Origin of the sequence: Gilliamella sp. WF3-4, from assembly GCF_001690275.1 — a bacterium.
Lineage (GTDB): Bacteria > Pseudomonadota > Gammaproteobacteria > Enterobacterales > Orbaceae > Gilliamella > Gilliamella apicola_C.
In genome coordinates, this window is the sequence record NZ_LZGW01000032.1 from 1 (window position 1) to 57,671 (window position 57,671).

At 34.7% G+C, this 57,671-nt stretch carries 65 protein-coding genes, 2 tRNA genes and 3 pseudogenes (1 of these 70 running past the window's edge); 51 read left to right on the forward strand and 19 right to left on the reverse strand.

The window, feature by feature from the left end:
* The 4 genes and pseudogenes from A9G47_RS07155 to A9G47_RS07170 all read right to left on the reverse strand — a co-directional run.
* Positions 1–500, reverse strand: a pseudogene (locus A9G47_RS07155) (integrase); the annotation flags it as partial.
* A gap of 24 nt (positions 501–524) precedes the next feature.
* Positions 525–1,529, reverse strand: coding sequence for a hypothetical protein (locus tag A9G47_RS07160; RefSeq protein WP_065642548.1), 1,005 nt, complete (start codon positions 1,527–1,529; stop codon positions 525–527).
* Positions 1,530–1,534: 5 nt separating this feature from the next.
* Positions 1,535–1,843 carry a helix-turn-helix domain-containing protein gene (locus A9G47_RS07165; protein ID WP_065642549.1) on the reverse strand — a complete coding sequence of 103 codons (309 nt, stop codon included), beginning with the start codon at positions 1,841–1,843 and terminating at the stop codon, positions 1,535–1,537.
* 45 nt (positions 1,844–1,888) lie between these two features.
* Complete coding sequence (locus A9G47_RS07170; RefSeq protein ID WP_065642550.1) at positions 1,889–2,080, reverse strand: DNA-binding protein; 192 nt, start codon at positions 2,078–2,080, stop codon at positions 1,889–1,891.
* 92 nt (positions 2,081–2,172) lie between these two features.
* On the opposite strand from A9G47_RS07170, the gene A9G47_RS07175 reads away from it, so the two are divergent.
* From A9G47_RS07175 to A9G47_RS07395, 47 genes are all read left to right on the forward strand, one after another.
* Positions 2,173–2,583: a helix-turn-helix domain-containing protein gene (locus A9G47_RS07175; RefSeq protein WP_176700675.1), complete on the forward strand. Its 411-nt coding sequence runs from the start codon at positions 2,173–2,175 to the stop codon at positions 2,581–2,583.
* Positions 2,584–2,587: 4 nt separating this feature from the next.
* Complete coding sequence (locus A9G47_RS07180) at positions 2,588–3,049, forward strand: hypothetical protein (RefSeq protein WP_065642551.1); 462 nt, start codon at positions 2,588–2,590, stop codon at positions 3,047–3,049.
* Positions 3,046–3,456, forward strand: a complete 411-nt coding sequence (locus A9G47_RS07185; RefSeq protein ID WP_065588358.1) for a hypothetical protein — start codon at positions 3,046–3,048, stop codon at positions 3,454–3,456. The genes A9G47_RS07180 and A9G47_RS07185 overlap by 4 nt, the downstream gene beginning before the upstream one ends.
* Positions 3,457–3,497: 41 nt before the next feature.
* Positions 3,498–3,824: a hypothetical protein gene (locus A9G47_RS07190; RefSeq protein ID WP_065582039.1), complete on the forward strand. Its 327-nt coding sequence runs from the start codon at positions 3,498–3,500 to the stop codon at positions 3,822–3,824.
* 214 nt (positions 3,825–4,038) lie between these two features.
* Positions 4,039–4,401: a helix-turn-helix domain-containing protein gene (locus A9G47_RS07195; RefSeq protein WP_065582038.1), complete on the forward strand. Its 363-nt coding sequence runs from the start codon at positions 4,039–4,041 to the stop codon at positions 4,399–4,401.
* Positions 4,402–4,866 (forward strand): ImmA/IrrE family metallo-endopeptidase, encoded by a 465-nt coding sequence (locus A9G47_RS07200; RefSeq protein WP_065582037.1) that lies wholly within the window; start codon positions 4,402–4,404, stop codon positions 4,864–4,866.
* A gap of 202 nt (positions 4,867–5,068) precedes the next feature.
* Positions 5,069–5,218: a hypothetical protein gene (locus tag A9G47_RS14250; RefSeq protein ID WP_174798514.1), complete on the forward strand. Its 150-nt coding sequence runs from the start codon at positions 5,069–5,071 to the stop codon at positions 5,216–5,218.
* A gap of 146 nt (positions 5,219–5,364) precedes the next feature.
* The gene (locus A9G47_RS07205) at positions 5,365–5,781 is read left to right on the forward strand and encodes a putative holin (RefSeq protein ID WP_065642552.1); all 417 of its coding nucleotides are present in this window, start codon (positions 5,365–5,367) and stop codon (positions 5,779–5,781) included.
* A 2-nt stretch (positions 5,782–5,783) separates the two neighbouring features.
* Positions 5,784–6,407, forward strand: a complete 624-nt coding sequence (locus A9G47_RS07210; protein ID WP_081303586.1) for a transglycosylase SLT domain-containing protein — start codon at positions 5,784–5,786, stop codon at positions 6,405–6,407.
* Positions 6,400–6,867, forward strand: a complete 468-nt coding sequence (locus A9G47_RS07215) for a hypothetical protein (RefSeq protein WP_065642553.1) — start codon at positions 6,400–6,402, stop codon at positions 6,865–6,867. Before A9G47_RS07210 ends, A9G47_RS07215 begins: the two co-directional genes overlap by 8 nt.
* The gene (locus tag A9G47_RS14985; RefSeq protein WP_442903242.1) at positions 6,809–6,979 is read left to right on the forward strand and encodes a hypothetical protein; all 171 of its coding nucleotides are present in this window, start codon (positions 6,809–6,811) and stop codon (positions 6,977–6,979) included. Before A9G47_RS07215 ends, A9G47_RS14985 begins: the two co-directional genes overlap by 59 nt.
* Before the next feature lie 37 nt (positions 6,980–7,016).
* On the forward strand, positions 7,017–7,319 hold the full coding sequence (locus tag A9G47_RS07220; protein WP_065567004.1) for a DUF2730 family protein: 303 nt from the start codon (positions 7,017–7,019) through the stop codon (positions 7,317–7,319).
* A gap of 6 nt (positions 7,320–7,325) precedes the next feature.
* Positions 7,326–7,622: a VpaChn25_0724 family phage protein gene (locus tag A9G47_RS07225; RefSeq protein WP_065588008.1), complete on the forward strand. Its 297-nt coding sequence runs from the start codon at positions 7,326–7,328 to the stop codon at positions 7,620–7,622.
* A gap of 2 nt (positions 7,623–7,624) precedes the next feature.
* The gene (locus tag A9G47_RS07230; RefSeq protein ID WP_065642554.1) at positions 7,625–8,170 is read left to right on the forward strand and encodes a phage protein Gp27 family protein; all 546 of its coding nucleotides are present in this window, start codon (positions 7,625–7,627) and stop codon (positions 8,168–8,170) included.
* Positions 8,167–9,558 carry a terminase large subunit domain-containing protein gene (locus tag A9G47_RS07235; protein WP_141674835.1) on the forward strand — a complete coding sequence of 464 codons (1,392 nt, stop codon included), beginning with the start codon at positions 8,167–8,169 and terminating at the stop codon, positions 9,556–9,558. The genes A9G47_RS07230 and A9G47_RS07235 overlap by 4 nt, the downstream gene beginning before the upstream one ends.
* The gene (locus A9G47_RS07240) at positions 9,558–11,060 is read left to right on the forward strand and encodes a DUF935 domain-containing protein (RefSeq protein ID WP_065642555.1); all 1,503 of its coding nucleotides are present in this window, start codon (positions 9,558–9,560) and stop codon (positions 11,058–11,060) included. The genes A9G47_RS07235 and A9G47_RS07240 overlap by 1 nt, the downstream gene beginning before the upstream one ends.
* Entirely contained in the window at positions 11,053–12,279 is a 1,227-nt protein-coding gene (locus A9G47_RS07245; RefSeq protein WP_065642556.1) for a PBECR2 nuclease fold domain-containing protein, read from the forward strand. The genes A9G47_RS07240 and A9G47_RS07245 overlap by 8 nt, the downstream gene beginning before the upstream one ends.
* Before the next feature lie 94 nt (positions 12,280–12,373).
* Complete coding sequence (locus A9G47_RS07250) at positions 12,374–12,856, forward strand: phage virion morphogenesis protein (protein WP_065642557.1); 483 nt, start codon at positions 12,374–12,376, stop codon at positions 12,854–12,856.
* A 231-nt stretch (positions 12,857–13,087) separates the two neighbouring features.
* Positions 13,088–14,164 (forward strand): hypothetical protein, encoded by a 1,077-nt coding sequence (locus A9G47_RS07255; protein ID WP_065642558.1) that lies wholly within the window; start codon positions 13,088–13,090, stop codon positions 14,162–14,164.
* 65 nt (positions 14,165–14,229) lie between these two features.
* On the forward strand, positions 14,230–14,589 hold the full coding sequence (locus tag A9G47_RS07260) for a hypothetical protein (protein WP_065574289.1): 360 nt from the start codon (positions 14,230–14,232) through the stop codon (positions 14,587–14,589).
* A 61-nt stretch (positions 14,590–14,650) separates the two neighbouring features.
* Positions 14,651–15,577, forward strand: a complete 927-nt coding sequence (locus A9G47_RS07265; protein ID WP_065642559.1) for a phage capsid protein — start codon at positions 14,651–14,653, stop codon at positions 15,575–15,577.
* A gap of 50 nt (positions 15,578–15,627) precedes the next feature.
* Complete coding sequence (locus tag A9G47_RS07270; protein ID WP_065642560.1) at positions 15,628–16,149, forward strand: gp436 family protein; 522 nt, start codon at positions 15,628–15,630, stop codon at positions 16,147–16,149.
* Complete coding sequence (locus tag A9G47_RS07275) at positions 16,146–16,595, forward strand: phage tail terminator protein (RefSeq protein ID WP_065635990.1); 450 nt, start codon at positions 16,146–16,148, stop codon at positions 16,593–16,595. Before A9G47_RS07270 ends, A9G47_RS07275 begins: the two co-directional genes overlap by 4 nt.
* 19 nt (positions 16,596–16,614) lie before the next feature.
* Positions 16,615–17,376: a hypothetical protein gene (locus A9G47_RS07280; protein WP_065642561.1), complete on the forward strand. Its 762-nt coding sequence runs from the start codon at positions 16,615–16,617 to the stop codon at positions 17,374–17,376.
* A 70-nt stretch (positions 17,377–17,446) separates the two neighbouring features.
* Positions 17,447–17,863, forward strand: a complete 417-nt coding sequence (locus tag A9G47_RS07285; protein ID WP_065642562.1) for a DUF6631 family protein — start codon at positions 17,447–17,449, stop codon at positions 17,861–17,863.
* A gap of 214 nt (positions 17,864–18,077) precedes the next feature.
* On the forward strand, positions 18,078–21,230 hold the full coding sequence (locus A9G47_RS07290; RefSeq protein ID WP_065642563.1) for a phage tail length tape measure family protein: 3,153 nt from the start codon (positions 18,078–18,080) through the stop codon (positions 21,228–21,230).
* Positions 21,230–22,417, forward strand: coding sequence for a hypothetical protein (locus tag A9G47_RS07295; protein WP_065642564.1), 1,188 nt, complete (start codon positions 21,230–21,232; stop codon positions 22,415–22,417). The genes A9G47_RS07290 and A9G47_RS07295 overlap by 1 nt, the downstream gene beginning before the upstream one ends.
* Positions 22,398–23,204: a phage BR0599 family protein gene (locus A9G47_RS07300; protein WP_065642565.1), complete on the forward strand. Its 807-nt coding sequence runs from the start codon at positions 22,398–22,400 to the stop codon at positions 23,202–23,204. Before A9G47_RS07295 ends, A9G47_RS07300 begins: the two co-directional genes overlap by 20 nt.
* A 17-nt stretch (positions 23,205–23,221) precedes the next feature.
* The gene (locus A9G47_RS07305) at positions 23,222–23,455 is read left to right on the forward strand and encodes a hypothetical protein (protein WP_065642566.1); all 234 of its coding nucleotides are present in this window, start codon (positions 23,222–23,224) and stop codon (positions 23,453–23,455) included.
* A gap of 15 nt (positions 23,456–23,470) precedes the next feature.
* Positions 23,471–23,674, forward strand: a complete 204-nt coding sequence (locus A9G47_RS07310) for a hypothetical protein (RefSeq protein WP_065642567.1) — start codon at positions 23,471–23,473, stop codon at positions 23,672–23,674.
* Positions 23,667–26,090, forward strand: a complete 2,424-nt coding sequence (locus tag A9G47_RS07315; RefSeq protein ID WP_065642568.1) for a phage tail protein — start codon at positions 23,667–23,669, stop codon at positions 26,088–26,090. The genes A9G47_RS07310 and A9G47_RS07315 overlap by 8 nt, the downstream gene beginning before the upstream one ends.
* Complete coding sequence (locus A9G47_RS07320; RefSeq protein WP_065588025.1) at positions 26,090–26,878, forward strand: hypothetical protein; 789 nt, start codon at positions 26,090–26,092, stop codon at positions 26,876–26,878. Before A9G47_RS07315 ends, A9G47_RS07320 begins: the two co-directional genes overlap by 1 nt.
* A 49-nt stretch (positions 26,879–26,927) precedes the next feature.
* Positions 26,928–27,635, forward strand: coding sequence for a hypothetical protein (locus A9G47_RS07325; protein ID WP_065642569.1), 708 nt, complete (start codon positions 26,928–26,930; stop codon positions 27,633–27,635).
* Between the two features lie 15 nt (positions 27,636–27,650).
* Positions 27,651–28,382 (forward strand): hypothetical protein, encoded by a 732-nt coding sequence (locus A9G47_RS07330; RefSeq protein WP_218057209.1) that lies wholly within the window; start codon positions 27,651–27,653, stop codon positions 28,380–28,382.
* Position 28,383: 1 nt separating this feature from the next.
* Positions 28,384–28,911, forward strand: a complete 528-nt coding sequence (locus A9G47_RS07335; RefSeq protein ID WP_065642570.1) for a tail fiber assembly protein — start codon at positions 28,384–28,386, stop codon at positions 28,909–28,911.
* A 162-nt stretch (positions 28,912–29,073) separates the two neighbouring features.
* Positions 29,074–29,409, forward strand: a complete 336-nt coding sequence (locus tag A9G47_RS07340) for a hypothetical protein (RefSeq protein ID WP_065642571.1) — start codon at positions 29,074–29,076, stop codon at positions 29,407–29,409.
* Positions 29,396–29,872: a GNAT family N-acetyltransferase gene (locus A9G47_RS07345; RefSeq protein WP_065642572.1), complete on the forward strand. Its 477-nt coding sequence runs from the start codon at positions 29,396–29,398 to the stop codon at positions 29,870–29,872. Before A9G47_RS07340 ends, A9G47_RS07345 begins: the two co-directional genes overlap by 14 nt.
* Before the next feature lie 10 nt (positions 29,873–29,882).
* Complete coding sequence (locus A9G47_RS07350) at positions 29,883–31,484, forward strand: AMP-binding protein (RefSeq protein ID WP_081303587.1); 1,602 nt, start codon at positions 29,883–29,885, stop codon at positions 31,482–31,484.
* Positions 31,477–31,734 carry a phosphopantetheine-binding protein gene (locus A9G47_RS07355; RefSeq protein ID WP_065642574.1) on the forward strand — a complete coding sequence of 86 codons (258 nt, stop codon included), beginning with the start codon at positions 31,477–31,479 and terminating at the stop codon, positions 31,732–31,734. The genes A9G47_RS07350 and A9G47_RS07355 overlap by 8 nt, the downstream gene beginning before the upstream one ends.
* A gap of 15 nt (positions 31,735–31,749) precedes the next feature.
* The gene (locus A9G47_RS07360; RefSeq protein WP_065642575.1) at positions 31,750–33,177 is read left to right on the forward strand and encodes an alpha/beta hydrolase fold domain-containing protein; all 1,428 of its coding nucleotides are present in this window, start codon (positions 31,750–31,752) and stop codon (positions 33,175–33,177) included.
* Positions 33,174–34,190, forward strand: a complete 1,017-nt coding sequence (locus A9G47_RS07365) for an FAD-binding oxidoreductase (RefSeq protein WP_065642576.1) — start codon at positions 33,174–33,176, stop codon at positions 34,188–34,190. The genes A9G47_RS07360 and A9G47_RS07365 overlap by 4 nt, the downstream gene beginning before the upstream one ends.
* Positions 34,191–34,206: 16 nt before the next feature.
* Complete coding sequence (locus A9G47_RS07370) at positions 34,207–34,965, forward strand: PhzF family phenazine biosynthesis protein (RefSeq protein WP_065642577.1); 759 nt, start codon at positions 34,207–34,209, stop codon at positions 34,963–34,965.
* A gap of 17 nt (positions 34,966–34,982) precedes the next feature.
* Entirely contained in the window at positions 34,983–35,378 is a 396-nt protein-coding gene (locus A9G47_RS07375; protein WP_065642578.1) for a rhodanese-like domain-containing protein, read from the forward strand.
* Positions 35,379–35,395: 17 nt separating this feature from the next.
* Positions 35,396–36,631, forward strand: a complete 1,236-nt coding sequence (locus A9G47_RS07380; protein ID WP_065642579.1) for an NAD(P)/FAD-dependent oxidoreductase — start codon at positions 35,396–35,398, stop codon at positions 36,629–36,631.
* A gap of 9 nt (positions 36,632–36,640) precedes the next feature.
* Positions 36,641–37,543 carry an EamA family transporter gene (locus A9G47_RS07385; protein ID WP_065642580.1) on the forward strand — a complete coding sequence of 301 codons (903 nt, stop codon included), beginning with the start codon at positions 36,641–36,643 and terminating at the stop codon, positions 37,541–37,543.
* A gap of 14 nt (positions 37,544–37,557) precedes the next feature.
* Positions 37,558–37,878, forward strand: a complete 321-nt coding sequence (locus A9G47_RS07390; RefSeq protein ID WP_065642581.1) for a 2Fe-2S iron-sulfur cluster-binding protein — start codon at positions 37,558–37,560, stop codon at positions 37,876–37,878.
* A gap of 23 nt (positions 37,879–37,901) precedes the next feature.
* Positions 37,902–39,140 (forward strand): NAD(P)/FAD-dependent oxidoreductase, encoded by a 1,239-nt coding sequence (locus tag A9G47_RS07395; protein WP_081303592.1) that lies wholly within the window; start codon positions 37,902–37,904, stop codon positions 39,138–39,140.
* 175 nt (positions 39,141–39,315) lie between these two features.
* Here A9G47_RS07395 and A9G47_RS13975 read toward each other — a convergent pair.
* From A9G47_RS13975 to erpA, 8 genes and pseudogenes are all read right to left on the reverse strand, one after another.
* Positions 39,316–39,442: pseudogene (locus A9G47_RS13975) on the reverse strand (IS481 family transposase); the annotation flags it as partial.
* 40 nt (positions 39,443–39,482) lie between these two features.
* Positions 39,483–40,567 (reverse strand): IS3 family transposase gene (locus A9G47_RS07400; protein WP_442903244.1). Its coding sequence is split into 2 segments (ribosomal slippage): positions 39,483–40,318 and positions 40,318–40,567, totalling 1,086 coding nucleotides; the frame shifts between segments, so codons are not numbered across the junction.
* Positions 40,568–40,646: 79 nt separating this feature from the next.
* On the reverse strand, positions 40,647–42,251 hold the full coding sequence (locus tag A9G47_RS07410; protein WP_065642582.1) for a hypothetical protein: 1,605 nt from the start codon (positions 42,249–42,251) through the stop codon (positions 40,647–40,649).
* Between the two features lie 48 nt (positions 42,252–42,299).
* On the reverse strand, positions 42,300–42,647 hold the full coding sequence (locus tag A9G47_RS07415) for a hypothetical protein (RefSeq protein ID WP_065642583.1): 348 nt from the start codon (positions 42,645–42,647) through the stop codon (positions 42,300–42,302).
* Positions 42,648–43,017: 370 nt separating this feature from the next.
* Positions 43,018–43,275, reverse strand: a pseudogene (locus A9G47_RS14655) (integrase core domain-containing protein); the annotation flags it as partial.
* A gap of 650 nt (positions 43,276–43,925) precedes the next feature.
* A tRNA-Gly gene (locus A9G47_RS07420) sits at positions 43,926–44,001 on the reverse strand.
* A gap of 19 nt (positions 44,002–44,020) precedes the next feature.
* A tRNA-Leu gene (locus A9G47_RS07425) sits at positions 44,021–44,108 on the reverse strand.
* Between the two features lie 225 nt (positions 44,109–44,333).
* On the reverse strand, positions 44,334–44,672 hold the full coding sequence (erpA, locus tag A9G47_RS07430) for an iron-sulfur cluster insertion protein ErpA (protein WP_034914816.1): 339 nt from the start codon (positions 44,670–44,672) through the stop codon (positions 44,334–44,336).
* A 159-nt stretch (positions 44,673–44,831) separates the two neighbouring features.
* Between erpA and hemL the strand changes: the two genes are divergently transcribed.
* Together hemL and bcp are read left to right on the forward strand one after the other, a co-directional pair.
* A complete protein-coding gene (gene hemL / locus A9G47_RS07435) occupies positions 44,832–46,124 on the forward strand; it encodes a glutamate-1-semialdehyde 2,1-aminomutase (RefSeq protein ID WP_065567093.1) in 1,293 nt (430 codons plus the stop codon).
* 63 nt (positions 46,125–46,187) lie between these two features.
* Positions 46,188–46,664, forward strand: a complete 477-nt coding sequence (gene bcp, locus A9G47_RS07440; RefSeq protein WP_065642584.1) for a thioredoxin-dependent thiol peroxidase — start codon at positions 46,188–46,190, stop codon at positions 46,662–46,664.
* Between the two features lie 24 nt (positions 46,665–46,688).
* On the opposite strand, the gene A9G47_RS07445 is transcribed toward bcp, so the two are convergent.
* Together A9G47_RS07445 and A9G47_RS07450 are read right to left on the reverse strand one after the other, a co-directional pair.
* Positions 46,689–47,774 carry an AI-2E family transporter gene (locus A9G47_RS07445; protein WP_065567095.1) on the reverse strand — a complete coding sequence of 362 codons (1,086 nt, stop codon included), beginning with the start codon at positions 47,772–47,774 and terminating at the stop codon, positions 46,689–46,691.
* 46 nt (positions 47,775–47,820) lie between these two features.
* Complete coding sequence (locus tag A9G47_RS07450) at positions 47,821–49,341, reverse strand: helicase HerA-like domain-containing protein (protein ID WP_065642585.1); 1,521 nt, start codon at positions 49,339–49,341, stop codon at positions 47,821–47,823.
* A gap of 191 nt (positions 49,342–49,532) precedes the next feature.
* On the opposite strand from A9G47_RS07450, the gene A9G47_RS07455 reads away from it, so the two are divergent.
* Positions 49,533–49,763 carry a YdcH family protein gene (locus A9G47_RS07455; RefSeq protein WP_065567097.1) on the forward strand — a complete coding sequence of 77 codons (231 nt, stop codon included), beginning with the start codon at positions 49,533–49,535 and terminating at the stop codon, positions 49,761–49,763.
* A 318-nt stretch (positions 49,764–50,081) separates the two neighbouring features.
* On the opposite strand, the gene mgtA is transcribed toward A9G47_RS07455, so the two are convergent.
* Positions 50,082–52,790, reverse strand: coding sequence for a magnesium-translocating P-type ATPase (mgtA, locus tag A9G47_RS07460; RefSeq protein ID WP_065567098.1), 2,709 nt, complete (start codon positions 52,788–52,790; stop codon positions 50,082–50,084).
* A 730-nt stretch (positions 52,791–53,520) separates the two neighbouring features.
* Here mgtA and A9G47_RS07465 point away from each other — a divergent pair.
* Complete coding sequence (locus tag A9G47_RS07465; RefSeq protein ID WP_065642586.1) at positions 53,521–54,156, forward strand: hypothetical protein; 636 nt, start codon at positions 53,521–53,523, stop codon at positions 54,154–54,156.
* Between the two features lie 358 nt (positions 54,157–54,514).
* On the opposite strand, the gene A9G47_RS07470 is transcribed toward A9G47_RS07465, so the two are convergent.
* From A9G47_RS07470 to A9G47_RS07485, 4 genes are all read right to left on the reverse strand, one after another.
* Positions 54,515–54,955 (reverse strand): hypothetical protein, encoded by a 441-nt coding sequence (locus A9G47_RS07470; protein WP_065567100.1) that lies wholly within the window; start codon positions 54,953–54,955, stop codon positions 54,515–54,517.
* Between the two features lie 21 nt (positions 54,956–54,976).
* The gene (locus tag A9G47_RS07475; RefSeq protein ID WP_065567101.1) at positions 54,977–55,570 is read right to left on the reverse strand and encodes a UbiX family flavin prenyltransferase; all 594 of its coding nucleotides are present in this window, start codon (positions 55,568–55,570) and stop codon (positions 54,977–54,979) included.
* 269 nt (positions 55,571–55,839) lie between these two features.
* On the reverse strand, positions 55,840–57,048 hold the full coding sequence (locus A9G47_RS07480; RefSeq protein WP_065642587.1) for an aldose 1-epimerase family protein: 1,209 nt from the start codon (positions 57,046–57,048) through the stop codon (positions 55,840–55,842).
* 181 nt (positions 57,049–57,229) lie between these two features.
* Positions 57,230–57,671, reverse strand: the 3' portion of a protein-coding gene (locus A9G47_RS07485) for a thymidine kinase (protein ID WP_065567103.1). Its footprint extends 137 nt past the window's final position; the window shows 442 of its 579 coding nt (coding positions 138–579); its start codon lies beyond the right edge, outside the window; its stop codon occupies positions 57,230–57,232.

Here is a 57,671-nt window from a genome sequence, read left to right on the forward strand (position 1 = left end):
CGCATAATATGTTGTTTATCTTTCATGTAATAAATTAGGCATAGAGAGGGATCTACTTCGTGCACATGATTGGGATGTAATGCACGTAATGATTGAACAGGATTTGCTACTTGTTGTGCTTTTACATTCATTTTGCGGTTTCGTAATAATCTTGCAAAATGATTAGTACTTACACCAATTTCATAACCATTTTGTTTTGCAATACTTGTTGCTGTTGTTGTAAACATAGTTTGTTTACCATTATCACGCACTGACTCTTTACATATTGCTCCGACCACATTTAAAGCAATATCAGAAACACTTGTATCACCTTTATCAGCTCTGCATTTCCGATCACTTGACCAACCACAAAACTCTTTTAATTGTCGGTAAATAGTTTGTTTAGAAATACCTAAAAAGGCTTGTGCTTCACTCATAATAGCGCTTCTTGAACCAAAATCTGTTTTATCTAACTTAATTGCTAATTCATTTAAATAGTTGCGAATATTAGGTGATACCATTTTTAATTCCCTTGATATGAAATATCATTTATATAAATCTTGGATATTCTCATTTACTAAAGATTCTTGTCGCTGTTGAGCTTCCATGATATCGCTATCAAATTTGCTCCAAAGTTCACGATGCACATAACGAGCTTGATCTAAAGTTAATACAGCCGAACCATTCAACGTTAATAATGCAATTTGCATTGATTCAGGCAATGAATATGGTTTTTCGGGATCGTAATCAGGGTCATTCTCAAGTATTTCGAGCATTAATTTATACATAATGTCTACATACTGCCTTTGTTCTTCAAATAGCTTATCCATGCGTGATTGCGTTTCTGCTATCTGTTTTTTAAACGGCTCTAAACGCTCATCTAACGGCACGGTTTTCATTTCAAATTGAGCCAGTTTTATTGCTAATTCTTCCTTTTCTTTCGCTACATCCGCATTACGCTTGCTTAATGCTTTGTAGTCAGCTTGCAAATCACTGTTTTCTTTTTTGAGTTGCTCTTTTTCTTTAGCATTTTTAGCAATAAATTCTTCAGCAAGTTCTACTAAAGCTTCTTTATCACCTGCTTTAGCCACTTCAATTAATGCCGTTTTTTGGTCCTCGGGTAGTTTTCGGTATTGACGTAATTCACGGTAACCGATGCCCATACGAGACATAGACTCAAGGGCTTCCTCGCCGAATGATTTTAGGTTTGCTATATCTTGATTAGCTTTTTCATCAGATACTCCTAACAATGAACAAAATTCTTCCCAAGTTCCTTTTAACTCCAAACCGTTTGGAGTTTTTTTCCCTGATAAATTACGATAAAGCTTGTTTTCTTTAACAAAATTTAATTTAGAAGCCCAAACGGTTTGGGAAAATTTTTCAAAAGCATCAGCCATTTGAGCCTGACCTAAAAGCTGGTTAACTAGGTCACGATCCTCACTATATTCACTTTGAATTGTGGTCATAGTATTCATTACTTCATTAATCCCTTGCTCATCAATTGCAGGTAATTCAATTGCTTCTTTTGTTGGATTTGCTGTTCTTGCCATTTTATTTATCCTCTTGAACCAGCCGTAATACGCTGATTGATTTCTGTTATTTGGTCTTGCATTTTAGTGATATGGATTGCATGCGCTTGGGCTATTTGCAACATTTGCACACTATGAGCAAATAAGCCATTATCTAGCTTAATTACCAATCCTTCCTCAATAAGAGTTTGTAACGCCCTAGTAACATTAACCGGTGATTCATTAATCATCTTTGCGATATCGCCGTTGGATAAACCTGTTAATGTATAGCCTTTTAGCGCTTTGAGTACTTTCAGTATTCGAGTGCCAGATTTTGAAATTTGTGAACTATGCATGTTTTTTACCCTTTTTCTATATATGAAAAACTGTTACAATCAGGGTTATAAGGCTTGTTTTAAGCCAAGTTTTACTGCTATATCGTGTGTTTTACCGCGATGAGCACGACTTAAACCATTTAAAACGTTGTACACAACAACAGGGTGATAACCATTTTCAATCGCCCACGATTTGATAGTTTTACCTTTTTGTTGAAATTGTTGCTTAACTTGTGCTGGAGTGAGAATTTTGGACATTTTTATCTCCTTTTATATAAGTTATGAATAATTGATTTATAAATTATGTGTTATATTTTGTGACTTTTAAATCACAAAGTCAAGGGGTTTTTGTGACTATTACATCACCAAAAGATAGAATTAAAGAAGAACGAAAAAAATTAAGATTAACTCAATCAGCAATTGCTGAATTATTTGGAATTAAGCGTGAAACGTGGAGTAGATACGAAGCTGGTACTATATCACCAGGAATGGAAGTACTAATTGCATTTTCTAAAATTGGTGCTGACATTCAATATATTTTAACTGGAGAAAAACAAGTTGGCTTAATTTTATCCAGAGAAGAAAAAGAATTAATTGAATTATATCGTAATGCACCATTAGCTATTAAAGCTGCTGCACTGGGAGCTTTAACAGCAGGAACGGCTCAGCAGACATCCGCTAAACAAATTTTTAACGGAAATATAGATGGTCAAGTTTCTGCAGAAAATATTTATAATATTGGGGTGAAAAGGAAAAGGTGAGATTATGGAGCAACACTTTAATCATACGGTTGGACAAGTTGCGGCAAATAATATCTATAATATTTATATTGAGCTAATAAACAAAAAATTAGATATTAGTGAATTATCTTCACAGCACTTATTGCTAGCTATTGATTATATAAAACAAGAAAATAAACTAATAATCAGAAAGAAATTTTGTAACTTACCGGCTATTGCAATTTTGATTATTTCGCTGGACATTTTCTCAATAGCTGCGATGAACTGGTATTTTATGGCTTCCGGCGGTTTTCTAAATCACAATCGCGTTTTTTCTGGAGATACATTTTTTCTAATTATGATATCTGCTTTAATTTTGATTACAATTTTAATTCGATTTTTGTGTATTAAAACTAAATATTTACACCCAATTTTATCTGAAAATAACCGGGTTATTTATGAATTAGAGCTAGAAATTGAAAAAAGAAAATTGAGGGGCGAAAAATGAAAATTTTTTTATTTATTCTAGCTCTTATTTCAATTCCAATCGTAGTATCTATTTTTGCCATCATGGCTATTTACGATAAAAATAGTCCTCCAACTAGCTCAGATGCAATATATCTTGCTCAAAAAAGATTAAAAATCAGTTTAAAAAATCCAAAATTTACAGATGTAATTTTCTTCAACACATCAAAAGATAAAGAATCAGAACATGTTTTAGCTGGAAATGTTTGCGGTAAAGTAGCGTCAGAATATTCAGATGATATGTATAGCCAGTTCTCAAGATTTATTGTTCCAATTCTGATAACAAATATGAACGGTAAACAAGGCGAAACTTCTACAATTTATTTAGAAGCAACACATGGTAATGCAGATAACTTCCAATTTGCTTGGGATATTATGTGTAAAGAATAGAGATATTTGCATAGAAAATATTTAAATAAATAGGATTAAGTATGAATAAATTAAATTTACTCATTTTATGTTTAGCTTTAGTTTTAACTGGCTGTGCGACTAAAAATTACGGTCGCCAAGGTGAATTAACCCAATATGAAAAAGACACGATGACATGCCGTGAAATTGCGTTAGAACAAGCGAAAATAGAAGGCTTTAAAGAACATGTAGAAAAAGAAAGCCAATTTGATGGACGTTCTGTTTTATCGTTTTTAGGTGACTTTGGCGTTGGTAATGTTATTGAAAAAGGTGAAGCGTTGAAAAGTGCGAATAGGCGGTTGGAGCAATTAAAAGATGTTGAAAAACAGAAGGAATGTGGGGAAGAGTAAAATTCCTTATGAACAGATCATTTAAATCTAAAAATCAAACAACCTAATAATTTATTTATATTTTATAGAAATATACAATTTTAAAATTAGAACCTTTAATTTCTTTCAACTAAAAATAAGTTTTAATTTACCAAAATGGTTGAATTGGCCTTTTTTTCATGATAAATTAGGGCGGTATTTGTATATCAAATACTATAACAGGAGAAACAAAATTATGGCACTGACAGAATTTGGCAAAGTAGTAAGAAAAGCAAGAATAGACATTGGCTATACGCTATTGACTATGTCTAAAGAGCTTGAAACAACACCTGCTTACCTTAGTGGCCTAGAAACAGGATTAAAAAAGATCCCTAAAAATTGGGTTGAAAAAATATCTAACTTTTTCAAATCCAAAAATCACGAAATAAATAATTTGCAAGAATTAGCTGATGTGTCAAATGAAAATGTCAATATTAGTGGTTTGTCTTTGCAACAACAGATGTTAATTGCAGGTTTTGCTAGATCCCCATTTAATGCTGAGGAACTAAAGCGATTAGCTAAATTATTTGAAGATATTAATAAAAAAAGGATTGATTAAATGATTGAAAAGTACCAAATGCGTGGAAATCGAGTTGAACCAATGGAAGTTGATGATATAAAAATAAAAGCAATTAACTCTTGCAAGGTCTTTAAGCTTTCAAAAGAAATGAAAATTAATTTTGATGCTGTATTTGAAAACTTAGCTTTATATGGAATAACATTACAAGTAATTTCGGATAAAGACTGGTTAGGTGTCACTGAGGGGCATTGTGATCCTAACGATTTTACCATTAGTATACCAAATAAAACTTATGTGGCAGCCTCTAAAGGGAAAAGAGAAGCTTTATTTACTATTTTCCATGAGATGGGGCATATTTTATTAGGACATAAGGCTATTTTACACCATTCTCAACATCAACCAACTTATAAAGAAGATGCTGAATGGCAAGCTGATTTATTTGCTTCAACTATATTATTAGAAATTGGAATTGAACGTCAATATTCGTTTGATTTCGAAGTGTAAAAAGCACTTATTTACGGTAAGTGCTTTTTATTTTGGGTGTTAGTTACATATTTTACGGATATGACTAACTTGTTAACAACCATAAGAACATTTGGGTGTCTAATGGAACTTTTGAAAAAGCGAATAGATTATACTTATTATTTTCTATTAAGCAATAGTTTATTTGTGCTCTAAATGTTCTCCTTTTGATAGGAGATATCGCATGAGTGATTTTATTTGTCCTCGCTGTGGTAATGCTTGTGGGTATACATTTGCTAGATATATAGTCAAAAATGGCAAGACTATTTATCCTAAAAAGGCAAAAGCTTTTCGTATACCACAGTGTGAATGCGCTAATAAAACAGCCGCTTAACACTTAATAAAGTCGTCACTTAATTGTGACGACTTTTTTTAGTTATTCTTATAGAAAAGCAGAATTTAATCTGCCCCCGTTCAAATTACATTTCAAGTAAGTAAGATCATAATAACCTCATACATTAATTTAATTATGAGGTTTTTATGGAACACCCTATCAAAAAATTATCCCAAGTACGCCTTCTCAAATGGTATTTAGTTGCTATTACTTTATTTGCAATTATTACGTTACTCTCGCCTCAGCAATTACCAGTTGTTGCTTATAAGTTGGCTTTAGTCTTGCTTTCTGCTGTGATTGGTTACCACCTAGACCGTGCGCTTTTCCCTTATGCATCTCCTGGAAGTTATTTATATAACGATTGGAAAGAGTTTGGTCCTGATTTTTATACTCAGCAATATATTGAATCTTTAGAAAACAATGAACAACCAGAGGCAATGGATTCCAAAATGTGTGCAGAATACCCTGTTCTTGATGAGTATCGAAATCTATTTGCGGTTGTTCTGATTCGTCGGGCGTTGATTGTTTCCGCTGTGATTCTTGGTGTAACTCTTGGATTATAACCATGCGTTATTTAACTTTAATTATTGTGTTTATGCTGTTTAGTTGTCATTTAGCGCCTGCTATAGCAGGTGTACCAAATGATGCTAAGCAACATCAACGGGAACTGACACGTAATGCACGAGCCATATTTGGTCTTGATGCACCCATTGCATTATTTGCGGCGCAAATTCACCAAGAATCACGTTGGAACGTCAATGCTAAATCACATGTAGGTGCACAGGGTCTTGCTCAGTTTATGCCAGCAACGGCGGATTGGATTGCTGGAGCGTACCCAAAAACACTGAGCAGCAATGAACCTTATAATCCGTCTTGGGCACTACGTGCTTTAGTTCAATATGATTATTGGTTATATCAGCGTATTAATAAAACTGCTAGCGATTGTGATAGATGGGGATTCACTTTGTCTGCCTATAACGGCGGGCTTGGCTGGGTAAATCGTGATCGTCAGCGAGCAAAACGAGAATATCAAGATTCTGGGCATTATTGGGGGGTAGTTGAAAATATTAATGGTGGTCGTAAAAGCATTAATTTTAAAGAAAACCGTGATTATCCAATTCGTATTATCTACCGTTGGCAACCTGTTTATATAAATGAAAATTGGGGTTTAGGAGTTTGTGATGATTAGAAATATAGGCAAATTAATCAAAAGCTTTTTTGTGGGCAGTAAAAATTATTTTTTGTTGGGAATAATTTTGGTTGTTGGTTTTGGTGCACTTTACCGATTAGGTATCAGTCATGGCAAATCAATGGTCAAACAAAAATATATTGCTTTAGAAGCACAACAAGCAATGGATACGTTAAGTCAATTTATTGAGAGTACAAAGCAATTAACTAAAGCCGCTAATGATGCAAGTTATTCATTGTCACAGCAGATAGTAGAAAGGAAATTATATGATGAACAATCAACCCAAGCATTACAAGATGCACTTAATAAAACAGCTAATGATCGCAGTCATTGCGTGTTTGATGATAGTGTCTTGCAGTTCATCGACTCAGCCCGTGAAAATGCAGCTCAAGCAACAACCCATGGTTTTACCAGCACAACTGACGGTACCATGCGAATTACCCGTAAAACGACGAAATAATACGGCGGATGGTTTAGCTGAAGCATTAAAACAGCTTTATGACCAATATGGGCAGTGCTCAGGTCGATTTATTGAACTCCTAAAATATATCAATGAGGTAAACAATGGATAACGCTGATTTAGCAACAATAACTAAAAAGGAATAAATGATGAATTTTAATGAAATCACCTTTAACTGGCAGTTTCTGCAATGGGTTGTAATGGCGGTGGTTGGAGTGTACTCATGGTTAATTGGTCGTCAATCGGCTAGCCAAAAAGAATTATTAGATTTACGTATTCGAGTAACACAAGTTGAGGAGACGGTTAAATCACTACCGACTCAGCATCAGGTAACTAAATTGATTGAAAAATTAAGTAGCAACGAAGCTACTTTAAATCAGTTATCTGATCGGCTTTCAGGATTATCTCGTCAATTAGATAACATTAACCAATTTTTATTAAAGAACAAGTGAGGAATTATGAGCTACGCTGAATTTTTAAAAGAAGATCAACGGTTGGTTATTTTGCGTATCTTATATGAAATGCCAAGTTATAGCAGTAATTCTAGCATTATCTATAGTGCGTTAGATCACTATGGCCACGCTATTAGTCGTGATCAAGTTAAAACCCATTTAAGTTGGCTTGGACAACAAGACTTAATTAAAACCGAAACAATCGGTAGTGTTATTGTTGCTCGTTTAACTGATTTTGGTGCTGATGTGGCCACTGGTAAAGTTGTTGTGCCTGGTGTAAAACGTCCAAGCGCAGGAGCGTAATTATGGGACGTAAATCAACGATCCACAAACTAGAGCCTGAGGTACGTAATTATATTGAGAAACTACTACGAGCAGATCAACTTACACTAGATGAAATGATTGCAGAACTGCAACAAAAATTCCCAAGCAATGAAACTCCTAGCAGAAGCAGTTTGCATCGGTACCAGAAAGGTTTTAATGAAATGACCAATAGCTTACGTGAAATTGAAACGGCATCACGTATTTTGGTTGATGAACTTGGTGATAGTGTTGATGATAAATCAGGGGCACTACTTGCTCAGGCTGTTACAACGCTGGCAACGCGTGCTGCATTTAAGGCGCATGAATCAGAAGATATCACAATCAAAGAAATTAGTTTTTTAGCAAAAGCCGCTAAAGAAGCCATGCAAGCACGTCAATTAAGTTTTAAAGAGCGGCAGGAAATCGAAAAAGCAGCACGTGAAAAGTTATTGCGTGAGCAAAAAGAAAAACTGGATGAGCTAGAAAAAACAGGCGAAGTACCAGCTGAAATGTTAGCTAAAGTAATTAAAGCGGCGTATGACTTATGACAGTAAAAAATGAACCAGCCTTAAAACTCTATGACTATCAAAAACAGTGGGTAAACGACACTAGCCGTTTTGCTATTGCTATGTTCTCTCGGCAATGCGGTAAAACCTTTACCAGTACATTACAAATTGTGCTCGACTGTTTACGTGCTGAAGCACAAGGAAAACGTGCGCGTTGGGTTATTTTATCACGGGGTGAACGTCAAGCCCGTGAAGCCATGAACGAAGGGATTAAAGTTCATTTAAGAGCCATGTCGGCAGGATTTAAAGAGCTCGATTATGATTGGGATGCCAATGTTCGGGCGCTTGAAGTTGAATTACCTGGTGGTAGTAAAATTACTGCTTTACCCGCCAATCCTGATACTGCTCGTGGTTTTAGTGCTAGTGTTTTACTGGATGAATTTGCCTTTCACCAAGATAGTCGGGCAATTTGGAAAGCATTGTTTCCTGTTATCTCAAAGCCCAGTTTAAAACTGCGTGTGATTAGCACACCAAATGGCAAAGGCAATAAATTTTATGAGCTGATGACAGGTAAAGATGATGGTTGGTCACGTCATTCAGCGGATATTTATCAATGTGTAGCAGATGGTTTACCGCGTAATATTGAAGAGTTGCGACGAGGTGCCGGTGACGACGATTTATGGGCGCAAGAGTTCGAGCTTAAGTGGTTAGATGAAGCAAGTAGTTGGCTGGATTTTGATTTAATTACTAGCGTTGAAGATGAAAAAGCAGGAGTTCCTCAACATTATACGGGCAATCCATGTTTTGTTGGCGTTGATATTGCTGCACGTAATGACTTATTTGTTATTTGGGTTATTGAGCAAGTCGGTGATGTGCTTTGGACTCGTGAAATTATTGAACGCAAACGTATTTCATTTGCTGAGCAAGATTATTTACTTGATGAGGTTTTTCGTCGTTATCGTGTTATTCGTATCTGTATGGACCAAACGGGTATGGGTGAAAAACCGGTAGAAGATGCTAAACGACGTTATGGCGAAATGGTTGTTGGAGGTGTGCTATTTACGGCTCCTAATAAATTAACATTAGCAACGCAAGGTAAACAAGCCTTTCAAGATAGAAAAATTCGTATTCCATCGGGCAATAATGCCCTTCGTGCTGACTTGCATAAGTTAAAAAAAGTCACTGGTTCAACGGGGCAACCGCGTTTTGTTGCTGATTCTGATAGTAATGGTCATGCTGATCGAACTTGGGCTGCCTTTCTTGCAATTAATGCAGCTAGCCAAGATGGGTATGAAATTGAATACCAATCACTAGGCGTTCGTGATTCTTACCGTTCATTGAATCAATATTCGAGTAGCTCTGAACTGGAAACAACCGATACAGGCTTTGGTACCGTGCGTGGCGGTAACGATTTTGGAGGATTTATTTAATGTTTAACTGGTTTAAAGGTAAAAAACCAAAGATTGAAACAGGACAAGAACTAGCTGGTACTGGTGAAAATAATGATATTACAAAATTGTATGTTGGTACACTAGCGCAACCAGATGATAGCGTGCTACAAAATCGCGGTGGTGGTCGTTTAGATATTTACAAAGAAGTATTGAATGATGATGAAGTGAAATCAGCCTTTACTCAGCGCCAAGATGCGGTGATTTCACGCGAATGGAAAGTTGAACCGGGAGGTGATAAACCGATTGATATTGAAGCTGCTGATGCAATGAGTAAGTTGTTAAAATCGGTTGGGTTTGACCGAGTGACTAAGTTAATGCATTACGGTGTTTTTTATGGTTATGCTGTGGCGGAGTTAATTTATGGCATCAAAGATAATCTATATTGGATTGATGATATCAAAGTTCGTGAGCGCCGTCGTTTTCGGTTTACTCCAGTGGGTGAGCTGCGCTTATTAACGCCCAATAATATGCATGAAGGTGTTGCTTGTGATGCACCGTACTTTTGGCATTATGCCACAGGTGCCGATCATGATGATGAACCCTACGGCTTGGGCTTGGCTCATTGGCTTTACTGGCCAAGCTTTTTTAAACGCAATGATATTAAGTTCTGGCTAATTTTTCTGGAAAAATTCGGCATGCCAACGGCAGTGGGCAAATATAGTACAGGTGCAACACCTGAACAAAAACGGGACTTACTGTCACTCACTCGTGCAATTCAGACCGATTCTGGCATCATCATGCCAGATGGCATGACGCTTGAATTGCTACAAATAGCACGCTCAGGCGCAGGCGATTACAAAGCTTTTTACGACTCAATGAACGAAGCTATTCGGCGTGTAACTGTTGGTCAAATCACTTCTTCAGGCGGTGCATCTAGTTCAATTGGCGGTGATGAGTCATTACAAGCTGCGGTACTAACATCAATTGCTAAATCAGATTCTGATGTGATGTGTGAAAGCTGGAATCGTGGGCCTGGTACATGGTTTACACAGATGAATTTTCCCGGTGCTGCTGTTCCTCAAGTTTCACGTATTTTTGATGAACCAGAGGATCTGAAATCATTATCAGAACGTGATAAAAATATTATTGAATCCACTGGCTTCCGTCCAACATTGGCTTATGTTCAAGATACATATGGTGGGGAGTGGGAAGAAAAACCGCAACAGCAAGAACAAGTTGATGAAACGATTAAAACAGTAAAAACGGCTGAATTTGCTGAAGCACAAAAGCAAAATAATTTTGCGTCAGTACTGCAATCACAACGTTTAAACGCTGAAATGCAGCCCGTTACTGATAAATGGATTAATCAAATTAAAGAACTGGTTGATAGCGTACAATCGTTAGCAGAATTGCGTGATAAGTTATTTGAATTAATTCCAGATATGCAATTAGATGAATATGCAAAGGTCATGGCTGAAGCATTAACAGCAGCTAATTTAGCAGGTCGCACAGAACTAATTGAGGATAGCAAAAATGGTTAATGTGGCATATGGCTCGTTGCCATTTAAAGAGCAAATTGAGTTTTTCCGGCGTAAAGCAAATGTGCCCACAAACAGCTATGTAGATATCTACAATAATGAGCATGATTATGCTTTTGTTGTGGCGGGTGCTAATCGTAATGCATTACTAAATGATTTTCGTGCAGCAATTGATAAAGCAATTAGCCAAGGCACAACACTGGATGAGTTCCGTAAAGACTTTGCTGAGATAGTTGAACGTCATGGTTGGAGTTATAACGGCGGCTTTAACTGGCGTACTCGTATCATCTATGAAACAAATTTAAACAGTTCTTATCAAGCTGGACGCTATCAACAATTACGTGATTCTAAATTTCCATACCTAGAATACTTACATAGTGATTATGTTGAACACCCTAGAGAACTTCATCAAAGTTGGGATCATCTGGTATTAGATTTTAATGATCCTTGGTGGAATACTCACTTTCCACCCAATGGCTATGGTTGTCAGTGCCGCGTTCGTGGGCGTACTAAAGGTGATCTAAAAAGAATGGGAAAAAATCAACCTGACAAAGCACCAACAATAAATTGGGTTGATAGAGTAATTGGTGAAAATAGCGGTAATCCACGTATTGTAAGATTGCCTGAGGGCATTGATCCAAGTTTTGAACATATTCCCGGACAATCAAGACTTGATAATTTTGTACCAAATCCATTAGATACAGATCCAACTTTAAAACGAGGTTTACCATCAAGCAAAGCAACTGATGAATGGCCAGCTATCCGTGAAGTAAGCAAAAATAGACTGTTAGAAAAAGGCTTAACTGAAGAAGATTATGCCAATATTTTCTTAAATGAATTTGGTGCAACATTAACCAATCCAGCTATTTTTAAAGATGTAGCCGGTGATGCATTAGTAATCGGTAAACAGCTTTTCACTGTTAGCAAAACTGGTGAATTGAAAGTTACAAAACGTGGTCGTGAGCAATTTTTATTGTTACTTGCGGATTCGTTAAAACTGCCCGATGAAATTTGGACAAGAATGGAATACTTTGATCATCTACAAAAATCGGTGGTTCGCCGTCGCTATATCTCACGTTTTATGATTGATGGCGAAGTTAAGCCCATGCTAGCGGTATTTGAAGTGGGTGATGATGGTTGGTTAGGTGTGACAACATTTGCGCCTGATAACCCTGAATATTTAGAACAGCTTCGGGTCGGTGTTCGAGTGTTTAAACGATAAACCTCAATCACTGCCATAATTGAGGTGCATAAGTAAGGATTTGAGGCTTTGGCAGAAGCTGCTTACTTACATTCGAAATAGTATAGGTGAAAAAATGACTGGCGTAAATATTGAGTTTAATATACAAGATGCTCTTGATGCCATGCTTCATATTGAAGCAGCCATAGATGATACTCAAAGTTTATTTAGTCATATGGGCGAAGTATTACTTGATATTCATGAAGCCAGATTTACGGCTCAAGAATCGCCCGATGGTGTACCGTGGAAAGAACTATCTCCTTGGTATAAAGACTCAAAACCCAAACAAAAAGATAAAATTTTAACGCTAGATGGTAATCTAAGAAGTACGTTGCATTGGCAGATTGAAGGTAATACTTTGTTGTTTGGTACCAACGTAGTGTATGGTGCAATTCATCAATTTGGTGGTGTTATAAAACCACGTAATAAGCAAGCGTTAAATGTTGGTGGTCAAGCTGTTAAGCAAATTGTTATTCCCGCCCGACCATGGCTTGGCGTTAGCGCTCAAGATAAATTACTATTGGTCGATGTTGTGCGTGAGCACTTGGGTTTTGCTTAAAACGCAATATAACGCGTTTTAAGCCATTTTACTAAAAAAGGCTAATCAGTTTGTTTACGAATCGCTTTAATCGTGTTGTAAATGCTTTATAATAAGTTTTTAGTGTATATTCTTTCTATTATTTTGCCACTCTCCTTTCCAAATCATTAAAAAATTATCTGCCCGCGTTCAGATTACCCTTTTCTCAAAATAAGTCATGATGCTCTATATCAATTTATTGGAGCATTTTTTATGGCACTTATTCCCGTTTTTAAACCTGGTACGCATACTGCGGTAGATGGTCGAAAAATCACTTTTACTTTAGAAAATTGTATTGATTTAGCAGAAAGCTACGATCCAAGTTTGTCAGAAGCGCCTGCTGTAATTGGCCATCCCAAACTAACAGCTCCAGCTTACGCATGGGCAAAATCATTTGAAGTAAAAGATGGGTTGGTTTATGCCAAGTTAGATCAGATTAATCCAGAATTTGCTGAAGCCTATAATGCGGGCAGTTATAAAAAACGTTCTTTATCAATCTATTTACCAGACTCACCGGGCAATCCTAAACCCGGTCATTACTATGCGCGGCACATTGGTTTTTTAGGTGCAGCAGCTCCTGCTATTAAAGGCTTGCCTGACGCCAGTTTTGCGGAGTCTGATGGTGAGCAAGGTGCCGCAGAGTTCTCGATGGCTGATGAAGAATTTGATGAGAATTTGATTTCAATTTTAGCTAATTTGCGTGACCTGCTGATTGAAAAAGCCGGCATTGCCAGTGCTGACTTGTTTTTACCACAATGGCGCCTTGAATCATTGCGTGCAATATCCGACAGAAAACAAAAGGAGAAAGAAAAAATGCCACAACCTTTAGACGCTAGCTTTGCCGAACAACAAGCGGCAATTGATGCAAAAAATGCCGAACTTGCAAAACGTGAACAAGCATTGCTAGAAAAAGAACAAACTAACAAGCGTGCGGAATTTGCTGCCTTTGCTGATGAATTAGTTAAAGATGGAAAATTATTACCTGCTCATAAAACTACAGTTGTTGAAGCATTTATGGCGTTGGGTAGTGAACCAATTTCATTTGCTGAAGGTGATGCAACTGTTAACAGTTCCCCAGTTGATTTAATCAAAAAAGTACTTTCAGAGCGTCCTAGTTTTATGAACTTTGCTGAAAAATCGGCTGCTAGTGATAGTGAAGATAACGTTGATAAACAAGATCCAAAAGTCATTGCTGATGCAGCCAAAGCCTATCAAAAAGAACAGGCAGACAAAGGTAATACAATTTCAATTAGCCAAGCTGTTACGCATGTAACCAAAGCTAAAAAGTAAGAGCATTAATTACAGGCTGATTATTAATATCAGCATCATTTTAATTTTAACCAAAAGGTTTTTATATGAATATTCCAGGATTAACAGTAGCAAAAACCGCTGAAGGCGAAGTCAAACCCCGTTTAATTGTGTGCCATGGTAGTGAAGATGGGCTAGCAAAAACAGCGATTGACGGTAACGCATTATTAATCGGTGTATCAACAATTGTTGGTGGTGGTGACGGTGAAGTGTTTGATGTTGTGCGCAGTGGGTTGGCACAAGTTTTTTATAGCGAAACAATTGCGATTGGTGATCCAATCACAGCAAATGCCGATGGTCGAGCTAAAAAAGCAATGTCAGGTGATTTTATTATTGGCTATGCCGAAGTTGTGGGTGATGCCGATGAATTAGGCACTATTTGGATTGCACCAAGCAAACAAGCTTAACCTTTTATTTAACTAATGGTCTATGACCTTTGATAAACAATTTTATAAATAGGAGTTTTATATGCAACGCCCTTTTCCCGTTGAACCGCAGTTGACTGCAATTGCTATCGCTTACCGTAATAATAAGTTAATTGCCGATGAGGTTTTGCCCCGTGTGCCTGTTTCTAGCACGTCTTTTAAATGGTTGGAGTACGATTTTTCAGAGCGATTTACGCTCCCAGATACTAAAGTTGGGCGGACAGCACAACCAAATCAAGTTGAATTTGGTGCCAAAGAGCAAGAAAGTTCAGTGACTGATTATGGACTAGATAGCCCTGTACCGCAAGACGATATTGATACTGCAATCACTGGTCTTAACCCGCTCGGTCATGCAGTCGAAGCAACGACTGATTTAATTTTGTTAGATCGTGAAGTTCGAGCCGCTAATGTACTGTTTAATGCAAGTAACTACACCAACACCAAAACGTTAACAGCAGCGCAACAGTGGAATGATGATAAAAGTGATCCGATTGGTTTAATTACAGACGCTTTTGATTCAATGATTATGCGTCCTAATATCGGCACACTAGGTCGTCGAGTTGCAACAATATTACGTCGTCACCCCAAAATTGTTGCGGCATACCACGGTAATGCAGGCGAAAACGGACTGGTCCCGCTCGGTTTTTTAGCTGACTTATTAGAGTTAGAAGCGATTTATATTGGTGATGCATTCCTAAATAGTGCAAAACCAGGTAAATCACCAACCCTATTACGTGCATGGGGCAATAAAGCTAGTTTCACCGTTCGCAATAAATTAGCAAATACTAAAGGTGGTGTGACGTTTGGCTTTACAGCCCAATTTAAAGATCGTGTTTCGGGTTCGATTGTTGATCCTGATATCGGTTTACGTGGTGGCCAACATGTTCGAGTCGGTGAATCGGTCAAAGAGCTAGTTGTGGCTAAAGATGCGGGCTATTTGTTTGAAAATGTTATTCCAACAAACAGTTAATAATGTGAACAACAACCAACGGTAATTTATCGTTGGTTTGGGTAAAGATGATGAATATTCCATACATTACATTGCTAAATTTATCCGAACGTCCAGGACTCGTTGAGCTATCCCAATTGGTTGCTCAAGATGGTGAAATTCCCGTAGATGCTAATTTGTTGGAAGTCATTATTAATGGTGGTGATGTTTCAAGTTGGTTGCCTGATGATGTTATTAATGCAAATCGAGCAATCGCACGCATTAATGAATCAATAGCTGATACTGAAGCTGAAATAAACGGCTTTTTACGGCAACGTGGACACAGGCTACCCTTAGTTAAGGTACCTCGTTTGTTAACTGATTGGGCACGCATTATTGTTCGTTACAAATTGCATCGCAATCGTGTTTCTGATGAAAAAAGCGATCCTATCGTGCGTGATTACAAACAAGTTCTGGGCTTTCTAAAAATGGTAGCTGAAGGGAAATATTCGCTTGGTATTGAAGATACTCTACCCGTTGCAGGTGGTGTGCCTAAACAAACTGGCCCTGTTCGTGTATTTGATATGAACACATTACGGGATTTTGGACGATGAGTAGCGCACCATTTGATGTGTCAGTTGTTGCTGAAAAATTAAAAGGTTTAATGCCTGATAAAACCTTAGTGTTTGTTGGTACCAGTGCTGAATACAGCAAGCTGACTGATTTAACATCGGCGCCAACACCTGCTGCTTACGTTTTGCTTGGCAAAGAAACACCGAACGATAAGCCAACAGGAACACGGCAGTCAGTCAGTGTTAATTTTGGTGTTGTGGTTGTTGCACGTGATATTTCTAGCCAAGCAACCAATATTCAAAATGTAAAACAATTGGCAAATCCAGTGATTGGTGCGGTGCGTGATTTGTTGATTGGTAAAACAGTTCAATTTATTGATGGAGTTCGTCCAGTCACATGGGTTGGTGGGCAAACGTTAGGTTTTCAAAATGGCGTGCTAGTTTGGATTGATTCATTTCAAACCCAACACTTCATCGGTAGCCGATAAATAATTTTAGGAGAAAGATATGTCAGATTTATTAATGAGTTTGCAAGGTACGATTAACCTTGCCACACGTAATACCGCCAGTTCACCAGCCCGCCCAGGTGCATTTCGACATGTCGGTACTGCCGATTCGTGTGAAATGGAGTTAAGTGTTGAGACAGTTACGCAAAATGAGTCTTACACTGGGCAACGTCTACAAGTTGGTGAATTAACACTGGGTAAAAGTGGTACGTTAAATCTTACGTTAAAAGATTGGTCAATTGAAAACATTGCTTTGGCACTTTATGGTGAAAAGATTACTGTTAATTCAGGTATAGCGACAGATGAAAAATTACCAGAGAACCTGATAATAGGTGATCGTATCAAGTTAACCCATCCATTTGTAGCTGATGTCGAGTTAAAAACACCAGATGGCTCTATATTAGTATTAGGCACGGATTATGAAATTGAATCAGCTCATGCTGGATTAATCAAGTTATTAACCGCGAAGGCATTAACTGCCAGCATTGATTATTCATACGCTAAGACTGAAAGTTTGGGCATTTTTACCCGTCAACCACCAGAATGTTGGTTTATGCTCGATGGTATCAATACTGATAGAGAAAATGAACATGTAATTGTGGAGCTATTCCGCGTTAAATTCAATCCAATTTCTAACTTCTCGTTACTACACAATGAGGGATACGGTGAATTACCACTTACTGCCACGGTCTTGGCTGATATGAGTCAAAACAAGGATAGTTCGCTTGGTTATTTTGGCTCATACGTTCAAAAGGCGAAATAAATTATTGTCTATGCGGTGAATATTCACCGCTAATTACTCAATTCTCTAAATTTAATAGTGGGCAAATAAAATGGCAGAAAAAGTGACAGCAACAAAAGAAGAATCAAATGATTTAAACGCATTAATGCCGAATCGTGAAATCACGCTAGGAGGCGAAATAATTACAGTACGTGAATATTCATTTAAAGATGCGCTAACAATCGGTAACGAAGTTGACCAGTTTGTTGCATTAATTGTGAATGAAATGAACGGTACAAACAAAATCACGATTGAGCAAGCCGACACAATTATTATGAATAATTTAGAGTTGGTTTATTCATTAATCAGTACCTCTATTAAAAAACCGATTTCGTTTATTGAAGCGTTGTCATATGAAGATGGTTTGCAATTATTAGATTGGTGGTGGGTTGTTAATTCTCGTTTTTTTATGAACGCGGTAACTCGCAAAATCATTCGGCAAAACGCTGCAAAACAGGCAAATCAGTAAGCTGGAGTGAAGTTTTTACTTTACTAATTAAAAATGGACATGATGCACAGCAGTTACCGCATTACACGCAACGTCAGTTACTGCTGTATTACGATGAATTAATTAAGCTACAAAACCGAGAACGAGCTAACCGAATTGAAGATATTTGTGTTGGCTTTAATGGTGGTAAACAAGTTACTAAGTTTGTAAAACAGTTACGCGGAGAGCAATAATAATGGCTAATAACGATATGAATATTGCAATGAAGTTCACTGCTGACGTGAATAGAGCAAAAGATAATATCAGTCAATTAAATGCTGAGCTGAAAGAGTCAGCAAATGTTGCTCAAGATGCTAACAAAAAAAGTGCCAAAAGCATGAGAGATGTTTATATGGCACAAACTGAAGCAATGAACCGTGGTGCGCAAGCTACCGCTGCTGCCGAACAGCAAGCTAAAGCACAGAGTATTGCAGCTAAAGCAGCTGAAGCACATAAAAAAGAAGTTGAAAAACTGCGCCAAGGTTTAGATAAATTACTTGCTAGCATTGATCCAGCGACAAAAGGTCTAAATCGTTTAGATGAATTAGAAAGCAAGTTAAGAAAATCCAAAAAAGCGGGAGTAATTGATAGTAATACGTTTGATGATTATTTATCAAAAATCAGTAATCAACGTGCGGCGTTATCAACGGTTGAAACGCTTAATGAAAGTACTAAAAAATTAAATCTCAATACTAAAAGTGCCCGTCTCAGCATCACTAGTATGTTTAAACAATTAGCGAGAGGTAATTTTGCATCAGCGGGAAATTCATTGCTAACAATTGGCAACATGACTGGACGATTACCGCCATTATTTAGTGCTACTACATTATCCGTTGGTATTTTTATTGCTGCCGCTTACAAAATGTCTCAAGTGATAAGTACGATAATTTCAGACCAAGAGCGGTTTAATCGTGCATTAATTTCAACGGGTAATTATGCTGGTGCGACAGCTGGTGGGCTTGAGATGATGTCTCAACGTATCGGTAAAATTAATCATAACTACAGTGAAACACGTGATGTTATTGCGGAACTGGCATCGGAGGGGCGGTTATCAGCAAAATCGATTGAAAATATTACTACTGCATCAGCATATATGGCAACCGTGACAGGAAAAAGTGCCAAAGACGCCGTTCAATCATTTAAAGGTATTGAAAATTCGGTTACAAGCTGGGCAGTTGAAAGTAATAAACAATACCACTTTTTAGATCTGGCTACTTATCAGCGTATAAGTGCGTTAGAAGAACAAGGTAGAACCGAAGAAGCTATTGCAATCGCTACAGATAAATATGCTTCAGAGATGGAAGTCAGTGCTGATAAGATGAAAAAACAGCTCAATTGGTTAGAAAAGGCATGGAGACACTTCAAAAATGGGGTTAGTGTTCTAGGTAATGAGTTAAAGAAAGAGCTTAAGTTTGATTTAGGATTATCAAGCCTAGAAGAAGATATTGAAAGAATGGAGAAAGCCAAAAATAGAGGTTTTTATATTGTGCCTGGGGCTGCATCTATTCCATACAATAAAAATGACGATAAAGCATTACAAGAAAAATATGCTCAACGAGAGAAACAGCAAAAAGAAGCCCAAGAAAAACATAATACCGATGTCATTAATGAAAAAGCAACAAAAGCCCAAAAAGAACTTGACGAGCTTCATAAACAAAATGCAACTGATGCCGAAAAACAAGCCAAGGCGGTTGAGGATTTACGTAAAAAATATGAAGCACTTTGGGCTGATGAAAAAGGTCGTAAAGATTTGCAAGCACAGGGCGTTACTTCAAGTGACGGGAAATCATTTGCTGGTGGTCAATATGATAAAGATGTTAAAAATATTACTGATAAAGGAATCCAAGAATACAATAAAGGGATTGAAAAATCACTTAAGCTAACTACTGAATTGCAACGAGTGATGCATGAAATCAATGAAGGACAATATAAAAATGCATCACAAGCAGAGAAAGACAGAGCTATCGCATTAGCAAAACAATTAGATGCTAAAAATGCAGCCAAACATAATAAAAAAACTGATTTTTCATTAACAAATGACAAAACTAATCTAGCATTGCAGCAACAATTAAATGAACTATTACTTGGCACAAAGGCTAGTGATGACACAGTTAAACAATGGTACAACAACTTATTAGCTCAATTTAAAAAAACGGGTAACAGAGAAGGTATCGACTTAATCGACCAAATTTTACCCCTGAAAAAAGCTGAAGCAAATTTAAATGAAATTACAACAAAAATTCAGCAAGCACAATCACGTCAATCAACAAAAGAACAATCGTTACAAGCACAAGTTACAGCAGGTTTAATTACACAAATTGAAGCCCAAAGCCATCTTGTTGATTTGCATAAACAAACAGCTCAAGAGCTAGCAGAGTATTTACCTACACTGCAAGCCATGACTGAATTACCGGGCCAAGCTGGCGAAAATGCACAAAAAGCACTTGCTACACTTCAGCTACAAATTGCAGAACTAAATAAAACTACTGATGCATTAACCAATGCATTTAAAAACGGCTTGCAAAGCGGTATCCAAGGTAGTCTTGATTCTTTAGCAAAAGGTACTTTTGAATTAAAAGACGCACTACAAAACCTAGCGCAGAGCATTTTGTCGTCGATGGCACAAGTGGCGACAAAAGGTTTAGCTGATATGGCAATGAATGGACTATCAAATCTAGGTAGTTCGTTGTTTGGCTCTGCCACTGATGCAGCTGTTGATAATGCCAGTGCTGCTGCTTCTGCAGGGCTGATGGAAACAGCAATTGCAACAAGTAGCGCGACTGGCGCTGGATTGATGGGTGAGTCAATATCGATGTCGGCAGGTATTGGCGCCGAGACTATTTCAGCATCAATGATTACCGCAGGTACAGCAGCAGGTGAAATTATTAGCGCGGCAATGATTACTGCGGCAAGTGCAAATGCCGGAAGTTCAGCCATGGGTGCTGCCGCAGTAGCAGCGGCGACTGGTGGTTATATAACTGGTGCGGGCACTTCAACATCTGACTCTATCCCAGCAAAATTATCTAACGGTGAATATGTTGTTAAAGCTGCCTCAGTTAAAAAATACGGTGTTGACTATTTACATGCGATTAATACTGGGCGATTGCATCGTTACGCAACTGGCGGTTTAGTTTCTAATGTTAGCAGACCAACAGCACCCAATTTATATGATGAAAACTCATCATCAAAAGCAACTAACCAAGCACAATCGGCACCGGTTATTCAACAAACTTTGGTTTTAGATAGCGGTGAAATGATGAAGTCTGGTATTAGTTCTGTTGCGGGTTCTCGTGCCATGATGACATGGATTCGTGCAAACTCCCAAACCCTAAAACAGGAGTTGTCATAATGAAAAAATTTTTATGGCAAGCCGATCCCGATTGGACCAATGGTATAACTGAAATTTTGGAGTGGAAAACCGATATTTTACAATCATACAGTGGTGCAGAACAACGCATTGCTAGACGATTATCACCACGTCGGACGTTTGAATTTTCTATTTTAATTAATGGTAATGAGCGTTCCAGATTTGAGAATCGATTGGCGTTTGTTGGTGGTAATTCGTGGTATTTGCCTATTTATACTGATGTTACCTATCTGAATGATGATGTCAATACAGGTGCTATAGTTCTGCCGTGCAGCACAATCGGTCGTGATTTTGTAGTTGGTAATAAAGTACTAATTAAAAGTGAGATTAACAATGTTAATCAAACAGCATTGCTTGAAGTCGCAGCGATAAGCACAGATTCAATCACATTAGTTAATCCAGTTAAAGTGAAGTTTTTAGCCGGTGCATGTATTTATCCTATTCGATTGGCTGTATTAACCGATGCCCCAGAATTGACTCGATATAATGATGATTTATTAAGTGCGCAAATTCGTTTTCGAATGACTGAACATAACGCATTTAGTAACAATATTTCATTTTTACCCATTTATCGCCATTTTCCTGTGTTAAATATGCATCCAAATTGGTCAGAATCGTTAAAAGGTCGATATGAGCGATTTTTATTAGAACTAGATAATGGCTCAAGTATTCCAAGTCGATTAGATACTGCAAAATTGCCCTTTTTTGTTCAGGAATTTAGATGGTTTATAACGGAACGAGTTGAGCAAATGCAATTACGACAATTGTTTTATTATCTAAATGGTTGTCAAAAAAATATTTGGGTTTCAAGTCAAGCAAGTGATTTTAATGTTCTAACTGTTGATGGTCGAGTTCTTGAAGTTGAAAACACGGGATTTAATGAAATTGGATTAATGTCTGGTCGAAAAGATTTAGTTATCACGTTATGTAATGGCAATGAGCTATATCGTCGTATTGAACTTGTCGCTATCGTTTCTGATGAAATTGAGCGTTTATTGCTCAATGAATCAATCAATGCAAATGCTGAAGATATTTTGTCAGTCTCATTTTTAACACTGTGTAGATTAGATTCCGATTCTGTCAGCTGGGAACATGTTACTGATGCCGATGGACTAGCCAATATAACTTGTAGTTTTAGAGGAGTACGCGATGAGCTGGAATCAATTTGAGTATTCAACCAATAATGGTAAACCATTAACGCTATATGAATTTATTCGTAATGAACAAAAATATTATCGCTATACCAATGCTGACCGAAATATTGATTTTAATGGTGTGACGTGGATAAGTGAAGCAATCAGTAATACAGGACTAAGTATAGGCACGGGTAATAGTCTAGAAATTACATTGCCGTCAACATCTGATGTAGTTCGTTTATTTCGTGGCGTACCGCCAACCAAACCCGTGGTAATCAAAATGTATCAGTTACACGAAAATGACAATGAATTTAGAGTTATCTGGGTTGGAAAAATTCAAGAAGTTAAGCGTGAATCAATTGAAAAAGCAAAATTAATTACGGCAAGCATTGCAAGCTCATTTGAGCGCAGTGGCTTAAGATTGACTTATGGCCGTTCATGCCCCTATGCCCTTTATGACCACAATTGTCGAATTTGGCAAGATAATTACAAAGTGGCCAATATTGAAATCATTGCTCTTGATGGAGCAAATATTACTGTAAATCTACCGAATATTGCATCAGGTTATTTTTCTGGTGGATATATGGAATTTTACATTGATGGGATTAAAGAACTACGCGGATTAAAAGCGCATGTTAATAATGTGATAGGTATTTTAGGGGGGACTCAAGGTTTACATAAAGGTATGCATATTAACTTGTATCCAGGATGTGACAAAACAATCAAAACCTGCAATGAAAAATTTAATAACCATTTGAATTATGGTGGACAGCCGCACATTCCAGGCATTTCACCATTCACAATCGTCAAACTGTTTTAATTTGGAGTAATTTTATTATGTGGTGGGCTGTCGCTAAATTTGTTGCTGTTATTGTTGCCAGTTATGTGATTGCACGTGTTACTGCGAAACAACCAAAAAGTAATCGTCCAACCGCGGCGACGGAAGATGATTGGAATATGCCCATTCCAGACGAAGGTACTCCGCAGTGCATTTTTTTTGGTGACTGTTGGACATCTGACTGGTTTGTACTGGGCTATGGTAACTATCGTTATAGTGCAATTCGTAAGTAATTTGGAGTGTCAATTATGAAAATAACAATGGCGCATATTCGTGCTGGTGGTGGCTGTGCCGGAGGATTACGTGAGTTTTTTAAACGCTATAACTTGGATTTAAATGCGTTTATTCGTGATGGATATATTGATTCAGAAATAGTTTTAAAAACAGGTGATGCATTAGCGTTACATATTGTCAATATTGCAAAATCTCGGGAGTTAGAAAAAAATGGGTAGTAGTTCAAGCAGTAAAGTTACCGTTGGATACAGATACTATTGGGATTTATTCTGTGGTTTGGGTCGTGGTCCTATTAATTCTATTGTTGCAATCACTGCAGATAAAAAAATTGTGTGGCTGGGAAAAGAAGACGAAGCAAATACAAATTGCTCTATTTATATTAATAAACCCAATTTATTTGGTGGTGAAGACACTGGTGGCGAGGGAGGCATTGAAGGAAACCTTGAAATAATGATGGGTGAACAAAATCAAATCCCATCAAATAGTTTAAACCGTATTTTAAAAGGGTTGATTCCTGGATTTCGGGGAATGGTCACAACATTTTACTCCGGATTAATAAGTTGTTATAGCGCATCACCAAAACCATGGTCGTACAGAGTTCGGCGGACTACAAAAGGCTGGGATAATAATTTAGTCTGGTACCCAGAAAAGTGTACTATTGTGTTGTGTGATAATGTGTCAGAAATAATAGGCATTGAAAGTGAGATTGAAAGCCGCTATGGTCCAATACACAAAAAGAAGAAGAATAAAAACAAATATCCCTTTATAAATAAAAATAAAGACAAAAGCCCTGAACAAATTGAACAAGAAAAAAGAAAACAAGAGGAAGAAAAACGACGAGAAGAAGAAAGGCAACGGAAAATAGCTGCATTGAATAAAGAGCTGAATCATAATATTCGAAATATTCATGCAATGAATCCTGCTCATATTTTATTCGAATGCGCTACAAATCGAGATTGGGGAAGAGGATTAAGTTGGGATGAAATCGATATTGACAGTTTTAAAAAAGCGGCAGATACACTATTTAATGAAAAGTTTGGTTTATGTTTTCGATACAATCGACAAGATCAACTGCAAACATTTATACAGCAAATTTTAGATCATATTGGTGCTGCTCAATATGCTGATTTATCAACCGGAAAATTAACATTAAAGCTAATTCGTAACGACTATGATCCAGAAAAATTACCATCATTTAATTATGATAACGGTATTTTATCAGTACAAGATGATGATTCAGCGAGTAATGATGCGACATATAATGAAATAGTTGTTACATATAGTAATCCTGTTACCCATGAGGATGGAACTGTTCGTGCTCAAAATCTAGCATCAATTCAACAAGTTGGTTTAATTAGCAATTCAGTTGAATATAAAGCTGTGCCAACCCAAGAACTGGCCGCTCGCGTGGCTGAGCGAGATCTTGAAATGAATGCAGCAGGTATTACACGTTTAATTATTAAATTTGATAGACGTGGTGGCATATTGGAACCCGCATCGTGTTTTCGTGTATCGTTACCTGACCGTGATATTGAAAATATGATTCTCCGAGTTGGAAAAATAGAAGAACAAAGTGATGGCTCGTTATTAATAACCGGTGTGCAAGATGTTTTTAGTTTGTCATCTACATCGTATAGTGCATCACAACAAAATAGTGAATGGGTTGAGCAAGATAACTCAATTCATGCTGTAAACGACATTAAACTGATTGAATTACCGTATGCATTATTAGCAGCAGCATTGAGTGCTGCCGATTTAGACTATGTAACACCAATTTCAGGATATATTGGTGTTACAGCATTAGCTCCCACGCAATCATCAATTAATTATATATTACAATTTCAATCAGCTGGCTCTGCAATTAATGAAAATCGCAGTGATTGGACTCCATTTGCAAAATTAACTGATGATATTGATAAACTTGAAACACAGTTTGAAATCAAAATTGATTCAGATTATCAACCAATGATTGGCGAAGGTCTTCTGGTTGATGATGAGTTCATGCGCATTGATGAAATTGATTTTGAAACAAATATGATAAAAGTTGGGCGCGGCTGTGTTGATTCATTACCCCAAAAACACCTATCAAACTCAATAATATATTTCTATGAGAACTCCTTGGCAACTGATCATATTGAGTATGTTAATGGTGAAACCGTTGGCGTCAAATTACTCACGCAAACTAATGCAGGTATATTAAATGATGATATTGCACCTATTAATAAAATAGTAATGTTACATAGGCAAATCCGTCCATATTTACCCGGAAATATCAAAGTTAATGACTCATTATATCCAGATGTAATTGAACAATCTGATACGTATATCATAAGTTTTTCACATCGCGATCGCATTTTGCAGGCAGAACGTTTGGTTGATTGTGTTTCAGATAATATAGGACCAGAACTAGGTACTGAATATATAATTGAAATTGCTGATTATTATACAAAAGAAATTCTATGGAAATTTAATACCACTGATACATTCATATTATTACCGTATTCATCTCAAGAAGATTATGTTTATGATGATTTGCACATTTTAACTTTATATAGCATTCGAGATGGTTATGAATCATTACAAAAATTTGTAACAACACTGCCTGAAGGTCATATCACTGTGGAGAGTAAATAATGTCTAATGAAAGTGAATATTACTACGGTCAAGGTAAAGTGTTTTTAACGCATAAAAAAAGGGATCATCAATGGCGATGGATCGGAGATGTATCATCACTAAAAATTAATTTTGAATTTGAAGAACAATATAGTAAACGCAGTATTGGGGGGCGCTTAGTTAATAGCAAAAGATTTATTACGTTTACGGGCGGTAATGTTACTGCAACATGGTTTGATCGTTCACTGGAAAATCTGAAATTATTATTACGCGGAGAGTCTGTATCACATCAACAAAGTTGGGCTGAAGAAGAGTTCAGAAATATAAAATCAGGTATGACAATCTATTTACAACATCAAAATATAAGAGATGTTTTTATCGAAAATTTAAATGAACATGTTGACTATATTGTTGATTGTAAAGCTGGCTCAATTTTATTTATAACAAAACCAAAATTTTCACGAATTTTAGTTGAATATGATTACTCAGGATTAAGCGGTATTAGTATTTTAAACAATGAACCATTAGATTTAGCATTGCGTTATGAAGGAAAAAATATAGTTGATGATAAAACAATAAATATTGAGCTTTTCCGATTATCACTAGATCCCATAGAATTTATCAGCTTGATTGATGATAAATCAGAATTTTCAAATATTGAAACTACATTACAACTATTACCTGATTTATCAAAAAATCCGAAATCCGATTTTGGCCAATTTGGCAGAATAATACAGTTTAATGATTTTAACGACATCTTATACGATGATGAAATTGCATATGATGAACGATACGAATTTGCATATTAGAGGGCGTAAATAATGGAACATTTAATTGAAGAAGTAAAATGGGAAGATAATGTATATCTCATTCAGCGAAAAGATCGTGTCGGGGGGTGGTGTGCGGGGTATAGCAAACAAACCTCATTATGAACTTGCTAACAGAACACAATATTTAAAAAGAACAGTCGACACAATTAATACTGCATTAGAGTTTACATTATCTGCATCTGAAGATAATTCAAATTTTGATGCTAAATGTAATCGTATCGAAAATTTAAAAAAACCAGAAAACAAAAATGATGCTGTTAATAAGGAATATGTTGACGGCAATGACGAAAAACTACAAAAACAAGTAAATGAGCTAATCGAAGCCAAGATAGGCTATGAGTCAATTGGTAACTTCAATGATGGATGTACTATAAATACAAGAAATGAAATTGTTTATGATGAACAAACAAAAAAATATTATGCATGGGCAGGTAATTTACCTCATCACGTTTTACCTGAAACTAATGTGACTGATGAAATGAACAACGGAAAGCCGTGGCTAGTCATTGAAAATTCAAACGAGTTTATAGCAAAAATTGAGAGCATTAAACAAATAGCACAAAGTGTAGCTACACAATTCTATGGTTTTAAAAAAGATGGTGCAAAATTGATTTTAGAAACAGCAGGAAATATAGATAACAACATATTAAATATTGAGAACTTTTTAGAATGGGTGATTGCTCCTGGCGGCTGTGAATTTACTGTTAACAATAAAAACTTACTGATGGTTATATAAAAAAGAGAGGTAAAAATGGCGACAATAAACTTAGGTAACATCAGATTTAACTGGTGTGGAACATACAACAGTTCAACAACATATACAAAAGATGACGTTGTTGGTTTTGACGGCTCTGCATTTATCGCAAAAAAAACTGTAAAAAATATCAATCCTAACAGTAATGAATTTTGGGACTTGATGATTGCTGGAGCTGAAAAACCATACATTGTTGGTGAACAAAAGCTAATGGCATTCAGAGCATCAGAACTACCGCATGGCTGGTATTTCCGAAATGGTGATAACTATTTACTCGATTCACCACAAGGTCGAGCGTTAAATAGTTTATCTGCAAACTACAAAGAAGATTACAAAATCACAATCAAAGTAATTAACGGTCAACAATATATCAATGTCCCAACCGCGTTTTCGGATGACGGTAGAGGTTTTTTTGAGCGTGCAGTTAATGGAACTAGCAGGCAAGTTGGTAGCATTGAAAATGATGCAATTCGTAATATCTGGGGACAACTTTATAATGTCATGCAATGGCGTGGAACTGTTGGAGTTGGCGTTTTTCATGTTGGTGAACCGAATACTGCTGGATCGGGATTAAATAACAGACACTCGAATGCAGCCACATATGCTACTGATTCTGATTTTCCGGAACGAACTATAACATTTGACGCATCACGCGTAGCACCTGTTACTAGTGACGACAACAGACCTTTAAATATCGGTATGACACCCGCAATCTATCTTGGAGTTTAATATGATTAATTATTATTTTGATAACACAAATGAGCTAAAACCGTTTACTCATGAACTCGAAGCTAACGATAATACGCTACCGCCTGATAATGCGTTGCGCGTAGAACCAAAATTCAAAGACGGATATTGGCCATGTGAAAAAAACGGCGAGTGGGTTTTAGTTGAGGACCATCGAGAAAAAACAGTATACAACATTGAAACAAAAGCACCCGTTAAGATTGATTATCTGGGTGAGGTTAGAGATGGTTTTACTGAGTTAGAACCATTCGATTTTTGTAAGTGGGATGGCACAAAATGGGTATTGGATAATGATACTAAAAATGAAAGCATTATCAAAAATAATCAATCATTGAAAAACACATTACTCAATGAAGCAAATGAGAAAATATCAATACTACTCGACGCTATTGATTTAGATATGGCTGAAGATGGTGATGACGAAAAATTAAAAAATTGGAAAAAATATAGAATTCTTTTAACTCGTATCGACACATCAAATATAAATGTAATTTTCCCAACAAAACCGTAATTTATTTTCAAATATAGAAATACACGGCGTGGTTAATTATCAATTAATTTAAACAATAATTATCACACGCCGCATCATTTAGATAATCGAATAAAAATTTATTCTATCCATTCTAAAGAAAATGAGAATATAAAAATTCAGATCAGTAATGAAATATCTGCATTGATTACAAAAACATACCAAGGATTAGGTCATAATGATTTAGATCATCAATTAGGTTTTTCAATCATTCATCTTGCAAATGATGGTTGGTATATTTTAAGTATCAAATGGAATAATGCTAATAATATTAGGCATATAGTTTATGAAACTGATGAAAATTTTAAAACACTAAAAAGGCTACAAGATAAAACAATTATAGCTTGTTTATGGGAAGCAAGATTGATTGTGCAAGAAAGTAATTTATGGCAAAAGCATATCTTATCAAATAACCTTCTGACTGTGACAAAAGATGCGGGTGATAAATATTTAAGCGAGGTATTTAATGGAAAACTCTGAATGTATAATTAGAAAAATAGAAAAACAAGACTTAAAAAATCTTATTAAGTTATGTTCTAAACATGCTGATTATGAAGCGTTGTTTTTTGATGAGGACCCTGAATTAATTAAAAGATGGGAACAGCTTTTTTTTAGTGCAAATTCAAAGATATATTGCTGGGTTTGTGTTAACCAAAAAAATCATATTATTGGTTATATGAGTGTTACTATTGATTATTCAACTTGGAGTGCTTTACCTTTCTTATATTTAGATTGTTTGTATTTACAAGAAGAATATAGAAAAAAAGGTTTAGGAAAACGTTTAATTGCTACATTAGAGAATTTTGCATTTGAAAAAAATATAAATTCTATTGAATGGCAAACTCCACCTGATAATATTATCGGTATTAATTTTTATCAAGCAATTGGTGCCAAAGCTTTAGATAAAAAAAGATTTAAATTAATAGTTCCTAAAGTTAAATAAAAGAGAACATATGATGAAGAAACTCATTGCTGATTCGACTAATTTTTTGCAGGATGATTTTTATATTGGAGAGTTATTACATTATGGCAAAGTTAATTGTCCTAATGCTATAGCTGTATCGGATTCAAAATCGAAATTGTCTTTTATAGAACTAGATTTAATGGCAAATACTTATGCTAAAACGTTGAAATATTCATTTGATGTCAAACAAAGTGATGTCGTGTGTGTTGTAGGAAAGAAATCTGTAGAAACAGTAGCTATATTAATTGCCATATGGAAATTAGGCGCTGTTTTTTGTCCAATAGATATCGGTTCAGGAATCGAACGTATTAAATTAATTTCCAGTTTAGTATCACCTAAAATAGTATTAACAGAAAACAATTTGCAAAATGATATCTTTGATGGTTCTGTGATAGTTAAATCATATAAAGATTTATTATTAATAACAAATAATATTAATATTGAGTTAATTCCACATGCTTATAAATCAGATGATTTGTTATATATAATTTATACTTCTGGATCTACTGGCGTGCCAAAAGGAGTAATGATTACTGCTAACTCTTTTAAGAACTATGCCGAGTCTCACCAAAAATGGTTACAATTTGGAATAGGAGATAGAATTGTCAGTTTAACTCCAATTCATTTTGATGTATTTCTTGAAGATACTATTATTCCTCTTGCCAATGGAGCACACGTTTATCAATTTGACACTCTTTATTCTGGTTATTTTCTTAGAAAAATAATAGAAAAGCATCAAGTTACCCATATAATCGCTGTATCTTCTTTACTGGCAATTATTTCTGAAGATATGAATTTCGTTAATAAAAATAAGCTTCCTTATTTAAAGATGCTTATGACCGGTGCAGAAGCTTGTTCAGTAGCCCTAATTAATCAATGGAAAATAGAATTTCAAAATGCAAGAGTCATTAATGCTTATGGTCCAACTGAAACAACAATTGTATCTCATTGTTTTGAAATTAAAGTTATAGACAAAAATTTACAAACAAGTTATCCAATTGGCATGCCTTTAGAAGGAACAAATTGCTTATTATTTGATGATGAAGGTCAGGAAATTTCTGAGCCATATATTCCTGGAGAGTTATTAATTGGTGGACCGCAAGTCATGGCTGGTTATTTTGATGATGATGAATTAACCAAAAAAGTAATTAAAGATATTAATGGAATCAGATTCTACCATACAGGAGATGTTTGTACATTAGATAAAAATGGTAATTATATTTTTATAGAAAGAAATGATTTACAAGTTAAATTAAATGGTAAGCGCTTACATCTCGGATGTATTCATTCGACAGTATTAAACACTGATGGTATTAAGCAATGTGCCTTGGGTATTGTAAAACATAATGGTATTTCATCGATTGGATGTGTTATTGTTGGGGCAAATGAACAAAAATTAGCAGAAATAAAAATGAATTTAAATAATACTATCGATAACCAAATTATGCCCGCAGTATGGGGATTTCTTGATGAATCAATTATTACTCTTAATGGTAAAAGTGATAACAAAAAATTGATGAACTTACTTCAAAATAATGTCATTAATGGCAAAAACGATTTTAACCTAAATGGAAGATGTAACGATGAATGAAAATGAATTTATTGATCAAATTATTAAGACTCATGTTGAAAAATTGAGTGACTCTATTACTTATGATAAAGATACTTTTCTTCATGAATTAGGATTAGATTCTATTACAGTTGTTTCGCTAATAGTTGAAATTGCTGAAAAAAATGATATTGATATTGAGAGTATATATTCTTCATTGATTGTTCCTGAAAAAGTGTCTGATCTGTATGCTTTGGAAAAAACAATGAAAGAAACTGCTAAAATCAATTAAAAAAATATTATAATTATGACTATTACACGCAATAAGAAAAATATACATTTGGCATTGCATCTTATTGAATCAAATCTTTCAAAGAGACTTGATGCCACTTTAAATATTTTATTACCTAAAATTTTTGATTCGTTTTTAAAAGAATGTAACATAAAAAATGTTGAGCACTTTTTTCCTTATATTTTAAATAAAGCAGATATTGCTCATGAAAATATCCATTTTAGTTATGAAGTTAAAATGATTTCAAAAAGTCCCAAAGGAGTACTTAAGATTGTGTATATTAATTCTGATGACGAAGCAAATATACTAAATTTTGAAATGGATAAATATAGAGATTCAGCAGAATATTTCATATATATCGATTTACGTAGTAATTGTCATAATGTTATCCCTACCCCTCAAAATACATTTTATATTGATTTATCAAATTATGTATCTGGTGATTCATTAGGCAAAAAAATAAAAAATTTGCTAATTACTTACTCATCCCAAAAAATAAGTGAATCGGTTCCTCAAATTTGTTTTAATGTAAATGGAGATAAATTTTCATTTAATTGCCCTCAAGTATTATTAAATAATCAACATCAAGTGATGAATAGAGAATTTAGAAATTTGTCTTTTTCTAGAAAAATGCTAGATAAAGGGAACAATAATTCTTTAGATGAAGTAAGAGTAAACGCAAAGAACTCGACTAAACCTTTTGCTATAACTACTAACTCGGTAATTATTTATGATATTGATAATCAAATTCGCCTTTATAAATCCAAATTAGTTTCAAATCAAGACAAAGTTGTAATATCTATTCATGGTGGTGGATTGGTTTTTTATGATCAAGATGTTTTTCATTCTTTGATGATAAAATGCGTTGAAGTAACGAATTTAGACGTTTATAGCTTAGGTTACAATAAATTACCCGAAAACAAAATTGAATATTTAGTTGAAAACCTTTACTTACAAATTGAATTCGTTATTAATCACTGTTCATCTAAAAATATCATTTTTGTTGGTGATAGCATTGGTGGGTGGTTAGCTCTCTATTTTTCTAGAATATTTAGTAAGAAAATTAAAATTTTTTGTTCTCTTATATACCCTGTTTTAGATTTGAATCATTTTTTTCCATCTTACTTAAAATTTAATCAAGGATATTTTTTGGACTTTGAGAAAATGCTTTGGTTTAAATCATTGTCTAGGTATTTTTTTAATTCAAATGAATTTGATCCTTTAAATATGCAAATTGATGATCAAGATCAGATGAATATTCAGATTTTCTCAGGAGGCTGTGATGTCTTATATGATGAAGCAATAATGTTTAAAAATAAATATCCTTTATGTTCTTTTACGAATTTTCATACTCTGCCACATGATTTTATGTTATATGCGGGCTTTTCTAAGACAGCGGAAGAGGCAACTTTGACTATTTTAAGATCTTTAATTACACGATGAATAATAAATTTGATATTACTATTATTGGAAATGGTTTATTGGGAAGTACTTTAGCTTTTTATCTATCTAAGCAAGGGTATAAAGTTTGTATTATAGGGGCCAATTACAGTCATAAGAATAAATATTTTTCATCTCATCAAGATGAAACTAGAATTGTAAGAACATTTCATCATAATAATGAATATTGGCAAGATTTAGCTAAAGAGTCTTTTGATATTTTGAAAAATATTTCTCTTGAAAATCCAAATTTATTTAAAGAGGTTCCAGTAAAGTATTTATTTAAAGATGGTATTTCGTATGATAATCCTTATTTAATAAAAAATGATAGTTATCGTTATAATTATATGGATACTTTTGGTGGTATCTTAAACCCTATCTTATATATTAATTATATGAATGACCATGCAATTAATCTGGGAGCATCGTTGGTCGTCGATGATGTTGTTTCTATAAATTATAAAAATGAGACTTACATTAGCAATGGTGATTTTGGAGAAATTAAATCTGAATGGCTTATTGATTCAAGAGGAATACATGGTGTGACTGAAAATAATAATAATGAATTCATTATTGGTAAGGTTGCAATGTTTTTCAAGTTAACTGATACAAAAAATCATTCTAGTTTTGCTTTTATAGATGAAATAACAGAATCTAAATTAATCAATGATTTTTATGGTATTTGCTATTACAAAAATCAATTTGGAAAATCAATATCGAAAATTTCATTTACTGAAACAACTCCTATTGTTTTAGAACCAAATGCAGTGTCAAATTGGTTTAATGGAGCTTTTCACGAACATCCTATTTTAAACGATGCCGTAACATTAGTTTTATCCAAATTCCCCAATTTTAAGTTAGCTGACTTAAAACCTTGTGCTTTTGTAAAAACTACCGATGGAAAGCCAAGTGTTACTGTTGAAAACAAATTATTAAGAATAAATGGATGTAATGGAATGTTAGCAAAAGCTGTTATTGCTTTCTCGAAAAATATTATAAATCGATATTTTAGTTAATAAATGGTAAATGCAAATGAATAACATCATAAAAAAAAGTTCATTAAGTTTATTTGGAAATAATCTTCAAAATGGAAATCCTACATCAGTTTATGAACTAAATATGTGGATATCTGACAATGATATTTATTCTATTGTTTTTAACGAGGTTTATGAAGAAATTACTTTTTTTGTACGGGATAAACATGATATTTCAATCCGTTGGTTTTCTCGTATTAAAGAACTTCCTTTATGTGGACATGGAGCATTAGCAGTAGCTCATGTACTTTATGATTTTTTACCTAAAGGAGCTTTGATCAATATTTCTAATTTAAAAGATAAATTATGGTTATTTGCAGATAATCGAAAACCATACATAGTTCTAAAAATAAATAACATATTCTCTTATACCAGCAATGAAAATATAGTTAACTATCCTTTTTTAGCTTTTTTTAATTGTGGTAGAGATTTATTGATGTTGGTTTCATGTTATGAAGATGTTTTAAATTTTGATGCCACACTTATAGCCTGGGAGTCTCATAATTTCGTAGGTTTTATTATAGCCTCGAAACCCAATAAAGGTGTTGTATATTTTAGATTTTTTGCACCCAGGGCTGGAATTTCTGAAGATAGAGCTTCTGCTTCTGTTATTCCTTCTTTAATTCAATGTTCTTTGTTGTTTGATTCAAATGTAAATGATTTGGAGTATGTTCAGTTGTCAGGATCTGATGTAAGTTTTAATGTGTTTAGTAAAAATGATTTAGTTTATATCTCTGGTAATATTTTTGAAATTTAATTATTAAAGGAGTTTTTATGAGTATCGAACAAATGATTCATTATCAATCAAAATTATCTTATGAATTAGATTCAGCAGATTTATTTTCAGCAATTAGTAAGAAGGAAAATATAGTAATTATAGATGCCAGATCACCTCAATCTTATAAAAAAGAGCATATACCTAGTTCTATTAATTTATGGCATAAAGATATGTCGTTTCATTCAACTGAGCATTTAGATAAATGTAAAACATATATTTGTTATTGTGATGGAATTGGATGTAACGCTTCTACAAAGGCCTGCATAAAATTATTAACTTTGGGATTTAATGTCAAAGAATTGATTGGTGGGTTGGATTGGTGGAAAAGAGATGGTTTTGCTACTGAAGGAGATGAGTCTCAATCAGGCACCGAAATTGATTGCGGCTGTTAATTTATAAGAGAAAAAATATGAATAAGAATAATTTGAACTTCATAATTGTTGGAGCCAGTATTGCTGGTTGTTCAGCTGCCATAATGTTGAAAAAAAATGGTGCACTAGTTACAATAATTGAACGATCTGAATCTATTGATTCATATAAAAAACTATGTACCCATTTTATACAACCAATTTCGACTCCAATCTTGCAAGAGATTGGTTTATTGGATTTTGTTAAAGAAAACGGGTTAAAAAGCAAGGCTAAATTTTATACCCCTGCGGGGGTAATTGAAAGTTCTGGACCATATTCCGATAAAGAAACTTCAACGGAAAGTTATGCATATAATATAGAACGTTCAGTATTAGATCCTGAATTAAGAAAAATATTATTAGAACATGATATTGAATTGAAAATGAATGCTTCCTTTAAAGAGGTTACTATTGCTGAAGATCATTGCATAGTTACAATAGATGATAATGGTAAAAACACTAAATTAGAATGCGATGTTTTAATTGCAGCAGATGGAAGAACATCTAGCGTTTCGAAATTTTGCAATTTTCAACAGCAAGAATTTCAAAATGATAGACTAACAATATTTGCATATTTTGAAGGATACCCATTTGGAGAATTAGAAACTCATCAATCTCATTTTGTTATTGATGGGAATGATATGGGTTTCATTTATCCTTTAAAAAAAGGTAAAGTATTACTATCTTGGTATTATGATAACAAATCAGAAAATAAACCTTCTAATCAAGAGGACAGGATAAAATTTATATTAGAAAAAATGAGTAATGCCTTTCCAGATTTCTCTTTTGACTCGTTAAAATGCATCAGTAATGTTTACGGGTATAATCATTTTCCCAATCAACTAAGAAATCCAATATCTAAAAATATTGCACTTATTGGCGACGCATGTGCATCAGTTGATCCTCTTAGTGGAGTCGGTTGCTCTATGGCGTTGAAGTCAGCATCACTGCTTACTGAAGCTTATATTAGTTTTAAACAAGATGGAGTTTCATTTCTTGATGAATATTTAAAAAAATATCAAGAGGAAATTATGCCTCATCTTAATGGTATTATTGCTGACTCAAGAATTAATTATAATCAAACCAAAGAATCAATTCAAAAAAAATATTTACCTATTATTAGAGATAAATCACTTCGCGATGATTATCTTAATTTAACAGGAAGGCTTATTTATCCTAAAGATTTTCAAAAGAGATACTTGTTCAGTTCAATTAAACAATCCAAAACTCATATTTAAGGAATTTTTATGTTTTATTCTGCTAGTGCTATATTCTTATATTGCCTTACTACCGCTTTAGGGGCTGTTTGGATATCATTTGCTTTTACTGGATTAAGTGGATTTACAGTAACATTTTTCACTTTAACAATTGCATTTGTTATTTTTTCAGTTATACAAAAATTAAAAAATAAAGGGAAAAATATTTATTGGTTAAGTCTTTTATACCCATATCGAATTTTTGAATTAAATATTTTAACTTTATTTAGTTGGCTCTTTGCTTTTTTGGCTCTCTATAACATAGAAGCATCAATAGAGTGCGCGTTATTTCAAGGTGCTTTACCTTTAGGTGTCTTATTATGTGAGTTATTCTCTAAAAAAACAAAGCTACTCAGTTTGAGAGTTTTAGGGGTTTCATTAATAACAATTAGCTTAATTATTTTGGTGGTATTTAGAGTTAGAATTAATCAGGCAGCAATCGATTTTACTCAACAACAAATTTATTTAGGGGCATTTTTAGCTTTTGCTGGTGGTATTTCAGCCGGATTTTATGCTTATAGATCTTCTGGACTTTATGCTAAATCAAGGTGTTCCACGATGGATATACTTTGTAATAGGTTTTTTTTACTAATTTTAATAACAGGAATCATTGCTTCACAAGAAATTATATCAATTTTTAGTGGTGAAATAGAATTACCATTTAAATTACTAATATTATCATTGATATCAGTAGTAATTCCTGTTTTTGCACTGCAATATTCAATTGAAAAAATTGGTCCAGCCAGAGTATCAATTATAACACCAACTATACCCATTATTGCTCTTGCTATCGAGCATTTTACTGCTGGATGGAATTCAATTTTAATACCAGCATCTATCGGTGTAACAAGTTTGTGTCTAATTTTAGCAAATGTTTGGATGAAACGTAAATAATTTGGAGTAATTTAATGATTAAAGTAAAATTTATAGATAGTATGGGTAAATCTAGTGTGGTTGATGTTGCTATTGGTGAAAATCTCATGCAAGCAGCCGTTAGAGAAAACATACCTGGGATAGATGCATTTTGTGGAGGAAGCTGTGCTTGTGCTACTTGTGTTATAAATATTGATAGTACTTTTGCTGATAAAATTCCACCAGCATTACAAGATGAAAAAGATGTTTTAGAATTTACCGATAACAAAACAGATTATTCCAGATTGTCTTGCCAAGTTATAGCAATTGCTGAACTTAACGGCTTAGTGGTTCATGTGCCAAGTAATCGGAGTTAACATTATTTTTTGGAGAGCAATTCTTGATTAAAACAATTGTAATAATTGGAGGTGGACATGCGGGTTTTCATATGGCCAGCTCTTTAAGGCAGAATGGGTTTCATGGGCGAATTATTCTCATTGAAAAGCAACCATTTTACCCTTATCAAAGACCTCCCTTATCTAAATCATACTTATGTGGAGACATAAAATTAGAGCAACTTTTTTTCCGGAACGAACATTTTTATAAAACTAATAAAATTGAACTTATATTTGGTGAAGTAACCGCTATTCTTAAAGAAAAAAAAGCTGTTGTATGCAATAACCAAATGGTGTTTTACGATGAATTAGTTTTAGCATTAGGATCAGTACCGAAAAAACTTGAGCTATATAATAAGTTTAATAATGTTTATTATATAGCTGATTTACATTCTACTGAGATTTTGAAAAAAAAATTAACAGAAGTCAAAGATGTTGTTATTGTAGGAGGTGGATTTGTTGGACTTGAGTTTGCCTGCATTGCAAATAAGCTCGGTATAAATACTCATGTGATCGTAAAAAATAATAAATTGTTAAGTCGTTCTGTTTCTAATAATCTCTCTGAAATTATAAGAAATAAACATATTAGTGATGGAATTCAAATTAATTTTGAGAGTTCTATTGATAAAATTTTAATTTCAAATAACTCAATTTATAAAGTAAAACTATCTACCAGTCATGAAATAAAATCTGATATCATTATTGTAGGAATTGGTTCAATAGTTAATGATGGAATTGCTTTTTCTTCTGGTTTAAAAACCGATAATGGCATTGTTGTAAATGAATATCTATGTACAAGCGATCCGAATATTTATGCAATTGGTGATTGTGCCAGTTTTTTAACTGAACTGAATGAATATTCAAGATTAGAGTCAGTTCAAAATGCGGTTGATCAAGCAAAATATTTATCATCTTGGCTAACAGGACATCATAAGGATAAATATAAAAGTTTTCCTTGGTTTTGGTCTGACCAAGGTGAAATGAAAATCCAAATTGCTGGAAATGTAAAACAAGGAAACTATAGTGTATTAAAAGGATGTCCAACAAATACTTGCTATGTTAACTATTGTTTTAACAAAAAAACATTAGTTGCAGTTGAAACTATTAACTCAACACTTGTACATATGGCAGCAAGACAACTTTTTACTCAGAATTCAAATAATTTACCTGATCTTTATGAATTACAAAAATACTCTTTTGATTTAGTTAAGCTTGTTAAAGAAAAGAATAAACATAATATTTAAGTTCACTGATAATTAAAAGATCTTGTCGTTTTAAATTATCAATTTATAAGCTGACTGATAAATCATAGAAATACTTTACTCTCTATTTAGGTAGTAAAGTGTTTTTTATGATGTTAAATGTACTAGCTCAAATCTAATCTGACAGTTACCAGTTTTTAATCAGGTGTCTGTCAGATTAAATTTGGTTCAGATTTTTCTCTTCCCAGATCCGTTTTCCATCAAGTAATGTTTCCATTGACGTTCGACCGCAGCATATTTTTCTCCTGATGAGTACGTTCATTATTGTAATAATGTAACCAGTCTGTAAATATCCCAAACTTAGTACACAACTCACGTAGAAAATCATGCTGCTTGTTTTAGTGTTTTATACTCAATCGGTGTCATGTTATTTAATGCCTCATGCGGCCTTTCGGTGTTATAAACCGTTAACCATTCTTCGGTTATTCTCCTTGCTTGTGCTAAGTTGTTAAAAAGATATAAATCGAGTACCTCAGTGCGATAGGTACGATTAAATCGTTCAATATAGCCATTTTGATATGGGCTACCGGGCTGGATATAATCAATGGTTATATCATGTGATTTAGCCCAGTTTATAAAGGTTTTTCCTGTAAATTCTGGCCCATTATCGACCCGTATTTTTAATGGATACCCATGATATTCGGCCAGTTTATCTAAGTAACGGGTAATCCTTCCTGCCGGTAAGCTTACTGCAATATCAATCCCTAACGCCTCACGATTAAAGTCATCGATGACATTGAATGTTCTAAAGCGGCGTTGATTACGGCTACTGTCACTCATAAAATCCATTGACCAACATTCACCTTGTTTATTGGGGACTAATAACCTTTCTGGGCATCGTGGAGGAATGCGTTTTTTACGCTTTACCCTGAGATTAAGCTTTAATTCACAATACACCCGATATACCCGTTTATGATTCCATTGATAGCCGAGCTTTCTGATACGATTAAAACATTTAGGAAAGCCCCAGCGTAAATGCCTATCTGTGATAGTATTCAGCGCCGAAATAATTACGGAGTCATCCTGCAACTTAGGTTGATAATAGTAAGCACAACGGCTTAAGCCAACAATGGCACAACTCATAACAATAGTAATCGAATGATTTTGTTGTAGTTGCTGTGCCCACGTTTTACGTGCCCCAGTTGGCACTAAAGCTTTTTTATGATTTCTTCCTGAAGCTGGGATTTTAAGCTCAGTTCGGCAAACATCTGTTTAAGCTTGCGGTTTTCCGCCTCCAGCTCCTTTAAGCGTTTGATATCCGACGTTTCCATTCCGCCGTATTTTTCTCGCCATTTATAGAAAGTTGAATTACCCATGCCATATTTACGGCACAGTTCTTTAACAGGAATACCTGCCTCTGCTTCTTTTAAAATAGCGACGATTTGATGTTCAGTCATTTTTTTCATCATTAAATCCTCTTTTACTTTTATCATAGAGAATTTTCTACTTTTTTGCTGTACTATTTTAGGGGATAGTTACATAATATCACTAAAGTCTATCTATCTGAGTTTTGCTGAATGGCCATACTTCGGTAGCGGTAAATTCATTCATAAACTCACTCAAAGAAATACATGTGAATTCTTTTATTTTAATTGCCGCCATTGTTTGATACAGAGTAATCATGGCGTAACCAGCAACATTTAGTTTTGATGTACAATTAAATTTATAAGAAAAATGCTTCTCTACTTCTTCAATATTATCAAGCACCCAATTATATTTTTTTATGAATTTAGCACTATAACTTTTTGGGCCATATGTAAATTTTGACAAGTCATCAAGGTGCATTCTAGGTTCTGTTGCAAACCCAACTTGTTTAACTTCTATTATTACTAATAATTTTTGATCCTCATGAAAGCCTAAAAAATCTATTTCGCCGATTTCATCTGGAACCTTTAATCTATTATTCTTACTGAGATTTAAAGCTTTAATCGAAGAAGATCCTTTTATACCAATTGTATTTAGATTTTGCTCTACTACTTTCTCGAACCAACGGCCAGCTTTAAGGGATAAGACATCAAGAGATTTTTTCACGCGTTTAGAACACCATTCAGGCGGAAGTTTCTTGAATGGCACATCGCAAATAAGCAGATTTAGACACTCTAAAGCCATGCGGCGAGAGAAATAGACACAATTAACCCCATCGATTGAATTTTTAAAAAATGCTCGTTTATATGCACGATACTCCTGTTTTGGGCGAAATAATTCACGCTCCTCCAAATTTTCACTACTCAAGCAAAACCCATTAAGTATTAATTCAGCCTGTGATAATGTGATACTTAAACGGTTTGCAATTTCACGGATCGCTACTTGCCATTTGAATTTACCCAAAGCTTCTGGATTAGCACTATCGCTACAAGTCTCGATAATCCCCAATAATGTGCCTATCAAATCTTTATAGCTAACCCCTAATTTGTCGACAAAGCTTTCATTTAATATATCATCATGCGCATGAATATCTTGGAGGAACATTGGAAATCGAATATATTTTTCAAGATCACAGGCGGATTTACGTATATCAAAATTAAGAATGCCATCTTGTTCCACATTGAAATACGTGTATTTTTCTGGATTGAGCGTTAATGTGAGTTCATCTAGGAAACTATTATAATGCTCACTTCTCATGTAAAGGCTTACTAATTCTTCAGCAGCAATAAATACCATTGAGATAGCATATTCCCGATCTTCTTGGGCGCTTGCAACTTTGCTAAGCTCCATTTTAGAACGACAACACAACTCTAGGAGATACTTGATACCCCGCCTAGAATAGGCTGCATAGGATGCCCAAAACTCTTCATCATCTTTAGAAAGTTTGTTGTTTTTGTAGGCATCTGCAACTTTTCCATAACGTTCATATTCAGCCGCCAAAAAAATTATAAAACTTCGAGGGTCCACTTTTGGAAAGTATTCATCCAAAATTTCATAGTACTGGGCATATATCAGATTAACAATTTTAACAATTTCTGACTTATCTGTGTATGTGCCAGGTTGAAAATGCTTAAACACAGATTCTTTTATTCTTGTGTAAACTCTTTCCTCATGCTCATAGCTTGCTCTGAAAATCTCAATACCACCAACCTTGCGGATTATTAGCACAAATACCTCCTTAATTAAATTCAGTCTATCACTATTTTATACAACCTATTATTTTTCATTATTAATTATGGCTGTAACTGCTTTTCGGATTGAAAAGGGTCTTATCTCATCATTTGAGAACTTTACTTTATAGCAAACAGTTTCAAACCAATCTCCATTATTATTACGTCGCTCATTTCCAACAATGAAAGCTACAATTTCACGTCCATTAAATTCCCAACTTGGAGAACAATTACAATACCTCTTATATAGATCTTTTAAATCTTCAAAAAAATTACCCTCAGTAATTAGTCCAGCTTCTTTTACCTCTGGTCGCCTATCCAGAAAATAACTTATTGCCTTTTCTTTTTTTGGAAAATCATGTCTATTAATTGTTACAGGCTTAGCTTTTCCCATATTTAAACTCCCTTTGTAATAATCAAAAATTAAGAAAAATGAATTTCCATTATTGGTAATTACTAATTTAATTGCAAATTACATAACACGTACCTTGTTTTGAAAATTCAAGTCAATTTCAATTTTATATTAATTTAATGTTAAATTGATTATTTTAAACTAAAGACTAAATATATATATATAGCAAGCGGTTTTCAACGATAATTCTTAAAAAAATCCAAACAGCCCTAAACCGCATTTATTGCGTTTTTTTGTGCCTGTGTATTCATCATTAATGACGTTTTCAATAAGCTACATGCAGTGGTCAAGTATTTTTAAACACTAATTTAGGTTGTTCTACAACAGCCAGTGGTAAAACGGCATAAAGACTATGTGGTCGCCTTTTATTATAGTAATTGAATAAGTAACAGAACATGTCTGACTTGGTTTCAACTAAACGACGATAACCGGCCTTGGGGATCTTATTCACTTTTCAAACTACGGAACAAGCGTTCAATAGGCGCATTGTCCCAACAATTACCACGACGGCTAACACTTTGCCTATTCCATAACGACTAAGGTAATGTCTGAATGCAGCTGATAAATACTGGTAACCTTGGTCAGAATGGAACATTAAAACCCTTGGCTTTACCTCGTAGAGACCACATGCCTAATTGTACGAATCGCTAAGTAACTATCTTTGATTCGGACGTATAGCCACCAAGCGCTAACTTTAACTGAGCAACCCAACGACCCCATTGTTGTTCACTTACCCCCCATTGCGCTGTAGGCTTCCAGTACGGTGTACCGTTGTTCAACCACTAGTGTGGCTGCATCATGTTTAAATTCTACTGTAAATTTTTGTCGATTTGTTGTCATTATTCACCTCATTTTGATGATGTTAGTTTATCGCCTAATTGAGTATCTTGAATTATTAAACCACTACAATACGTAACTCCAAACTATGACCACCACACAGCAAATACACCAATAACTGCGCTTTAGCGCGAAGAATCCCTAAATCCGTTAAACGAATCATACTCATATCCTTTTGGTCAAAGATAAAAACGAAAATTAAAAAATAGAAACCATCAAGAAGTCGATCTACCACAAAACGCAGTAAAATTAGGCTAAATTAGATAATGAATACCGAAGTGATTAAATTGAAAAACGATGTAGTTAAAGATTTATTTAAATGACGTACATTGGGTACATTTCAATGGCTTTGCTTAGAAAAATGAGAGACGTTTTGATTATCTGGAGGATTAAGATATTATTGGTCATCTATAGATTAATAATTGGAGCGGGAAACGAGGTTCGAACTCGCGACCCCGACCTTGGCAAGGTCGTGCTCTACCAACTGAGCTATTCCCGCATAAGAAGTGTTTGGTTAATGGTGCCCGGGGCGAGACTTGAACTCGCACGGCCAAAAAGGCCGAGGGATTTTAAATCCCTTGTGTCTACCGATTTCACCACCCGGGCTCAAAACTGGTTACTTAAGAGTAACTGCGTTTTGAATGCTGTGCATTTTACCTATCTAAAATTTGGCGTCAACAAAAATATTAAAATTATTGTCTAACTGCTCAATGTTTGTCATGTTTTGTGGCTTTATTGTTCTATTTCACTAAAAATTAGAAAAGTATGGTTGTTTGTTTAGCGATAAAAGCTAATAGTGTAAAAAAACAAATGCAATTTAAGCACTAAAATTTAAACACTAAAAGAAGAACCGCAACCACAAGTTGTTGTTGCATTAGGATTATCAACCACAAAACGAGAACCTTGTAATCCTTCAACATAATCAATGGTGCCACCAACTAAATATTGTAAACTCATGGGATCGATAACTAACGATACACCATTTTTTTCGATAGCTAGGTCATCTTCATTCACTTTTTCATCAAAGGTAAAACCGTACTGAAACCCACTACATCCACCACCAGTTATATATACGCGTAATTTTAGATTTGGGTTTTCTTCTTCTGTGACGAGTGATTTAACTTTATTAGCTGCCGCATCGGTAAAGTTAATCGGTAAAGCATCGCTCATATTCTTCTCCTAATATATTGATCTTTGTATTATATACTGTTGCCAAATAAAAATACAAAATAGAAAACTTCTATTAAATAAATTTTTAATAGCTAACTTGAATTTATTTTGATTTTATGAATAAATACAGCAAATTTTTATAGAGAGATTATTCCGGTTATGCTAAACACATTTAAATCAGAAAAGCTTTATCATCAAGCATTATCCGTTATGCCTGGCGGCGTGAATTCCCCTGTTCGTGCTTTTAATGGTGTGGGTGGCACCCCCCTATTTATTGAGCGAGCAAACGGCGCATACATTTATGATGTGGACGATAAGGCCTATATCGATTATGTAGGTTCTTGGGGGCCAATGATCCTTGGGCATAACGATCCCGATGTTGCCAATGCAGTAATTAATGCAGTGCGTAACGGTTTAAGTTATGGAGCACCGACCGAAATAGAAACCAAAGTTGCTAATTTAGTGACACAATTAATGCCTTCAATTGAAATGGTGCGGATGGTGAATTCAGGCACTGAAGCAACCATGAGTGCTATTCGTGTAGCGCGTGGTTTTACTGGCCGAGATAAGATTATTAAGTTTGAAGGTTGTTATCATGGTCATGCTGATTATTTGTTAGTTAAAGCGGGCTCTGGTGCTCTGACTTTCGGTCATCCAACCTCTCCAGGTGTGCCTAATGATTTTGTTAAGCATACATTAGTTTGTGATTATAACAATTTAGAATCAGTCAAAAAACAATTTGAACAATATCCCAATGATATCGCCGCTATTATCATTGAGCCTGTTGCAGGTAACATGAACTGTATCCCAGCCAAAAAAGAATTTTTACATGGATTACGTGCACTTTGTGATGAATATGGCGCTTTATTAATTATTGATGAAGTGATGACAGGTTTTAGAGTCGCACTGGGTGGTGCTCAAGATTATTATGATGTTGTTCCTGATTTAACTTGTTTAGGAAAAATTATTGGTGGTGGTATGCCTGTTGGAGCATTTGGTGGTCGTGCTGATATTATGAGGCAATTAGCACCAACTGGGCCAATATACCAAGCTGGCACCCTGTCTGGTAATCCTGTTGCGATGGCAGCAGGATACACTACATTAACTAAACTAATGGAAGTTGGCATCTATCAAGAGTTAGCAGAAAAAACCGCACAGCTCGCTAACGGTTTATTGTCAGTAGCCCAAAAGCATAACGTACCGTTAGTCGTAAATTATGCTGGTGCAATGTTTGGTTTATTTTTTACAACTGCTTCTGAAGTAAGCTGTTATCAAGATGTCATGCAATGCGATGTTGAATTATTCAAAAAATTCTATCATCATATGCTAACTGAAGGTGTTTACTTTGCACCATCAGCTTTCGAAGCGGGTTTTATGTCACTTAAGCACACAGACAAAGAGATCAATCACACCATTGATGCAGCAAGTCGTTTTTTTAGTAAATTAATTTAAAAGTATGACACTGTTTTATATACCCAAAGAGAACATTAAACGATTAAAATAGGTAATAATTATATGGTTAATCCACTTAAAGAAGGCGTAAAAGCACCTCAATTTTCGTTACCTGACCAAGATGGAGAGCAAATAAGCTTAAAAGATTTTAAAGGTCAACGAGTTTTAATTTATTTTTATCCTAAAGCGATGACGCCAGGTTGCACAGTGCAAGCTTGTAATTTGCGCGATTGTTCTGATGAGTTAAAAAAATATAATGTGGCGGTTCTGGGTATCAGTACCGATAAGCCAGAAAAGTTATCTCGATTTGTTGAAAAGGAATTATTAAATTTTACGTTGCTATCTGATGAAAACCATGAAGTTGCCCAAGCATTTGGTACTTGGGGCGAAAAAGAGTTTATGGGTAAAACCTATGATGGAATTCATCGCATTAGCTTTTTAATAAGTAAAGATGGAATAATCGAGAAAGTATTTGATGATTTTAAGACGACTAACCACCATGAAGTGGTTTTAGATTATCTTAAAAATCACAGCAAATAACTTTGGTTAAAAGCAGATTAATAACTAATCTGCTTTTAATTCACTATTGGCATTATTCAATTCATCCAGTTTTGGCCAAGCATTGATGATTGCTTTAACCAATGTTGCCAAAGGTATTGCAAAAAATATTCCCCAAAAGCCCCACAAGCCACCAAACACAATCACCGCCAAAATAATAACGAGTGGATGCAAATTAAGCTTTTCGGAAAATAAACAAGGAACTAATAAGTTACCATCTAATGCTTGAATCAAAATATAAAAGCATAGCAAATAGCTAAATTCAGTAGTCAATCCCCATTGGAACAGCGCAATTAATACAACAGGAATACTTGAAATAATAATACCAACATAAGGCACTAATACAGATAATCCAACAAGTACAGCTAATAATAGTCCATAATCTAAACCAAAGTACCAAAAAGGAATATAAACACACACGGTCAATATAATAATATGCAAAACATTACCAACAATATAATTAGATATTTGCATATCCATTTCTGCTGCAACTTGGTTTAAAATTGTACGATTTTTAGGTAGAATTTTTGAGCAATACCCCCAAATTTTGGCTTTGTCTTTTAATAAAAAAAACATCATTATTGGCACTAATACTGCATTAATCGTAATCGAAACCAGCCCAAATAAAGACACAATAGAAAATTGTAATAGCGAATTACCAGTTTGCACAACTTTGTTAGTAACACCTTGAATAATCGAATCAAATAAACCAACATCGATTAATTCTGGATAGTGCTCTGGCAATGTAGTAATGAAATTGTTAGCGAAATTTAGCATGTTTGGAATATTAGTGATTAAGCTAATACTTTGCTGCCAAATTAATGGTAATAGAATCATAAAGCCAACTAAAACAATCATTAAAAAAAGCAACAATACCATCACAACAGCCAGCGTTCTTGGTATGTTTTTTTTATGCAAAAAGTTAATTGGTCTATCAAGTAAATATGACAGTACAATAGCAATCAAAACAGGCAGAAGAATTTTATTAAAAAAATAGATGATAATAAATAAGCCAACAATCACAGCCATTAACGACACGACATGCGGATCGCTAAAACGTTTTTTATACCAATCTATAAACATTTTTAACATCAAACTCTCCTTTTGCTAAATTTTGGGAATAATAAACTTAAGTTCATTATTTTTTAAAACCACCTAATATACCACGGGTGATCTGTTTACCGATTTGATTAATTACTTGCCTAGTTGTGCTTTTGACTATTTTCTGAGCTACACCATCATGTTGCCCACCTTTTGGACCTTGCTTGCCAAAAAGAAGTGTACTAAAAAAATCCATCAACCCGCCATGATTTTGTTTATTGCTTACCCCTTCTGTTTGGGTATCGTTACTATTCGTAGTTTGGCTAGACAGGCTATCTAACGAAAATCCATTTTTCAATAATTCATAAGCAGATTGACGATCCAGCATTTGCGCATATTTATTATAAAGATGAGATTGATGAACAATTAATGATAACTTATCTGGCGCCATTGCCCCCATTTTTGAACCTGGGGCAATAATATAGCCACGTTCAACTATGCTTGGACGACCTTTTTCGTCTAGAAATGAAATAAGCGCTTCACCAACACCTAATTCCATTATTGCTTTTTCCGTATCAAAACTTGGATTGGCACGCATGGTTTGAGCAGCTATTTTAACGGCTTTTTGGTCTTTCGGTGTAAATGCACGTAAAGCATGTTGTACACGATTGCCTAATTGCCCCAAGATTGTGTCAGGAATATCACTCGGGTTCTGAGAAGCAAAATAAATTCCGACTCCTTTAGATCGAATTAAGCGCACAACTTGTTCTATTTTTTCTAGTAATGCTGGTGAAATATCATTGAAAAGTAAATGTGCTTCATCAAAAAAGAAGACAAGTTTTGGTTTATCAAGATCCCCTACTTCTGGCAAATGCTCAAAAAGCGCTGACAATAACCATAATAAAAAGACAGAATATAATTTGGGTGAGCTATATAATTTTTCAGCCGATAAAATATTAATAATGCCACGACCTTGAGCGTTAACTTGTATTAAATCTTGAATATCTAGCATTGGTTCGCCAAGAAAAAACTCAGCGCCTTGTTGTTCTAGTGTTAATAAGCTACGTTGGATTGCTCCAATTGATGATAGCGAAATATTGCCATATTGCGTAGTAAATTGTTTAGCATTATCACCTACAAATTGAATTAATGCTCGAAGATCTTTAAAATCAATTAATAATAGTCCGTTATCATCAGCAATTTTAAATATCAGTTGTAACACACCTGATTGAACATTATTTAAGTCGAGTAATCGACCAAGTAGAATCGGCCCTATATCTGACACGGTACTACGAACGGGAATGCCCTTTTCAGCAAACACATCCCATAATTCAATTGGTGATGCGTCTGGTTGCCAATTATCAACCTCAATGCTGGCTAAACGAGCCTGTAGTTTTTCAGATAGTATGCCCTTTTCGCCAATCCCCGTTAAATCACCTTTAACATCAGCAAGAAAAACTGGCACACCTATTTTTGAAAAACCTTCAGCCATTTTTTGTAATGTTACTGTTTTACCCGTGCCTGTTGCACCAGTAATTAAACCATGACGATTAGCCAATGCAGCAATAACAGATAAATCTTTGCCATGGCTTTTGGCAATTACAATCGACTCACTCATGCGGTACCCCTTTAGTAACTTTATGATTAAATTTGTGATTTAATTTATAATTCAAACTGTTTTATTATAAATAACAAAACAATGTAGCCATTTGTGCAATTTTTCTATTAATCCAACCAATAATATTGTATTCTGAATTAGCAATAGCTGCTATTGTTATTATTCTATCCAACCTATTATAAGGAGGCATTATGTTTCCAGAATACCGAGAAATCATTTCTAAATTAAAAAATACTGATTTACGTTTTCAAAAATTATTCGATCAACATAATGAGTTAGATCAAAAAATTAAAAATATTGAGTCTGGCATTATTGTCAATACGGCCGAAACTATAGAGGCATTAAAAAAGCAAAAACTTAAAATTAAAGACGAAATTTATGAAATTTTAAGAAAAGCGTCTGATACTCATTTAAACTTATAATTGAGCACAGTTCATCACGAATTGAAAAAATAGACTTTTATTACATTAAAAGATTAAATAAAAACCCCAATTGTTTGGGGTTTTTTTATTATATGTAAACTTAATTCATTGCACTAATTATTTAGCTTGTAATTGCTGCTGTGTCTTTTTTTGTTTTCGGCTTTTAATTAACATTATTAAATTTTTATGTGGTGTTTTCATAGATTATTTCCTTTTAATTATAATTATAGGGCTAATAAAGTAGTTTTTAATACGATTTTATTATATGAGTTTTAAAATCGCTAAGCGATGTTAACATCGCCTAGCTGTTTCTAACAATTAGAACCACTGACCAAAACGTTTGATATAAATACGTTTCATCAATTGTGCAACACAGCAATAGCTAAACAAGGTTGCTAAAAGCCATGGAAAGTATGACCACGGTAATGGCTGTAACCCAATTAATCCACCCAATGGAGAAAACGGGATATAAATACCCACAGCCATAATTAGCAATGTCATCACAATCACAGGAAATGCTGCTGTGCTTTGCACAAATGGAATTTTTTGTGTTCTCAGCATGTGCACAACCAAAGTTTGTGACAACAACCCTTCAATAAACCAGCCTGAATGAAATAGTGATTGCGCTTCAACACTGTTAGCACTAAAAACAAACCACATTAGTGCATAGGTTGTAATATCAAAAATAGATGATGTTGGTCCAATCCAAATCATAAAACGTTTAATATTTAGCGCATCCCATTTACGCGGTTTTTGTAAAAACTCATCATCCATTTTGTCCCATGGTAATGAGAGTTGTGAAATATCATACAGCAAGTTTTGAATTAGTAAATGTATTGCTAGCATAGGTAAAAATGGTAAAAACGCACTAGCAACCAATACTGAAAAAATATTGCCAAAATTCGAGCTCGCTGTCATGTTTAAATACTTCATGATATTGCCGAAGGTTTCACGTCCACATATTACACCTTCTTCTAATACCATTAAGCTTTTTTCAAGCAGGATGATATCTGCGGATTCTTTGGCAATATCCGTTGCGGTATCAACCGAAATGCCAACATCCGCATCACGTAATGCTGGTGCATCATTAATACCATCACCTAAAAAGCCAACGGTATGTCCGTTTTCTTGCAATAATCGAATAATTCTTGATTTTTGCAATGGCGTTAATTTAGCAAAAATAGTATGTTGCTCGATTTGTATTTTCAGTTCCGCATCGTCCATTTTTTCAACTTCAGTGCCTAGCAACGGAACACCTGGCTCTAAACCGACTTCGCGACACACTTTAATGGTGATAATTTCGTTATCGCCTGTTAAAACCTTAACTCCCACACCATGTTCACTTAATGCCGAAATGGCTTCAAGTGCACTTTCTTTTGGTGGATCTAAAAAGGTTAAAAAACCACGAATGGCTAATGCGGTTTCGTCTTGTACTGTGTATTGCGCTTTTGTATCGCTAGCGGGAATATCCTTAACACCCACAGCTAAAACTCTAAACCCCTCTTTGTTATAATCATGAGCTAAGGCAATTAACGCTTGTTTGCGGTTATCATCTAATGGTAAATATTCACCATTTTCATAAACATAACTGGCTATAGATAACATTTCTTCAACTGCGCCTTTACAAATCATTAAATGGTTATCACCACCATTTTGTACAACAACTGATAAACGGCGACGCACAAAATCAAACGGTAATTCATCAATTTTTTTATATAAACCGACCCCAACCCTTTTCATATTGGTCTTTTCTTCAGTAAAACGAATGATCGCTTTGTCCATCAAGTTTTTCATACCGCTTTGATAATAGCTGTTAAGCCAAGCAAGTTCTAAAACCGATGAATCAACTTGACCATTGATATCAAGATGATGTTCTAAAATGATTTTATCTTGTGTTAAAGTGCCAGTTTTATCGGTACATAAAATATCCATTGCGCCAAAATTTTGAATGGCATTTAACCGTTTAACCACCACTTTGCGCTTTGCCATGCCAACGGCACCTTTTGCTAGATTGGCACTCACAATCATTGGTAACATTTCAGGCGTTAAGCCAACAGCTACAGCTAAAGCAAAAAGTGCAGCATCACCCCAATCATTTTTTGAAAAACCATTAATAAAAAAGACGATTGGCACCATAATTAACATAAATCGAATAAGTAACCAGCTAACACTATTAACCCCTCGATCAAACGAGGTTTCAGCACGAGATCCTACAATCGATTTTGCTAATGATCCAAAATGTGTATCAGCGCCAGTCGCAACGACAATAGCCGTCGCAGTGCCACTTACGACATTAGTTCCCATAAAACAGATGTTATTTACATCAAGTAAATTATCTTTACTAATATTGGATGCTTCAATATTATCAGTTGTTTTTTGCGTAACAGCACCTAATGTATCGTACTTTTCAACAGGAATTGATTCACCCGTTAAAACAGCTTGGCTAACAAATAAATCTCGCGACTCAATCAATCGAATATCTGCTGGGATCATGTCACCAGCAGATAAATAAACAATATCACCGGGAACAATTTCACTTAATGGAATTTCAATGCGTTCTGGGCTTATATCTTTATGCGCACGGCGCAACACGGTCGCTGTTGTGCGAATCATTGACTTTAACGCTTCAGCAGCTTTGTTTGATCTAAATTCTTGCCAAAAACGTAATAATCCACTTAGTGACACCATTGTTAGAATAATAATAATCCCTGTTAAATCCGTTTCTTCGCCATTTTGCAAAGGCAACCAGAAATCAGTCACAAAACTAACAGAGGCCAACGCTAATAATACAAATATAAATGGGTTATTAAATGCCATTAATAATTGCACTAAAATTGAGGGAGCTTTTTCTCGTGCGACTTCATTTTTACCATATTTTTCAATTCTTGATTTTGCATTTTCTTGCGTTAAACCTGAAAGACTCGATTGAAATTTAGATAAAATACTATCGAGGCTACTTTGAGCTTCATTGATAGCTTTGATATCTACACTATTTTGTGTTTTATGTTGTGATGTATTTTTTGTCATCTTACGTACCTATATTCATAATTTTGGCAAAAGCATGCCAACTCATTGTTACCAAGTAACGATAAGTAATTGAATTTTTTGATAAGCTAAAATTTAGTGCATAACAAAATTAGCCCATAAGCTATTTTTGCAGCTAACTTGTGCTGCTAATTTGTACAGCCAATGCTGAGCATTAAATTAGCCAATAGAATTAATTAAGAATTTAGATACAACTCGGTGGTTCTAAGTGTTTTTCTGAAAGGTGTAAAACACGCAGTATTAAGCCTTGCGCGCATTGATGTTTTGAATTTGTGTGATAGCGTGTAAAAAAATGCATATCGTTCACCGTTACCGTTTTATCAATTTCGGTTTGTGAACTGAAAAAATGATGATTCAGACAGGTTCATTAACCGATAATGATGTGTTTAAATTTATCGCCCCTCATTTTGGGGTGATCCGATTGAGTGTCCATATTTCTCCTGTAAATTGAACTCTACACTTTGTATTTCAACTTTTCTTTACTCTTATTTTTAACTTATGTAATAGCTAAAAAGAAAGAAAAGCTTAAAAGGCGGGGGAATTTATACGCCTTTAGCAAACAGATGTCAACCCATAAAATAGCAAAAGGACGGCATTTACTAAAAAACAACACTTATGGGCTTTTTTATTTACATTATGATATAGAATCGATACCGCTCTTATCCAATATAAGTTACAATTACACTACGATAAATTAACGAGAATATGTTAAATGAATCCTTCTGAATTACTTTATGCTAACTGGTTCAATTTGGTAATTATCTTTGTTCTGTCTTTGGTTGCATTTATCTACAAAAAACGAACTAAAAATGAAAATTTTGATAATATCATTAAGTATGCCGATATTTTAGAAAAAGTACCTCACTCAAAATATCAAATGGATTATTTAAATAACATCAAAAAGAAACTTATTTGGGAAAAAGTCTGCTTTTATAAATCAGGCAATATCAACAAAGAAAATATTGCTATTTCATTAATTAATGCTGATGCCCATAATCTAATTAAACTCACTCAATTAGATTTATTAACGCAATATTTTAAAATCGAAAAAAAACATATTACACCACTTAAACCATATTTAATTACAGAAGTGTTATTTAGTGGCATTGCCTTTGTGTTGGCATTTATTATACTGCTGGCTAACATTATTACTATGCTAAGCTCACCTTGGGTAATTGATATCATTATTGCTACTTTGACAGTCTTTATCATTGTGACCGCGCTGTTTCTTTTTGCTGTAGATCCCATAAAACGATTCAAAACCTACCTTTTTATTCTAAAAGACAACGCTTTTTTACAAAGAGCAAACGATGAGCTAGCGAAAATAATTGAAGATAAAAATTACTAATTAAATGATTAATAACACTTTTATTATCAACTTGATAAACATTTCTATCCCTTTTTCTATTTTTATAAAATAATTAACCCAATTGCTAGCACTTTTTATATTTAAAGTAAATAATCGAAAAAAGACAAAGGCTAATAAGCAATAATATCGGTTCGACAAAAAACGATGCTTATTAACTAAAAATGCCGGTTACATAGCGCCAAGTAAACTTGTTAAAAAACAACAAAAAGCAGTCAGAAAAGCCATTGATTTTATTGAAGTTTTTTCAAGCACTCTTTTTGCTAATTATTTATAACATTTTGTTTTTTAACAATGAAAATAGGGTGAATGGATATTTTTTAGAAATATAAAAACCACGCTAACTCTCTTTTTCTTCTTGGTTCCAATAGATTTTTCGTCCAAATCCCAATAAATTACTGGTCATCTTTACACGTTGTAACTGTAATGACCAAATTGGTGCTTTTATTATTCTAGCAAACGGAAATGCTTGATAATATTGTGCATAAGCGTGCTTGGCCTGTTCTTTTTGTAATTGTATTGCTTGAGCTTGAAATTGGATGCCTTGAATTTGGGCAACCGTTTTAGGTGTCACACTAATTGTGCCTGCAACTTGTGGGCAAGTTAACATGGCTTTAGCATGTTCAGTTTTTAATTCGGAAAGGAGATACAAGCACATTACACGTTCATCAAAGACATAAAAGGCATTACATGCCCATGGTTTATTGTCTGGCAAGATGACGTGAAGCGATAATACATGATGCTTTTTGATGAATTTAATAATTCTAGGATCCGTTTGCATATTTTCTGGACTCGATTGACATTATTCAGGTTTAACGTTAAGGTGCAGATCTTCACCCCAACGAGGTAGCGATGGAACGTCCATGCCAAACAAATCGAGCGCCCTAGCTACACTGTGGGTGATCATGTCATCAATACTACTAATATGCTGATAAAGTGCTGGCACGGGTGGAAATATCACGCCCCCCATTAATGTGACTAATTCCATATTTTTAATATGCCCCAAATGAAGTGGTGTTTCTCTAATCATTAAGACTAACCGACGTCGCTCTTTTAATACGACATCAGCAGCACGAGTCAGTAAATTATCTGACAAGCTATTAGCAATCGCCGATAATGAACGCATTGAGCAAGGAGCAACTAGCATGCCGATTGTTTTATAAGAGCCACTAGCAATTGCAGCACCAATATTGTTAATGGAATGCACTTTATCTGCAAGTGCTTCAATTTGTTTTATATTCATGTTAGGAACTTCGTATGCACTTGTTATTTGTGCTGCTTTAGAAATAACAAGATGAGTTTCGATGTCCATTGGTTTTAATAGCTCTAACGCTTTTATTCCATAAGCAATTCCTGTTGCACCACTAATGCCAATTATTATTCGACGCGTTGTCATGTCTATTCCTGTATTAATATCCAATTGCGATAAAATCATTAATTTAAACAGTCAACTTATAACATTATACTGCTCATAACAAGCGATATTAAAGCCAGCTATCAAGGAAGTGACTATACCCTATATATGCGTAGCGAATCAAGTAGACAGCAGGTTATTCTTAGCTTTATTGATACATTGATAATAAATAAATTAAGAAGCGGAGGTTAAGTTATTAAGCGGTTATTGATGGCTACCAATATAAGATTTTGGCAGCCATTTTTAGTGATTTATTCTTTAGCCATGGGTTCATTAACAACTTTGGTTTGTTGGTTACCTTGAATAGCCTCGATTTTTTTTGCATATTTTGTTACATCATCTTTATTCGATAATAAACTATAAGTTAAGGTAAACTCTGCACTTTGTCCTGGCTCAAGTTGTCGAACACGTTTTTGTTCACGCTCAATAGTTACAGGATAAGCAAAGCTGGTACCTGGCTCTAAACCGGTGACATAACCTTGCTTCAGTGTGTCGGTGTTTTTCCACAACGAAAGGACAGGCAACTGTTTAATATTATAAGCAATACCAGCGGCTTTATCGCCAGCTTTGTTAGTTACCATTACTTGAGTTTGACCGTTGCTATCAGCGAAAGGATACACATTAAATACCATTTCATCAAAGCCTTTTGTTGGTCCTAAATAAGTTTGCCATGTGTTTAAACCATTTTTAGCATAATCGTTAAATGGTGAGATTTCTTTTACTGGCGCAACAAACTGTGCGCCTTCTTCAAGAATTGGCGTACCAAAATTGCTATGGTAGATAATTTGGTAATCGCGTGCATAATCACTTTTATTAGTCACCACATCATGCACGGTAAACTCCCTACTTCCTGGTACATAGCTAAGTGATGCCCACGTTTCTAGGTGACTTTTTTTGAACGTATTTTCTTTGATTAAACCTTTCACTGTAATAGTGTATGGTGCTTTATCAGCAATATCCACCGTTAATTTAGATACCGGCGTGTTTTGTGCACGACCATGGAGTGTATACATCATACCATCAGCTTGCGTCGCATGACCTGTCCACTCAAAACCACAGCGCACCATCATTTCGTTAAAACCATCTAGCCAACCTATGCCTCCACGACTTTCTAAATTGATATATTTGGGGTGAACAATTTCATTTACTGGCGAATCCCAGCCCATACGAACACCATCACCAACAACCGACAAAATACCTAATCCTCGAGTTGGGCTTAATTTAATCGTGAAGTTATCACTAGAAATAGTTAAAACTTCAGTACCATCTTGTTTACCACCTTTAAGCACGGTATTTTCAATAGTAAACGTTTTACCTTTTACACCTAAAGCTTGACTTGAAATCGACCAATTCCCTTTAGCAAGGCCGTTTTCATTATCAGTCAATACAAATTCTTTCGCATTGGCATGATAACTAGCCAAACTAAGTAGCACTGCTAATGAAACAATTTTGATTTTCATGGTAAGACCTCATCGTTAATAAGTTAATACTGAATCGTTTCAGTCAATATGACATAAAAACCGAAGAAGCAATAAAAGAAAATGGCAAAAATGAGAGGTCATTCACACTTTTTTAGCATCAAATAAATCAACCTATAAACGTAATTTATTGACTTAAAATCAGTGTGAAATGTTTAGAATATCAGTTTTTAGGCCTAATTTGCCCAACCTTCCAGTGTTTTCGGCACACTGAATGGTATTCGCTATCACCCAGATGAATGGAATTGCCAAATTTAACAATTTGACCATCTTGCCCTTCTAATAAAATCATGGTGGCTTTTTTTCCACACCAGCATACGGTTTTAAGCTCTCTAAAATTGTCGGCAATTTCAAGTAGCGTTTTAGATCCTTCAAACAGATGCCCCATATAATCGGTTTTAATACCAAAGAACATAATTGGGACGCTATATTCATCACACACATCAGAGAGCTTCCAGATGGTGTTGCGCGATAAAAACTGACTTTCATCAATCAATATGCAGGCATATTGATTTTGTTTGATATGCTCAATGATGGCATCAACAGTTGTGTCATCAAGCAGTAATGCTTTTTTGCGTAACCCTAAGCGAGAGACGATTTCGACA

Bases quoted from the DNA above. Each gene is read 5' to 3' on its own strand.
- A9G47_RS07265 (WP_065642559.1), top strand. From the start codon at position 14,651: ATGCAACGCCCTTTTCCCGTTGAACCGCAGTTGACTGCAATTGCTATC.
- A9G47_RS07245 (WP_065642556.1), top strand. From the start codon at position 11,053: ATGGTTAATGTGGCATATGGCTCGTTGCCATTTAAAGAGCAAATTGAG.
- A9G47_RS07160 (WP_065642548.1), bottom strand. From the start codon at position 1,529: ATGGCAAGAACAGCAAATCCAACAAAAGAAGCAATTGAATTACCTGCA.
- A9G47_RS07255 (WP_065642558.1), top strand. From the start codon at position 13,088: ATGGCACTTATTCCCGTTTTTAAACCTGGTACGCATACTGCGGTAGAT.
- A9G47_RS07475 (WP_065567101.1), bottom strand. From the start codon at position 55,570: ATGACAACGCGTCGAATAATAATTGGCATTAGTGGTGCAACAGGAATT.
- A9G47_RS14250 (WP_174798514.1), top strand. From the start codon at position 5,069: ATGAGTGATTTTATTTGTCCTCGCTGTGGTAATGCTTGTGGGTATACA.
- A9G47_RS07260 (WP_065574289.1), top strand. From the start codon at position 14,230: ATGAATATTCCAGGATTAACAGTAGCAAAAACCGCTGAAGGCGAAGTC.
- A9G47_RS07480 (WP_065642587.1), bottom strand. From the start codon at position 57,048: ATGAAAATCAAAATTGTTTCATTAGCAGTGCTACTTAGTTTGGCTAGT.
- A9G47_RS07235 (WP_141674835.1), top strand. From the start codon at position 8,167: ATGACAGTAAAAAATGAACCAGCCTTAAAACTCTATGACTATCAAAAA.
- A9G47_RS07385 (WP_065642580.1), top strand. From the start codon at position 36,641: ATGTTTTATTCTGCTAGTGCTATATTCTTATATTGCCTTACTACCGCT.
- A9G47_RS07190 (WP_065582039.1), top strand. From the start codon at position 3,498: ATGAATAAATTAAATTTACTCATTTTATGTTTAGCTTTAGTTTTAACT.
- A9G47_RS07300 (WP_065642565.1), top strand. From the start codon at position 22,398: ATGAGCTGGAATCAATTTGAGTATTCAACCAATAATGGTAAACCATTA.
- A9G47_RS07390 (WP_065642581.1), top strand. From the start codon at position 37,558: ATGATTAAAGTAAAATTTATAGATAGTATGGGTAAATCTAGTGTGGTT.
- A9G47_RS07275 (WP_065635990.1), top strand. From the start codon at position 16,146: ATGAGTAGCGCACCATTTGATGTGTCAGTTGTTGCTGAAAAATTAAAA.
- A9G47_RS07240 (WP_065642555.1), top strand. From the start codon at position 9,558: ATGTTTAACTGGTTTAAAGGTAAAAAACCAAAGATTGAAACAGGACAA.
- A9G47_RS07315 (WP_065642568.1), top strand. From the start codon at position 23,667: ATGGGTAGTAGTTCAAGCAGTAAAGTTACCGTTGGATACAGATACTAT.
- A9G47_RS07365 (WP_065642576.1), top strand. From the start codon at position 33,174: ATGAATAATAAATTTGATATTACTATTATTGGAAATGGTTTATTGGGA.
- A9G47_RS07185 (WP_065588358.1), top strand. From the start codon at position 3,046: ATGAAAATTTTTTTATTTATTCTAGCTCTTATTTCAATTCCAATCGTA.
- A9G47_RS07355 (WP_065642574.1), top strand. From the start codon at position 31,477: ATGAATGAAAATGAATTTATTGATCAAATTATTAAGACTCATGTTGAA.
- A9G47_RS07380 (WP_065642579.1), top strand. From the start codon at position 35,396: ATGAATAAGAATAATTTGAACTTCATAATTGTTGGAGCCAGTATTGCT.
- A9G47_RS07165 (WP_065642549.1), bottom strand. From the start codon at position 1,843: ATGCATAGTTCACAAATTTCAAAATCTGGCACTCGAATACTGAAAGTA.
- bcp (WP_065642584.1), top strand. From the start codon at position 46,188: ATGGTTAATCCACTTAAAGAAGGCGTAAAAGCACCTCAATTTTCGTTA.
- A9G47_RS07370 (WP_065642577.1), top strand. From the start codon at position 34,207: ATGAATAACATCATAAAAAAAAGTTCATTAAGTTTATTTGGAAATAAT.
- A9G47_RS07215 (WP_065642553.1), top strand. From the start codon at position 6,400: ATGATTAGAAATATAGGCAAATTAATCAAAAGCTTTTTTGTGGGCAGT.
- A9G47_RS07350 (WP_081303587.1), top strand. From the start codon at position 29,883: ATGATGAAGAAACTCATTGCTGATTCGACTAATTTTTTGCAGGATGAT.
- A9G47_RS07200 (WP_065582037.1), top strand. From the start codon at position 4,402: ATGATTGAAAAGTACCAAATGCGTGGAAATCGAGTTGAACCAATGGAA.
- A9G47_RS07375 (WP_065642578.1), top strand. From the start codon at position 34,983: ATGAGTATCGAACAAATGATTCATTATCAATCAAAATTATCTTATGAA.
- A9G47_RS14985 (WP_442903242.1), top strand. From the start codon at position 6,809: ATGGTTTTACCAGCACAACTGACGGTACCATGCGAATTACCCGTAAAA.
- A9G47_RS07250 (WP_065642557.1), top strand. From the start codon at position 12,374: ATGACTGGCGTAAATATTGAGTTTAATATACAAGATGCTCTTGATGCC.
- A9G47_RS07465 (WP_065642586.1), top strand. From the start codon at position 53,521: ATGAATCCTTCTGAATTACTTTATGCTAACTGGTTCAATTTGGTAATT.
- mgtA (WP_065567098.1), bottom strand. From the start codon at position 52,790: ATGACAAAAAATACATCACAACATAAAACACAAAATAGTGTAGATATC.
- A9G47_RS07230 (WP_065642554.1), top strand. From the start codon at position 7,625: ATGGGACGTAAATCAACGATCCACAAACTAGAGCCTGAGGTACGTAAT.
- A9G47_RS07320 (WP_065588025.1), top strand. From the start codon at position 26,090: ATGTCTAATGAAAGTGAATATTACTACGGTCAAGGTAAAGTGTTTTTA.
- A9G47_RS07360 (WP_065642575.1), top strand. From the start codon at position 31,750: ATGACTATTACACGCAATAAGAAAAATATACATTTGGCATTGCATCTT.
- A9G47_RS07180 (WP_065642551.1), top strand. From the start codon at position 2,588: ATGGAGCAACACTTTAATCATACGGTTGGACAAGTTGCGGCAAATAAT.
- A9G47_RS07335 (WP_065642570.1), top strand. From the start codon at position 28,384: ATGATTAATTATTATTTTGATAACACAAATGAGCTAAAACCGTTTACT.
- A9G47_RS07310 (WP_065642567.1), top strand. From the start codon at position 23,471: ATGAAAATAACAATGGCGCATATTCGTGCTGGTGGTGGCTGTGCCGGA.
- A9G47_RS07195 (WP_065582038.1), top strand. From the start codon at position 4,039: ATGGCACTGACAGAATTTGGCAAAGTAGTAAGAAAAGCAAGAATAGAC.
- A9G47_RS07415 (WP_065642583.1), bottom strand. From the start codon at position 42,647: ATGGGAAAAGCTAAGCCTGTAACAATTAATAGACATGATTTTCCAAAA.
- A9G47_RS07445 (WP_065567095.1), bottom strand. From the start codon at position 47,774: ATGTTAAAAATGTTTATAGATTGGTATAAAAAACGTTTTAGCGATCCG.
- A9G47_RS07450 (WP_065642585.1), bottom strand. From the start codon at position 49,341: ATGAGTGAGTCGATTGTAATTGCCAAAAGCCATGGCAAAGATTTATCT.
- A9G47_RS07225 (WP_065588008.1), top strand. From the start codon at position 7,326: ATGAGCTACGCTGAATTTTTAAAAGAAGATCAACGGTTGGTTATTTTG.
- A9G47_RS07205 (WP_065642552.1), top strand. From the start codon at position 5,365: ATGGAACACCCTATCAAAAAATTATCCCAAGTACGCCTTCTCAAATGG.
- A9G47_RS07280 (WP_065642561.1), top strand. From the start codon at position 16,615: ATGTCAGATTTATTAATGAGTTTGCAAGGTACGATTAACCTTGCCACA.
- A9G47_RS07220 (WP_065567004.1), top strand. From the start codon at position 7,017: ATGAATTTTAATGAAATCACCTTTAACTGGCAGTTTCTGCAATGGGTT.
- A9G47_RS07345 (WP_065642572.1), top strand. From the start codon at position 29,396: ATGGAAAACTCTGAATGTATAATTAGAAAAATAGAAAAACAAGACTTA.
- A9G47_RS07470 (WP_065567100.1), bottom strand. From the start codon at position 54,955: ATGCAAACGGATCCTAGAATTATTAAATTCATCAAAAAGCATCATGTA.
- A9G47_RS07270 (WP_065642560.1), top strand. From the start codon at position 15,628: ATGAATATTCCATACATTACATTGCTAAATTTATCCGAACGTCCAGGA.
- A9G47_RS07325 (WP_065642569.1), top strand. From the start codon at position 26,928: ATGTATATCTCATTCAGCGAAAAGATCGTGTCGGGGGGTGGTGTGCGG.
- A9G47_RS07290 (WP_065642563.1), top strand. From the start codon at position 18,078: ATGGCTAATAACGATATGAATATTGCAATGAAGTTCACTGCTGACGTG.
- A9G47_RS07295 (WP_065642564.1), top strand. From the start codon at position 21,230: ATGAAAAAATTTTTATGGCAAGCCGATCCCGATTGGACCAATGGTATA.
- A9G47_RS07330 (WP_218057209.1), top strand. From the start codon at position 27,651: ATGGCGACAATAAACTTAGGTAACATCAGATTTAACTGGTGTGGAACA.
- A9G47_RS07210 (WP_081303586.1), top strand. From the start codon at position 5,784: ATGCGTTATTTAACTTTAATTATTGTGTTTATGCTGTTTAGTTGTCAT.
- A9G47_RS07285 (WP_065642562.1), top strand. From the start codon at position 17,447: ATGGCAGAAAAAGTGACAGCAACAAAAGAAGAATCAAATGATTTAAAC.
- A9G47_RS07455 (WP_065567097.1), top strand. From the start codon at position 49,533: ATGTTTCCAGAATACCGAGAAATCATTTCTAAATTAAAAAATACTGAT.
- hemL (WP_065567093.1), top strand. From the start codon at position 44,832: ATGCTAAACACATTTAAATCAGAAAAGCTTTATCATCAAGCATTATCC.
- erpA (WP_034914816.1), bottom strand. From the start codon at position 44,672: ATGAGCGATGCTTTACCGATTAACTTTACCGATGCGGCAGCTAATAAA.
- A9G47_RS07170 (WP_065642550.1), bottom strand. From the start codon at position 2,080: ATGTCCAAAATTCTCACTCCAGCACAAGTTAAGCAACAATTTCAACAA.
- A9G47_RS07305 (WP_065642566.1), top strand. From the start codon at position 23,222: ATGTGGTGGGCTGTCGCTAAATTTGTTGCTGTTATTGTTGCCAGTTAT.